General features: G+C 60.1%; 45 protein-coding genes and 1 pseudogene (1 of these 46 running past the window's edge). 26 read left to right on the top strand and 20 right to left on the bottom strand.

Annotated features, from left to right (window positions below; genetic code table 11):
• The 3 genes in view from araG to EV561_RS31380 are tightly spaced (at most 17 nt apart) and all read left to right on the top strand, a layout consistent with a single transcriptional unit that may run on beyond the window.
• A protein-coding gene (araG, locus tag EV561_RS31390) for an L-arabinose ABC transporter ATP-binding protein AraG (protein ID WP_132527832.1) crosses the window boundary here: on the top strand, positions 1–747 show its 3' portion. Its footprint begins 759 nt before the window's first position; the window shows 747 of its 1506 coding nt (coding positions 760–1506); its start codon lies beyond the left edge, outside the window; its stop codon occupies positions 745–747.
• Between the two features lie 17 nt (positions 748–764).
• A complete protein-coding gene (gene araH, locus EV561_RS31385; RefSeq protein WP_132527831.1) occupies positions 765–1715 on the top strand; it encodes an L-arabinose ABC transporter permease AraH in 951 nt (316 codons plus the stop codon).
• The gene (locus tag EV561_RS31380) at positions 1712–2596 is read left to right on the top strand and encodes an aldose 1-epimerase (protein WP_132527830.1); all 885 of its coding nucleotides are present in this window, start codon (positions 1712–1714) and stop codon (positions 2594–2596) included. Before araH ends, EV561_RS31380 begins: the two co-directional genes overlap by 4 nt.
• 32 nt (positions 2597–2628) lie before the next feature.
• Here EV561_RS31380 and EV561_RS31375 read toward each other — a convergent pair whose 3' ends face one another.
• From EV561_RS31375 to asnB, 5 genes are all read right to left on the bottom strand, one after another.
• Positions 2629–3618, bottom strand: a complete 990-nt coding sequence (locus EV561_RS31375; protein ID WP_245513115.1) for a thioesterase domain-containing protein — start codon at positions 3616–3618, stop codon at positions 2629–2631.
• 65 nt (positions 3619–3683) lie between these two features.
• Positions 3684–4682: an NAD(+) synthase gene (nadE, locus tag EV561_RS31370; protein ID WP_132527828.1), complete on the bottom strand. Its 999-nt coding sequence runs from the start codon at positions 4680–4682 to the stop codon at positions 3684–3686.
• Entirely contained in the window at positions 4679–6235 is a 1557-nt protein-coding gene (locus tag EV561_RS31365) for an AMP-binding protein (protein WP_132527827.1), read from the bottom strand. The genes nadE and EV561_RS31365 overlap by 4 nt, the downstream gene beginning before the upstream one ends.
• Before the next feature lie 21 nt (positions 6236–6256).
• The gene (locus tag EV561_RS31360; RefSeq protein WP_188080083.1) at positions 6257–6535 is read right to left on the bottom strand and encodes an acyl carrier protein; all 279 of its coding nucleotides are present in this window, start codon (positions 6533–6535) and stop codon (positions 6257–6259) included.
• A 12-nt stretch (positions 6536–6547) separates the two neighbouring features.
• Entirely contained in the window at positions 6548–8509 is a 1962-nt protein-coding gene (asnB, locus tag EV561_RS31355; protein ID WP_132527826.1) for an asparagine synthase (glutamine-hydrolyzing), read from the bottom strand.
• Positions 8510–8885: 376 nt separating this feature from the next.
• On the opposite strand from asnB, the gene EV561_RS31350 reads away from it, so the two are divergent.
• Positions 8886–9557, top strand: a complete 672-nt coding sequence (locus EV561_RS31350) for a HemK/PrmC family methyltransferase (RefSeq protein WP_245513117.1) — start codon at positions 8886–8888, stop codon at positions 9555–9557.
• A gap of 82 nt (positions 9558–9639) precedes the next feature.
• On the opposite strand, the gene EV561_RS31345 is transcribed toward EV561_RS31350, so the two are convergent.
• Positions 9640–10362, bottom strand: a complete 723-nt coding sequence (locus EV561_RS31345) for a response regulator transcription factor (protein ID WP_245513114.1) — start codon at positions 10360–10362, stop codon at positions 9640–9642.
• A gap of 479 nt (positions 10363–10841) precedes the next feature.
• Here EV561_RS31345 and EV561_RS31340 point away from each other — a divergent pair, with 479 nt between their 5' ends.
• From EV561_RS31340 to EV561_RS31295, 10 genes are all read left to right on the top strand, one after another.
• Positions 10842–11534, top strand: a complete 693-nt coding sequence (locus EV561_RS31340) for a sugar transferase (protein ID WP_132527823.1) — start codon at positions 10842–10844, stop codon at positions 11532–11534.
• Positions 11535–11540: 6 nt separating this feature from the next.
• The gene (locus tag EV561_RS31335) at positions 11541–12416 is read left to right on the top strand and encodes a glycosyltransferase (protein WP_132527822.1); all 876 of its coding nucleotides are present in this window, start codon (positions 11541–11543) and stop codon (positions 12414–12416) included.
• 28 nt (positions 12417–12444) lie between these two features.
• Positions 12445–13896: a polysaccharide biosynthesis protein gene (locus EV561_RS31330; protein ID WP_132527821.1), complete on the top strand. Its 1452-nt coding sequence runs from the start codon at positions 12445–12447 to the stop codon at positions 13894–13896.
• A gap of 2 nt (positions 13897–13898) precedes the next feature.
• Positions 13899–15323, top strand: a complete 1425-nt coding sequence (locus tag EV561_RS31325) for an O-antigen ligase family protein (protein ID WP_245513113.1) — start codon at positions 13899–13901, stop codon at positions 15321–15323.
• Positions 15320–16414, top strand: a complete 1095-nt coding sequence (locus EV561_RS31320) for a glycosyltransferase family 2 protein (protein WP_132527819.1) — start codon at positions 15320–15322, stop codon at positions 16412–16414. Before EV561_RS31325 ends, EV561_RS31320 begins: the two co-directional genes overlap by 4 nt.
• On the top strand, positions 16411–18633 hold the full coding sequence (locus tag EV561_RS31315) for a family 16 glycosylhydrolase (protein WP_132527818.1): 2223 nt from the start codon (positions 16411–16413) through the stop codon (positions 18631–18633). Before EV561_RS31320 ends, EV561_RS31315 begins: the two co-directional genes overlap by 4 nt.
• Positions 18630–19853 carry a polysaccharide biosynthesis/export family protein gene (locus EV561_RS31310; RefSeq protein WP_132527817.1) on the top strand — a complete coding sequence of 408 codons (1224 nt, stop codon included), beginning with the start codon at positions 18630–18632 and terminating at the stop codon, positions 19851–19853. Before EV561_RS31315 ends, EV561_RS31310 begins: the two co-directional genes overlap by 4 nt.
• Positions 19854–20172: 319 nt before the next feature.
• Positions 20173–21585 (top strand): phosphomannomutase, encoded by a 1413-nt coding sequence (locus tag EV561_RS31305; RefSeq protein WP_132527816.1) that lies wholly within the window; start codon positions 20173–20175, stop codon positions 21583–21585.
• Positions 21586–21631: 46 nt separating this feature from the next.
• Positions 21632–23059, top strand: a complete 1428-nt coding sequence (locus EV561_RS31300) for a mannose-1-phosphate guanylyltransferase/mannose-6-phosphate isomerase (RefSeq protein ID WP_132527815.1) — start codon at positions 21632–21634, stop codon at positions 23057–23059.
• Positions 23060–23261: 202 nt separating this feature from the next.
• Positions 23262–23477, top strand: a complete 216-nt coding sequence (locus EV561_RS31295; protein WP_132527814.1) for a hypothetical protein — start codon at positions 23262–23264, stop codon at positions 23475–23477.
• Positions 23478–23506: 29 nt separating this feature from the next.
• Here EV561_RS31295 and EV561_RS31290 read toward each other — a convergent pair whose 3' ends face one another.
• Both EV561_RS31290 and EV561_RS31285 read right to left on the bottom strand, forming a co-directional pair.
• Positions 23507–24604: a mannitol dehydrogenase family protein gene (locus EV561_RS31290; RefSeq protein WP_132527813.1), complete on the bottom strand. Its 1098-nt coding sequence runs from the start codon at positions 24602–24604 to the stop codon at positions 23507–23509.
• A complete protein-coding gene (locus EV561_RS31285; RefSeq protein ID WP_132527812.1) occupies positions 24601–25509 on the bottom strand; it encodes a GntR family transcriptional regulator in 909 nt (302 codons plus the stop codon). Before EV561_RS31285 ends, EV561_RS31290 begins: the two co-directional genes overlap by 4 nt.
• A 239-nt stretch (positions 25510–25748) precedes the next feature.
• On the opposite strand from EV561_RS31285, the gene EV561_RS31280 reads away from it, so the two are divergent.
• From EV561_RS31280 to EV561_RS31260, 5 genes are all read left to right on the top strand, one after another.
• The gene (locus tag EV561_RS31280) at positions 25749–27254 is read left to right on the top strand and encodes an altronate dehydratase family protein (RefSeq protein ID WP_132527811.1); all 1506 of its coding nucleotides are present in this window, start codon (positions 25749–25751) and stop codon (positions 27252–27254) included.
• Positions 27255–27316: 62 nt separating this feature from the next.
• On the top strand, positions 27317–28336 hold the full coding sequence (locus tag EV561_RS31275) for an aldo/keto reductase (protein WP_132527810.1): 1020 nt from the start codon (positions 27317–27319) through the stop codon (positions 28334–28336).
• Positions 28337–28518: 182 nt separating this feature from the next.
• Entirely contained in the window at positions 28519–29508 is a 990-nt protein-coding gene (locus EV561_RS31270) for an ABC transporter substrate-binding protein (RefSeq protein WP_132527809.1), read from the top strand.
• A 95-nt stretch (positions 29509–29603) separates the two neighbouring features.
• A complete protein-coding gene (locus tag EV561_RS31265; protein ID WP_132527808.1) occupies positions 29604–31157 on the top strand; it encodes a sugar ABC transporter ATP-binding protein in 1554 nt (517 codons plus the stop codon).
• A 27-nt stretch (positions 31158–31184) separates the two neighbouring features.
• Positions 31185–32156: an ABC transporter permease gene (locus tag EV561_RS31260; RefSeq protein ID WP_132527807.1), complete on the top strand. Its 972-nt coding sequence runs from the start codon at positions 31185–31187 to the stop codon at positions 32154–32156.
• Between the two features lie 81 nt (positions 32157–32237).
• On the opposite strand, the gene EV561_RS31255 is transcribed toward EV561_RS31260, so the two are convergent.
• From EV561_RS31255 to EV561_RS31230, 6 genes are all read right to left on the bottom strand, one after another.
• A complete protein-coding gene (locus EV561_RS31255; protein ID WP_132527806.1) occupies positions 32238–33239 on the bottom strand; it encodes an acyltransferase in 1002 nt (333 codons plus the stop codon).
• Positions 33240–33309: 70 nt separating this feature from the next.
• Positions 33310–34578 (bottom strand): O-antigen ligase, encoded by a 1269-nt coding sequence (locus tag EV561_RS31250; protein ID WP_132527805.1) that lies wholly within the window; start codon positions 34576–34578, stop codon positions 33310–33312.
• A gap of 12 nt (positions 34579–34590) precedes the next feature.
• Positions 34591–35865 carry a polysaccharide biosynthesis/export family protein gene (locus EV561_RS31245; protein ID WP_132527804.1) on the bottom strand — a complete coding sequence of 425 codons (1275 nt, stop codon included), beginning with the start codon at positions 35863–35865 and terminating at the stop codon, positions 34591–34593.
• Between the two features lie 80 nt (positions 35866–35945).
• Entirely contained in the window at positions 35946–36626 is a 681-nt protein-coding gene (locus EV561_RS31240; protein ID WP_132527803.1) for a sugar transferase, read from the bottom strand.
• Between the two features lie 577 nt (positions 36627–37203).
• Positions 37204–39432: a methyl-accepting chemotaxis protein gene (locus EV561_RS31235; protein ID WP_132527802.1), complete on the bottom strand. Its 2229-nt coding sequence runs from the start codon at positions 39430–39432 to the stop codon at positions 37204–37206.
• 285 nt (positions 39433–39717) lie between these two features.
• Positions 39718–40563, bottom strand: a complete 846-nt coding sequence (locus EV561_RS31230) for a hypothetical protein (protein WP_132527801.1) — start codon at positions 40561–40563, stop codon at positions 39718–39720.
• Positions 40564–40875: 312 nt separating this feature from the next.
• On the opposite strand from EV561_RS31230, the pseudogene EV561_RS31225 reads away from it, so the two are divergent.
• Positions 40876–41824: pseudogene (locus EV561_RS31225) on the top strand (IS5 family transposase); the annotation flags it as partial.
• A gap of 47 nt (positions 41825–41871) precedes the next feature.
• Here the strand turns inward: EV561_RS31225 and EV561_RS31220 are convergent.
• Both EV561_RS31220 and EV561_RS31215 read right to left on the bottom strand, forming a co-directional pair.
• Positions 41872–42381, bottom strand: coding sequence for a GNAT family N-acetyltransferase (locus EV561_RS31220; RefSeq protein ID WP_132527800.1), 510 nt, complete (start codon positions 42379–42381; stop codon positions 41872–41874).
• A 3-nt stretch (positions 42382–42384) separates the two neighbouring features.
• Positions 42385–42684 (bottom strand): DUF1778 domain-containing protein, encoded by a 300-nt coding sequence (locus EV561_RS31215; protein ID WP_132527799.1) that lies wholly within the window; start codon positions 42682–42684, stop codon positions 42385–42387.
• A gap of 125 nt (positions 42685–42809) precedes the next feature.
• On the opposite strand from EV561_RS31215, the gene EV561_RS31210 reads away from it, so the two are divergent.
• A complete protein-coding gene (locus tag EV561_RS31210) occupies positions 42810–43304 on the top strand; it encodes a hypothetical protein (protein WP_132527798.1) in 495 nt (164 codons plus the stop codon).
• 427 nt (positions 43305–43731) lie between these two features.
• Here EV561_RS31210 and EV561_RS31205 read toward each other — a convergent pair whose 3' ends face one another.
• The 3 genes from EV561_RS31205 to EV561_RS31195 form a co-directional block, all read right to left on the bottom strand.
• Complete coding sequence (locus EV561_RS31205) at positions 43732–44031, bottom strand: helix-turn-helix transcriptional regulator (protein ID WP_132527797.1); 300 nt, start codon at positions 44029–44031, stop codon at positions 43732–43734.
• The gene (locus tag EV561_RS31200; RefSeq protein ID WP_207910626.1) at positions 44028–44330 is read right to left on the bottom strand and encodes a type II toxin-antitoxin system RelE/ParE family toxin; all 303 of its coding nucleotides are present in this window, start codon (positions 44328–44330) and stop codon (positions 44028–44030) included. The genes EV561_RS31205 and EV561_RS31200 overlap by 4 nt, the downstream gene beginning before the upstream one ends.
• Positions 44331–44649: 319 nt before the next feature.
• The gene (locus EV561_RS31195; protein ID WP_132527796.1) at positions 44650–46020 is read right to left on the bottom strand and encodes an amidase; all 1371 of its coding nucleotides are present in this window, start codon (positions 46018–46020) and stop codon (positions 44650–44652) included.
• Between the two features lie 168 nt (positions 46021–46188).
• On the opposite strand from EV561_RS31195, the gene EV561_RS31190 reads away from it, so the two are divergent.
• Positions 46189–46929, top strand: coding sequence for a dienelactone hydrolase family protein (locus tag EV561_RS31190; protein ID WP_132527795.1), 741 nt, complete (start codon positions 46189–46191; stop codon positions 46927–46929).
• Positions 46930–46985: 56 nt separating this feature from the next.
• Here the strand turns inward: EV561_RS31190 and EV561_RS31185 are convergent, their stop codons facing one another.
• Positions 46986–47888, bottom strand: coding sequence for a DMT family transporter (locus EV561_RS31185; RefSeq protein ID WP_132527794.1), 903 nt, complete (start codon positions 47886–47888; stop codon positions 46986–46988).
• Positions 47889–48077: 189 nt separating this feature from the next.
• Here EV561_RS31185 and EV561_RS31180 point away from each other — a divergent pair, with 189 nt between their 5' ends.
• From EV561_RS31180 to EV561_RS31165, 4 genes are all read left to right on the top strand, one after another.
• Positions 48078–53630 carry an alpha-2-macroglobulin family protein gene (locus EV561_RS31180; RefSeq protein ID WP_132527793.1) on the top strand — a complete coding sequence of 1851 codons (5553 nt, stop codon included), beginning with the start codon at positions 48078–48080 and terminating at the stop codon, positions 53628–53630.
• Positions 53630–55714: a penicillin-binding protein 1C gene (gene pbpC, locus EV561_RS31175; RefSeq protein WP_132527792.1), complete on the top strand. Its 2085-nt coding sequence runs from the start codon at positions 53630–53632 to the stop codon at positions 55712–55714. Before EV561_RS31180 ends, pbpC begins: the two co-directional genes overlap by 1 nt.
• Before the next feature lie 381 nt (positions 55715–56095).
• Entirely contained in the window at positions 56096–56836 is a 741-nt protein-coding gene (locus EV561_RS31170; protein WP_132527791.1) for a CDP-diacylglycerol diphosphatase, read from the top strand.
• Positions 56837–57091: 255 nt separating this feature from the next.
• Positions 57092–57400, top strand: coding sequence for a KTSC domain-containing protein (locus EV561_RS31165; protein ID WP_132527790.1), 309 nt, complete (start codon positions 57092–57094; stop codon positions 57398–57400).
• The last annotated feature ends 271 nt before the right edge of the window (positions 57401–57671 follow it).

Below are 57671 nucleotides of genomic sequence, written 5' to 3'. Positions count from 1 at the left end.
GACACCAGGCTCGACGTCAAGAACCTCTCCGGTCCGAAGCTGAAGACGCCCATCAGCTTTTCCGTGCGCCGCGGCGAGATCCTCGGCTTCTTCGGCCTGATCGGCGCCGGCCGTAGCGAGATGGCGCGTCTTCTCTATGGTGCCGATCATCGCTACCAGGGGTCCGTCTCCATCGACGGTGTGGCAATCGGCCCGAACAGGCCGCGGGCGGCGATCCATGCCGGCATGGTGCTTTGCCCGGAGGACCGCAAGTTCGACGGCATCGTCCAGGGTCGATCGATCGAGGAAAACATCACCATCTCCTCCCGCCGCCACTTTTCCCCTTTCGGCTTCCTCAACATGCGCCGGGAAGCCGAACTTGCGGATCGCTTCATCGCTAAGCTGCGCGTGCGCACGCCTTCGCGCAGGCAGGACATCATCAACCTGTCGGGCGGCAACCAGCAGAAGGTCATTCTCGGGCGCTGGCTGTCGGAACAAGGCATCAAGGTCCTCGTCATCGACGAGCCGACGCGCGGCATCGATGTCGGCGCCAAGTCGGAAATCTACGAAATCCTCTATGAACTGGCCGCCGAGGGCATGGCGATCGTCGTCATTTCCAGCGAGCTGCCGGAGGTCATGGGCATTTCCGACCGCATCATGGTCATGTGCGGCGGCAAGGTGGCCGCCAATATCGCCCGCCCCGATTTCAACGAACACCAGATTCTCACCGCTGCCCTGCCGGATAAAAACGCCGCGGGCATTCTCTGAGCTAGGATATAGTCACGATGACTTCTCTCAAAAAAATCTTCCTGGGCGAACAAGGTCTTGTGATGATCTTTGCCATCGCCTTCGTCATCGTGGCGCTGACGGTCCCGAACTTCCTGACCGAGCGCAACATGCTGGGTTTGCTGCAATCGGTCGTCACGATCGGCATCGTCTCCTGCACGATGATGTTCTGCCTCGCCTCGCGTGACTTCGACCTTTCGGTCGGCTCGACGGTCGCCTTCTGCGGCATGATCGCGGTCATGGCATCCAACGCGACAGGCTCCATCCTGCTCGGCCTCCTGGCAGCGCTCGTCTGCGGTGGGTTCGTCGGCTTCGTCAACGGCGTCGTCATCGCCAAATTCCGCATCAACGCGCTGATCACCACGCTCGCGACCATGCAGATCGTCCGCGGCTTTGCGCTGATCGCCTCCGACGGCCGCGCCGTCGGCATCAACGATCCGAATTTCTACCAGCTGGCGCTCTCCAACTTCCTCGGCATCCCGACACCGATCTGGATCATGGCGATCCTCTTCGTCTTCTTCGGGTTCCTCCTGAACCGCACCGTCTTCGGCAAGAACACGCTGGCAATCGGCGGTAACCCAGAAGCGTCGCGCCTGGCGGGTGTCAACGTCGCCAATATGCGCATCTGGATCTTTGCCGCACAGGGCCTCGTCTGCGCCATCGCCGGCATCTTGCTTGCCTCCCGCATCACATCGGGCCAGCCGAATGCGGCGACGGGCCTTGAGCTTTCGGTCATTTCCGCCTGCGTGCTCGGCGGTGTGTCGCTCGCCGGTGGCCGTGCGGCGATGACCGGCGTCATCGTCGGCGTGCTGATCATGGGCATTGCCGAAAACGTCATGAACCTGCTCAACATCCAGGCCTTCTACCAATATGTCGTGCGCGGCCTGATCCTGCTCATCGCCGTTCTCCTCGACAATCTGCGCTCCACCGCGGTCGGCAGGAGAACGTGACTTCTCCACGATCGAACGGCGAGCGGACACTTCGCAGCAGCGATCTGACTGTTCGCGTCAGCCCGGTCGGCGGCGCCATCCTGTCTGCCGACTACCGTGGCACGCCTTTTCTGGTCGCAGCCGGCGGCCCTGATGCGAGCCTAGCGAGCTTTCCCTTGGTACCCTTCGGCAACCGCATCGAGCACAACAGGATGACGGTCGGCGGGCGGGACTACCGCTTCGCACCGAACAGCAGCGATCCGCTCTATCTGCATGGCGATGGCTGGCTGGCAGAATGGGACATCGAAGTGATGTCGGAAGACCATCTGCAGATGAGTTTTGAGAAGGCTGCCGACGAATGCTCTCCCTATGCCTATCGGGCACAACACACGATCCGTGTTGCCGAAAATGAACTCCACCTCGCACTTTCCGTCGAAAATCTGGGGCGCGATCCCTTTCCCTTCGGTCTCGGCCAGCATCCGTTCTTTCCGCGAACGCCCGACACCATCCTCAAGGCATCGGCGCAGGCCTACTGGAGCGAGCGCGAGGGCCATTTGCCCGACCGGAGACAGAGCATACCGAATGGCCTGGACTTTCGAGACGGAGCCTTGCTCCCGTCGCAATGGGTCAACAATGCCTTCGAAGGCTGGGATGGGAAGGCTGCGATAGCCTGGCCGGAACTCGGCATGCGGCTCCTGCTGGAAGCCGATCCGCTCTTTAACGTCGGCATGATCTACATGCCCATCGACCGGACCGACTTCTTCTGCTTCGAGCCGATGAGCCATCTGCCGAATGGATACAATCTACCTGACCTCGGCCTACCTGACCTCGGCGGATTGCGGCTCTTGGCGCGAGGTGAACGCATGACGGGCGAAATGCGCTTCCGCCTTTCGCCCGCTTAAGATTTTGTCTCTCTAACCTGCGTACGGAATGCTCAGCGAACACCCTGTCGTTCGCCGGTCGCCGTATGCGTGTTGCTCACGAGCGTCAGCTGTGGAGGAGCAGGAACCGGTCTTCCCGGAGGTGGCCCTCGCAGGATCGAGCCGAGATTGGACGCCAGTTCTCCGGCATGCAGCGACAGGCAGGTCGAATGGTGACCCGGCAATTGTATGTGGCGGAAGTTGCTGGCGAGACGCGACCAGACCGTTCCGTCGTAAAGGCCGCATTGCCGCCCGCCACCGTCGCGGCCGGTCGACAGCACAACGACAGGCGTCGTCACCGGCGGCGGCAGGTAGGATGCGATCGCTGCGGTATAGAAGGCCCTGAGATAGGCATTCTTCTCCTGGATCCGACGCTCTGCTGCTGCAGCCTCAGTCTCCTGCTGCACGAGGCGTTTGCGTCGCGTGGCGCGTCGATGGACGATATAGCGAGCCAATCGCGCAATTTCGCCAAATGACAGATGCGTAACGCGGCCAATATCCCAGGCCATGTACATCAAGTCCCCGAAGCGCCGTTGCACGGCCGGGGAGCGTTTCTCCTCGGGAACCAGAACAGATGTCATGAGGCTATATAGCCTACGATAGAACGGCTTCGCGTTCAGCGAGGACGGCTCGATCATGACGATGATCTCGACCTCGTGGCCCATTTCCTTAAGCAGCCGCGCGCACTCGTAAGCGACAAGCGCGCCGTTGCAATAGCCGCCGAGCCGGTAAGGCCCCGACGGCTTGACTGCAAGGACGTCCTTCAGACGCTCGCGCGCCATCCATTCCACGCTCGCGCGCAGATTATTGTCGTGCAGCCCCTGCGGAGCCAGAGCCACGATAGGATAATTGCATTCCGTGGCAAGGCGGCGGACATAAAGGCCGCCCATATCGAAATCACCATGGAAGAGGATCAGCGGATTGCCGCTCGCCTCCATGTTGTAGGACTTGAAAACGTCGCTCTCGTCGGCGCAGGCCCTGCGCCAAAATCTGAGTTTTTCCAAACGTCGGTTTCGTATTTCGTCCTTTGACTCACCCCGATCGGTCATAGGTATTTCCCCCACACTACTTAAAAAACAGCCTCCACTAGAAGCGGCGCCAGATGGAGCGGACGCGTCGTCTTCCGCTTCGAGTGAATGTCCTGCCAGACCCATTCGACCTGGGCAGGCGTCAGGCCTGTCGCTTTAGCCGTCTCATCGGCGTCGATCCCGTTGTTCAATGCGTAGAGGCAAAGATCCATGCGATCGTAGGGAAGCGCGAAGTAGAACTCCTCCTGGGTCTGGGCGAGCGACCAGGTATCCGTCGTCGGCGGGCGCCGGCGGATCTTCTCCGGCACGCCCAGATATTCGGCGAGCTGGTAGACCTGAGACTTGTAGAGATGCGCAATCGGCTTTACGTCGGCGGCGCCATCGCCGTTCTTTACGAAAAAGCCCTGGTCGTATTCCAGCCGGTTCGGCGTGCCGAGAACGGCATAGTTCAACCGGTCAGCGTGATAATATTCCATCTGCTTGCGCGTGCGCTGCTTCATGTTGGTCGCGGCGACGATGCCGAGATAGGCCGAAGCCGGCATGCGGTGGCGGGTCTGGGTGCCGTCGGGCGCCTGCAGAACCAGTGTCGAGATCGCATAGCCTTCGCCGTTGAGCGGGCTGGTGATCGCCACCTTGCAGGCCCAGCCTTCGCCATAAGCCGGCTCGATCTGCCGAATGATGTCGTCGCGGCGACGATAGCAGCCCATGGCCGCAAGCGTAGGCCCGATATCCTCGACCGTGCTGTCGATCGAGTAGGTCTCCGCCAGCTCGCGCCCCAACGCCAGACTATCAGGATCGGAATCATTCTCGGGCATATAGAGCGCGTAGACGTTGCGGGCGCCGAGCGCATGGACGGCAAGTGCCGCGCAGACGCTGGAGTCGATCCCGCCCGACAATCCAAGGACGAGACCACGCCGGCGCATCTTCGTGCGCACCTGGTCTCGCAGCGCTTCCGTTATCCGCGCGACCTCTGCTGCGCAGTCGATCCGCAGCGTTTCGGGCGAGAACTCTCGATGAAGGGCGAGTGGAATCGTGTTCATTCGGCTGGCTCCATTGTTTGTTCGAATTCCTCGGCGGCAAGCCTGCGGCTGACCTTGCCTGTGTCAGTCTTCGGCAGCTCGGTCCGGAAGGAGACCGAACGCGGCACCATGAAATCCTCGAGATTGCGTTGGCAGTGGCGAATAACGAGCTGCTCTGTCAGACCGGGATCGGACGCGACGATGACGGCATGCACGGCCTGGCCAAGGATCGGATCCTGCCGGCCGAACACGACCACTTCGGACACGCCGACACAGGCATGGATGACGGCCTCGACTTCCTTCGGCGCGACCTTTTCACCGCGCGTCTTGATGATGTCGTCCTTGCGGCCGACGAAATAGAGAAAACCGTCGCTGTCGGTGCGGAAGAGGTCGCCGGTGTAAAGCACCTTTTCCCAAGGGTTGAAGCCGGGACGAAGCCTCTGCTTCGTCGCCTCCTCGTTTTCCCAGTAGCCCTGCATCACATGCGGGCCGCGGATCACCAGTTCGCCGACGACTCCAGGAGCGACTTTCTGCCCCTCGTCGTCGACCACATAGGCCTGCGTATTGGGAATGGCGATGCCGACCGAGCCCGGACGGATGTCGAGTTGATCAGGTGGCAGATAGGTGCAGCGCTTGCATTCCGTGAGGCCATACATCGAAAAGACCGTGGCTCCGGGAAAGAGCGCGCGAAGCCGTTCGATATGTTCCGGCGGAAGTGCGGCCGCGGTGTTCGAAATATAACGCAGACCGGGCAGGAAGCCCGGCGCAAGATCGCGCATGCCGAGGATCATCGCGGCCATTGTCGGCACCAGCGGAAAGCCCGTCACCTTCTCGCGGCGCATGGTTTCAAACACGGCCTGCGGGAAAGCGAAGGATTTTTCCAGGACGACCGTGGCGCCCATCTTGATCGCCATCAGGACCTGATAGAGCCCATAGTCGAAGGCGATCGGCAGCACGTTGAGGATGATGTCGTCCGGCGTGTTTTCGAGATAGGTCGTGATCGACGTCGCGGCCGCCTCGATATTGCGATGGGTCATCATCACGCCCTTCGGGCGGCCGGTCGAGCCCGATGTATAGATGAGCATCGCCAGATCGACGTCGATGCCGCCATGCGGGCACGGCACGGCCGGCCCTGCGATACAGTCGGAGAAGCGCGCAGCACCCGCAGGCATCGTCAGCGGCTGGTCGCCGGAAACGATGGCGACTTCCACGGTCGGTGCCTCGGCCATGGCCTGGTCGAGAATGCTAGCGAGCTTGGTCTGGGTGATGACCGCTTTTGCCCGGCAGTTTTGCAGCACATAGGCGAGCTTATCCGCCTTGGTGGACGGATTGATCGGGCTGAAGACGCCCCCGGTCTTCAGGATTGCAAAGATGGAAACAACCGCTTCCCAACAATTGTCCATGAAAATGATGGTCCGATCACCCGGCCGCAAGCCCCTCTCCACTAGGCTGGCGGCCAGGTGATCAGAAAGCGTGTCGAGCGCGGCATAACTCAGCCGCATTTCCCCCGCCACGAGGGCTATCTTGTCACCCATCGACGTGGCGCTGTCCCGCAGGAAAGTCTCGACACGCATTGTCCCCTCCAATGTCCGATTTCAAGCGACGGCGGCGATAGGATCGGCAGCCGATCTCTTGCTCATGATGAAGGTGGCAACCTTCGTGATGGAGTCGAAGTTGGCGGGCAGAATCTCCGCATCCGCGACGGTGACGCCGAAATTGTCTTCGACGAACGACACGAGTTCAAGGATGCCGGTGGAGTCCACGACATCGCTTTCGATCAGCGATGCATCGTCCCCGAGGGCCCTACTCGTGTCTCCAAACAGGAAACTTTCAACAATAAAGGCCCTGATTTGCTCTTTCAGCGGAATCATCATGCGTTCTCCTTTTTAGATCGCTGCTGCCAATTGACGGTCATCCCCCTGGTTGACCGTCCGCTTCGTGAATGCCTCATGCCAGAGCTGCGTGGACAGGATGCCGACAAAGGCGGCGTTGTCCCGGAAGCCATCGGTCTCGCGGCGGCACTTCGCCAGGAGCTTTTCGGCCGCCACAGGATTGAACAGGCCCGTTTCCTCCAGCGCGCGGTGGGAAAACAGCTGCCCGACATAATCAGGCTCGCGGCCGGCAAAGAAGGACCGGCTGTCCGGAGCCCGATAGGGTTGCTTGGTCCGCTGCCCGATCGAAGGCGGCAGCAGATCGGCGACCGCCCGCCGCAGAATATGCTTCTCGACGAAACCCTTGAGCTTCATGCCGGGCGGTATCTTCGCCGCGAATTCCACCAGTCGATGGTCGAGGAACGGGAAGCGGCCTTCGATCCCGTGCGCCATCGACATGCGGTCGCCCTGGCTCGACAGGATGTAGTCGGAAAGCAGGAACTTGGTTTCGAGATACTGGGCCTGATGCAGCGGATGCCAGCGGCCGAAATCCGCAGGCAGGCGCGCAAGAACCTCTTCGGTCGCGTCATATCCGGCCAAAGTCTTTCGCAGGTCCGCTGAGAAGAAGATCTTTGCCGCCGCCGTGCTGCGATAGCGCGGCCGATGCGAGAACAGCGGATCGGAAACGTCCTCGTTGCCGGCGCCGAAGAAGGCGGCAAGGGATTCCGGTGTCTGCTGGCTCAGCCCCGGCAGATAGGGATAGAGGCGGCGGAAAAGCAGCGGCCGCCGCTTCGACCCCGTCTGCCGCGAGCAGAAGCGGCGCACACGGGTCTCCTTGAAAATATCATAGCCGGCGAAAACCTCGTCGGCACCCTCACCCGTCAGCACGACCTTCATGCCTTCTTCGCGAACATGGCGCGCCAGAAGGTGAAGCGGCGCCGGCGCAGTGCGGATGATCGGCTTTTCCGTGTGCTCGATGACGGACGGAAAGATGCCGGCGATTTCATCCGGGCCGCAGGCGACTGCGGAATGATGCGTACCCAGCGCCTTCACCATTTCCTGTTGGAATGGGCTCTCGTCATGCTCGGCGGTGTCGAAGGTGACGGAGAAGGTGCGCAGCCCCGCCGTCGCATAGGGCTTGGCAAGGGCGCAGGTGATGGAGGAATCCAGGCCACCGGACAGATAAGCCCCGACGGGCACGTCTGCGCGCATGCGGATCGCCGTCGCATCGTCGAGCAGCGCCAGCAGCTCTTCCGCGACATCGTCTTCACGGCGAGCCGGCTCAACGTCGGCTTTGTCGGGGAATGAGAGATCCCAATATTGGCGAACCGAAATGCCGTTGCCGTCGACGATCATCAGATGGCCGGCCGGCAGCTCCGATACGCCCTTGAAGATGGTGCGCGGCGGGACCGGCGCCCAGAATGTGAATACCTGGTCCAGCGCGAAAGGATCGATATCGGCCTTGACGCCGGGGACCTCCAGCAGCGCCTTGATCTCAGAGGCGAAGAACAGCATCCCGTCGCGCTGCGTATAGAAGAGCGGGCGCACGCCCATGCGGTCGCGAGCGATGAACATGCGGCGAAGATTGCGATCCCAGATAGCAAAGACGAAATCACCATTGAGAAGATCGACGCAGCCAGGTCCCATTTCCTCATAGAGATGAAGAATGACTTCCGTATCAGACGACGTCCTGAAGCGGCGGCCCTTGGCTTCCAGCGAACGGCGAAGCTCGACATAGTTGAAGATTTCGCCGTTGAAGCTGATGCAGAGGGAGCCGTCCGAATTCGGCATCGGCTGCTGGCCATCCGCCAGACCGACGATCGACAGGCGGCGATGCCCGAAACCTGCGCCATCATCCGTGAAGATGCCGCCTTCGTCGGGGCCGCGATGCAGCAGGGAACCTGCCATGCGGCGCAGAAGCGCAGCCGCTTGCCCGGCTGCCATGCCATCGCCGAAATATCCAAGTATGCCGCACATGATAGTTTCCCCTCGCATGCGGCGGGCCGAAAGGCTCCCGAACTCAACTTGCGCCGCAGCTTCAAAACACCGTTCAAGCTTGTCTAGGCGGGCTTCCGGAAGCAATGGAGCAAAGGGACTACCCCTAGTGGAAGGAGTATCCGGTAACGTTAGGAGCCGAGTGGGTAATCCGCATGCCCCCACAGCGCGACCTTTACGCACCTTGCCTCTAATGGGAACATTCGAGCTGCGCTAACCGCTGGGTATTGAACGGGGGTACGTTTTTACCGCCAGCCGGAGGAGAGGGATAAATATGCCAGACGATCTACAAATGAATGAATCCGGTAACGACATCGGGAACTCCTATTCGACACGACCGACCGAGGCTTTGCCTGCGATGCCCATGAACAGCGAGAAGTTCGTCACCTTCATGAATATGGATTTCGAACTGGGGCCGAGCGTTCTCGTCCCGCGGGCAGAGACCGAGCTGCTGGGCACCGTCTGCGTCGATCGGCTGACCCAGGGTCCCGTTGCACCTGTTGTCGTCGATATGTGCTGCGGCTGCGGCAATCTCGGCATTGCGGTTGCCAATCATATTGCCGATGCCCAGGTATGGGCCTGCGACCTTACGCCGGAGACGGTCGATGTTGCCTGGCGAAACGTCATGCGTTTCGGCCTGCAGGCACGGGTCAGCGTCGTGCAGGGTGATATGTTCGAGAACATCCGCAATATCGGGTTGGAAAACCGGGTGGATCTCGTGCTCTGCAATCCGCCTTACATCTCCAGCAGCCGACTTGAAGCAGATCGCGCCCACCTGCTTGAGAACGAGCCGCGTGAAGCCTTCGACGGTGGGCCTTATGGCATTTCCATCCATCAGAGGCTGATACGCGAGGCGCCGGATTTCCTGAAGCCGGGCGGATGGCTTGCCTTTGAGTTCGGCGAAGGCCAGGAGCGGCAGGCCGCGGCCATGATCTCGCGGGCACGCGTCTACGGCCCGGCGCAGTTCATCCTAGATCCGTCGGGAACGCCACGCGTGGCTCTGGCGATGAAGCTCGCCCCGACCCAATAAGACTGATTTTTGGGACGCAAACAAAAGCCCCTGTTCCTGGAAAGGAACAGGGGCTTTTTTCCAGCTATGGTGGCTGAGCTCTTTAGCCGTGCTGAGTGGACTCACTGAAGCCAGGCTCCGCCATCGCCCAGATCGCTGCCTGGGTGCGGTTCTTGACATCGATCTTTCGCAGGATCGTCTTGATATGAACCTTGACCGTACTCTCGGTAATTTCCAGCCTGCGTGCGATCTGCTTGTTCGACTCTCCGCCCATGACAAGCTTCAGGATCGACTTTTCCCGTGGCGACAGGTTGCGGGCGCTATTGTTGATAGCGCGCACCATCCGTACCGGCGTCACCGGCTGGATGTCCTGCTCCGGAAAGTCGCCGGCTTCCTGTTCGGACGGATCGTCGGCCACCGCGATGGCCGACAGCGATGATTGCGATTGCGGCTGGGACCTGAATTGCGAGTTGGCCTTCAAGGCCGGTACCGCGCGAGACAGGGCTGCAGCCTCCCGGCCCATGCTGTTGGACATGGGCCAGCCTGATATGACCGAGCACTCCTCGGATATGAGCTGCAGAGCCTTGACGAAACTGTCGGCAGAGAGGCTCTTGTGCAGATAGCCCTTTGCCCCGAGTGCAAGGACTGCCGTCGCTTCCTCATGGTCATAGGCATCCGCAAGCACGACGACACGCGCTTTCGGATTGGTCGAGACGATAAGGGCGATGAAATCCCGTAACGTGATGCCGGCAACCGAGCCGATCACGAATACTGGCGAAGATTCCATCTTCGGCAATTCGTAGAAGTCGGTCAGGCTCTCTCCCATCCCGACTACCTCGAATGACGCCGAACCCAGGATCAGTCGCGTTCCCTCACGAAATAAGCGACTGGAATCAAATATATAAGTCGGGGTAAGCATAACAATATTCCCCCTGTCCCCAAAGCCGAAGATAGCTCCTAATTCCGGTATCGGTACATTACTGTACGGAACAGTAAATGCGCGACGGCGCATCAAATCAAGACTTCTTCGCAGTTATCAACGATAATTTTACTATAAATGGTAAATTGGCGTCAATTTACACAGGGTTATTTCACGGCGTATAGCATGATATTCTTATTTTATACTTATATGTCTAAGCACATATAGCTATCGTCGTAATCAGTATTAGTTCATTTGACAGAGCTTCCTTAGGGGTACCCCCTCAGTTTCCTTGCAAAACGCGTCGCACAAATGGTGTCCTGATGCTCGAAAAGCCGGGATGGTCAGCGGTTTGTCCGGCGCCGGCAAGATGACGGGAGCCTGTCGTGAATCAACCACAGAAACTCAGCCACGCCGCCGCGCCGCCGCGAGCCATACCTGCAAGACACCTAACGCAGCGGCAGGGCAGGTTCGGTCAGGTCTTAAAACGCGCCTTCGACGTGTCCGTTTCGCTGGTGCTGCTGTTCCTGGCAGCTCCGCTCTTCGCTGTCGTCGCCGTTCTCGTTTCGCTCGACGGCGGCCCGATCATCTTCAAGCATACCCGCGTCGGAAAAGGGATCACGCCCTTCGGCTGCCTGAAGTTCCGCACCATGATCATCGGCGCGGACAACTGCCTTCAGGAATATCTGGCACATCACCCCGAGGCGAGCGCCGAATGGGCACGTGACCAGAAGCTGGTCTTTGATCCGCGCATCACGCCGATCGGAAAGTTCCTTCGCGCCAGCAGCCTCGACGAGCTGCCGCAGATCATCAACGTGCTGCGGGGCGAGATGAGCCTGGTCGGCCCGAGGCCCGTCACCAATTCGGAGCTCAGCCACTATCAGGAACACGTCAGCGAATATGCAAGCGTGCTGCCCGGCATTACCGGACTGTGGCAGGTCAGTGGCCGCAACGACGTCAGCTATCAGCGCCGCGTCGAACTCGATTGCGAATACGTGCTGAATCGCAACATGCTGCTGGACCTGAAGATCCTGGTTCGCACCGCCGGTGTCATCCTTTCCCGCAAAGGCGCGAGGTGAGCGGCGATGATCAAGGTTCCGTCAATCGAACTCGCCAAGGCTGCCGACAACACGCAGCAACCGGCATCGGGGGTTTCCATCCTGATGTCCACCTACGCCAGAGAAAAGGCGTCCAACCTTGCCGCAAGCCTTGAAAGCCTGCGCATCCAGTCAAGACCGGCCGATCAGATCGTTCTTGTTATCGATGGTCCTGTCGACGGCGAGCAGGAAAAGGTAATCGCAGATTTTGCGGCATTGCAGGCGCCGTGGGAATTCACCGTCCTGCGCCTCGAGCGGAATGGCGGCCTCGCCCGCGCTCTCAATGCAGGCCTTGCGGCCGCCACCATGCCCATCATCATGCGGATGGACAGCGACGACATCTGCCTGCCCGATAGAATCGCCATCGAATGCGATTATCTCGAAGCCAATCCGGAAATCGGACTGGTCACCTCCTGGGCCGAGGAATTCTACGACGAGAGGCCGGATACGCGGCTGCGCGTTGCGCCGACCACCCACGAGGCGATCGTTCAGGCGCTTCGCTGGCGCAACATCATCGTGCACCCGGCGGTTGCCGTGCGAGCAGACCTGCTGCGCGCCGTCGGCGGCTACAACTCGAAATTCGGCTTGCTCGAGGACTATGATCTCTGGATCCGCATGGCGATGTCAGGCGTGCAATTCCACGTCATTCCCAAAGCATTGATCCGGGCAAGGACCGGACTTGGACTGAACGAGCGCCGAGGCGGTTGGCGCTATGTCGTGAACGAAGTTCGCTTCCGGCTGCATTTCTTCAAGGCCGGCTTCCTGACCGTGAACCAGTTCCTGATGGTGACGACGCTCTACACCGGTTTTCGTCTGATTTCAGGACCGATGCGCGGTCGTTTGTATGCATTTGTTCGGAGTTGATACCGCTGAAGGAGGCAAGGGAAAAGCAATGGAGACGAAACGAAATCTAGCTGACTCGGCCCAGCCGATTCCTCTAAGAAGCGCAGCGAACGAAGATCAGCTTCAATCCTCCGAACCGCAAGACAGCGCGCCGGAGCAGCAGCCCAGATACTCGCTCGCCAGGTTTCTTGTCGGCGGCACGGCCGTGCTTGTCATAGCCACCATGGCCTGGCCTTCGCTGCCCCGCGTCTATGAGTCGACCGCCACGCTGGTTCTCAGACCGACCGACATGGAAGGTCAGATGGATGCGCAGGCCATGCGCACGCCTCTGGACGAAAGCTTCATCCTGTCCGATCTCGATGCCTTCAATTCCGTGGCTTTGGCTGAAACGGTCATTGAATCCCACAAGCTCGCCACGGACGATGAGTTCAAGGTGAAGCCCAGCATCACCAACAGGGTGATGCTCAGCCTCTTCGGCGGCATCCTCCCGCCGACCTGGGCTCGCGAGACGCCAGCACCGACGCCGGCGCAGATGATGGCGTCGCAGACGACGCCGGCCTCCTCGCCCAAGGCTGCCAAGTTGCGTGAGAACCTCTGGAACAAGCTCGTCCTCCACCGCAACCGGCAATCCTATACGGTCAATGTCGGTTTCCGTTCGGAGGACCCGCAGAAGGCGGCCGCACTGACGAAGACGCTGGTGTCGGCCTATCTTGACGCGCAGGTCAAGCGCAAGGCCGAGAACCTGGACGACATGAACAAGCTTCTGGAGGACCACGTCGCAGAAGCCAAGGTGCGGGCAGATGCATCCACCGCGGCCATGCAGTCCTTCCTGGAGCAATCCGGATTGATCGACCAGGGCGCACAGATTTCGCTTGAGGCGCAGCTCGGCACGCTCAGCACCGAACTTGCAACCGCAAGAGCCCGCTCGATCGATGCCCGGACCCGCGCCGACAGCCTGACAAAGATGAAGGCTGCCGGAACCCTCGACAGCGCTCCGGAGGTTCTGTCGTCGCCGACCATCCAGCGCCTGAACCAGAGCTTGACCGAAAGCATGTCGCGGGTGGCTGTCATGTCGACGGAATCTCGAAACATCATGCAGCAGGCGCAGGCCGAGCGTGACCGCATCGTCGCCAGCGTCCAGGTGGAAGCTGCCAACTGGGCAGAGCGTGAGAACCTTCTCAGCGGAGAGATCGACAAGATCCGCCAAGATCTCGTCGAACGCCGCAAGGCTGGCCTCCGGCTCGACGAACTGCGTCGGGACGCGGATAACGACACCCAGGTTCTGGCTGACGCGCAAACCCGCCTGAAGCAGCGAGCACCCGCCCTGGAAGCTTTGAAGCCTGATGCGGAAGTTCTGTCACCCCCGACCGTGCCTGACCGGCCTGTTTTCCCGATCCTGCCGCTCTATGCCATGGGCAGCTTGGGTATGGCCTGCATCGCTGGGGCCGGCATGAATTTTTCGGCCGTAAAGCGCGATGCAAAGCGGCTCCTGAAGATATGACTATGCCCTCGGACAGTGCCGCCGTCCGGTGGGCAGGGCCGGGCCTGGCTGTTGCCATCCCCCTTGCCACTGGCTTCGCCTGGCTCGGCCTTTCTTTCACGCTGGCGCAACAATCCGGCGGAGTAGCGGCCGGCCTACCCTTCGGCCTTCCATTGGGGGCCGGGGTTCTGCTCGTAATCCTGGCGGCCGCGCTCGGCCGCCAGTGGGCCGTCGCCTCGCTTCTCGTCTTCGTCGTGTTCGGCCTGAACCTCAGTCTGCGCACACGCGAATACGGCGATACAGGGCTCGACTGGCAGAATGGAATGAAGCTCACGACCTGGGTGCTGATCCCGGCGATATGCGTCTGCAATTGGCGTCAGATCGTCCATCATCTCCAGGAGCGAACAGTCGCATTGGCTGTTCTCTACGGTCTGATTGCGCTCGCCTCGTCACTCTGGTCGCTGACGCCAGCCTATACGGCCGGCAATGCCGTCGGGCTGCTTGCCTATCTGCTGCTTGCCTGCCTTGCCGTCTCGGTTCTCGGCGTCGCTGCGACCCTGCGTATCTTCACGATCACGCTGGTCTTGTTTGTGGCGCTTGCCCTCGTCTCGGCGTTCCTGCTGCCTGAAATGGCATGGCTGCCGCCTTCGGCGGAGGAGACGGCCTATCGTCTGCGCGGCCTTTCCGGGCATCCGAATGTTCTCGGGGAACAGGCGGCACTCTTGGTTACCTTCGCCGTTCTATCGCGCCGTCAAAAGATTATCGGACCCTGGCTCCTTGCTGCCTCGCTTGTGATTGGCTTTGCGGCACTTGTCGCCACCGATAGCCGCACGACGACGCTCGCCACCATCGCTGCCTGGGCAATTATCGCCTTTCGCGAAAAGCGCCTCTTTACGCCGTTTGCGATCGGCGGGGTCATCGGCGGCCTGATGGTACTCGCCCTGCTCGCAACCGGGCAATTCCCTGACATCAGAGCCTTGCTTGGCCCCCTGGCGAGAAGCGGATCGTCCGCCGAGATCATGACGCTGACCGGTCGAACGGACCTGTGGGCGGTCGGCGCCGATCTGATTGCGCAAAAGCCGCTTCTCGGATGGGGTTTCAACGGCACCGAAGCCCTGATCGTGGGCAGCGTCGGACGCGCCTTCGCCGGCGACCCGGTCAACATGCACAACATGTATATGCAAACGGTCCTCTGCATGGGGATCCTGGGTTCCCTGCCGGCATTCGCCTTTCTTGCAATCCTGGTCGGCCGGATGGTCTCGCGACCCGATGCGACACGCGACCAGATCGTGCTTCTCATCATGATCATCGGGCTAACCGAGGTCAGCATCTTTGCGACGCCGGGCCTGCTGACGCTCGCCTTCTTCTTCGCCCTTGCCCGTGAAACCGGATCCTCAGCCGCGGCCGAGCCGGTCGTTCCCAACTCGACGGAGGTCAGTCGAACATGAATGTCCATCTCAACCGCATTGACCGTCAGCCTTCCCGACGCGGAAGCGGAAGCGTTGACGCTTATCTCGTCGTGCGCAACGAGGCTGACCGCCTTCCCTACATTCTCGAATACCATCGCAAGCTTGGCGTGGACCGTTTCTATATCTGCGACAACAATTCCGAAGACCACACGATGGACTTCCTGCTCTCGCAGAGCGATTGCGTCGTCTATCACACAGCCGATTCCTTCGGAGAAGCCGGCTGTGGCATGAACTGGATCAACGCCATGGTCGAGCGACATGGCGACGGCAACTGGTGCCTGTTCATCGACGCCGACGAATTGTTCGTCTACCCGCATTCCGAGCAGGTTCCGATCCGGCAATTCTGCAATCTGCTGGAAAAGTCCGACCACGAGGGCGTCTTCGCGATCATGGTCGATATGTACGCACAGGGCGCCGTTGCCGACGCGGTCTACAAGCCGGGGACGTCCTTCGTCGACACCTGCCCATTTTTTGACACCGAGTACAGGGTTCGCAACAAGGCCGCACTGCCGTTTTCGAAGCGGTTTCTCAATGTCGAGGCGGTCGGCGGTCCGCGTCTGCGGGTGTTCTATCCCCGCTATCACCGGATGGGCACCTGGCCGATGGCGGTTGCCCGCGCGGTGCGGAACCTTCGTCTCCACCCTCTCGGCAAGGCAATCGGCCTGCAGCGGACCAATATCGGCTCCCTGCCGCCAGACATTACCAAGGTACCGCTGATGCGGGGACGGCCGGGACGCAAGTGGGTCACCAACCATCGGACGGACCCGCTCTCCGTTTCGCCGATCTCAGGCGCGCTGCTGCATTTCAAACTCTTCTCCAATTTCGACGAACGTGCCCGGCACGAGGTCAGCCGCGGCGAGCATTGGGACGCGGGGGTCGAATATCGCCGCTACGTCGAGCTGCTGAACAAGCATCCGGGGAAGGGCTTCATCTGCGAGAAGAGCGAGCGCTACCGTTCGACGGATGATCTCCTGCGTCACGGTATCATTCGGTCAGCGCCGCAGCTCGACGCGCTTGCCGCCGGCAAGGCAACCGTCGGGCCGCCGGTCGCCGTCGCGGTGGCGTCATGACCGCCGCCTTTGCACCCGATAGCGAGCCCGAACGGCCCGCCTTCGCAGCCTCGAGGGCACCGGCTCTCTTCGACAGGCTGAGCATGTCGAAGCGGTGGGCGTGGCTCGGGCAGCCGGCCACCTATGCGATCGGCGCCCTGGTGCTGACGCTCCTCGGCAGCGGTGCGACGTTGATGGCGCCGCGCCTCCTCGACCCGACTGCCTTCGGCACATTCGCATTGCTGACCAGTCTCTTCACCTATGCCGGCCGGGCCGACCTCGGTCTCTCGCAGCTTGCCGACAAGCAGATACCCGGTCGTCAAACGACAGTCGCCGCCCGCGCAGCGCTCGAAATCCTGAACACCTTGTGGGTCGTCGGCATGGTCGTGCTGGCGGCAACGCTGCCGCTGGTGTTTCTGTTGACCGGTGGAGGCGCGACGCTGCCGCTGCTCGGTACCGTGCTTGCGATCGGCGGCGGCATCATGGCGATGATCGCCAATGGTCCCGTCACTCTCTATCGCGCGAGCTCCCGCGTATGGGAATTCACAGTGCTCGCCCTCATCCTGCAGCTCGGCATGACTGTACCACGGCTCGCCGGTCTGATGTTCGGCGGCGTGACCGGTTCGTTTGCCGCACTTGCGGCCTACTATACGCTCTGTGCCTTGCTCTTTGCGCGACCGCTGCCGATGCTGACACAGCGCCCCTCATTCATGTCAATGGCGCGCCTGGCATTGCCGCTCTTTGCCTTCAATGCATCCTGGGTCTTCTATCTCAGCGCCAATCGCTGGGTATCTTCGACATTGTCGTCGCCGCACGATCTCGGGCTCTTTTCCTTCGGTGCCAGTCTCGCCATGATCGGCCTCGGGCTGATGTCGACGATCGCGCAGGTTCGCTATCCCAAGCTGCTCGCACGGATGATCGATCGCTCGCCGCAACGCGATGCCGTCATCATCGAAAGGGAATTGTTGAGGGTGGCCCTCGGGCTCGCCGTCATAGCCCTGGTCTCCATCGTCGCGGCCGGCAGGGTGATCGCATTTGCCTTCCCCGCCTATGAGGAAGCAACGCCGGCAACGATTGCGCTTGCCGTCTCCTGCATACCGCTCGGAACGATGGTGTGGATCGTCCCGATGATCATCGTGCGCTCCACAAGACCGGGCCGCGATGCCCTGATGCTGACCGTCGTCGGGCTTGTGACGCTCGTCGTCGGCATGGCCGCCGGTAACTATTTAGCCGGCATCGAGGGCCAGGCCTGGGGCAATGTCGCCGCCGCGCTGCTGATGCTGGCCGCCATGGCGATCCTCATGTATCGGCTCGGCATGGTGACGCTGATGGCGTGCGGGCGGATCATCGGCGTCCAGGCGCTCATTCTCGCCATCCTTGCTTTCCTGAGCTTTCTTCATCCGGCACAGGCTGCGGGGTCTGATACTGAAGCCGCGGCTCCAGCCGCCGTCTGGAAAACCGTGTTCACCGACGATTTTTCGACGCTCGACCTGCGCTCGAACGGCAAGGGCATGTGGCAGCCGTACTATCCGACAGGCGAGAGGACGAACGCCGGCAACAAGGAACTGGAATATTACGTCGATCCGCGGCCGAACCAGGACAGCACAGCCATCCAGGCTCTCAAGCCCTATTCCGTCGAAAACGGCGTGCTGACCATTCGCGCCAGCGAGATCCCGCAGGATTTGCGCAGCCAGAGCAAGGGTCTACGCTACGCCTCCGGTCTCCTCAACACGGCCGGGCGCTTCTCGTTCACCTACGGTTCTGTGGAAATCCGCGCAAAGGTGCCGGCCGGTCGCGGGCTTTGGCCGGCATTCTGGCTGCTGCCGGAAGATCGGACCTGGCCGCCGGAAATAGATGTCTTCGAGATCCTCGGCCACGAGCCGGGCACTCTGCATGTCACCGCCCATAGCGGTCTCCACATTCCGGCCGGTGCTGGATCCGCCCAAACCGGGCGGGCCATCAGGGTCGGTGATCTTTCCCGCGATTTTCATGTCTACGGGATGACCTGGACGAAAGATAAGATCGTCTGGTCCCTGGACGGAAAACAGGTCTTCAAGGCGGCAACACCCAAGGACCTGAATAAGCCGATGTTCCTTGTCCTCAACCTCGCTGTCGGCGGGTCTTGGCCAGGGTCACCGGATTCGACGACGAAGCTCCCGGCAAGCCTCCTCGTCGATTGGATACGCGTGCGGCAGCCGGATGACGGCAAATCAGACCAAGACAAGGGGATTATACAATGAAAATCATCGGCCTTTCGACCTTGAGCCTTCTCGTGGCTCTGTTCCTACTGCCCCGGCCCGCCCTGTCCGAGGACGGCGCCCTCTATCATCTGGGGCCTGGCGACGTACTGCAGCTCGGCGTCTTCGGTGTTCCCGATTTCGGTCGTCGCGTCACCGTCAACATCGATGGCAGCATTTCCGTGCCGTTCCTTGGCGAGGTCAAGGCGGAAGGGCTTTCGATCCATGACCTGCGCGTAGCGCTGTCGGACGGATTGGTGAAGGACGGCCGCATACAATCCGCTGACGTGACGGTTGAGATGGTCGAATACCGTCCCTTCTATATTTCCGGCGACGTTTCCCGTCCCGGCGCGGTTCCTTATCGCCCCGGCCTGACGGTGCGCCATGCCATCGCGCTTGCCGGCGGCTATGACGCCCTGCGGTTTCGCACCGAAAACCCGCTGATGACGGCGCCTGATCTCAAAAGCGAAAACGAATCCCTGTGGATCGATCTTGCAAGGGCAAGGGCAAGGGCCATCAGCCTGAAGGCGGAACTCAACGCCAGCAACGATATCGATCTCAGCCCCATCTATTCCGCGCCCCTGCAACGCTCGACGCTGGACGAGATCGCGTCCTTCGAACAGAGCGATCTGAAGATGCGGATTGAGAACTATGCAAAGCAGCGTGCCTTCCTGCAAAGCTCGCTGCAATCAGCCGAAGCGACCATCACCGCGCTTGAGGCAACCAGGCAGCGAAATGAAGAGGCCATACAGCTGCAGCAGGACGCCGTCGACCGCATGACCGCGTCCGCAGCAAAGGGTCTCGTCATGGCAACCCGTATCGACGACGAGCGGCATTCTCTCGCTGAAATCCGCAGCCAGCAGGGCGATTCGGAATCCCGGCTGGTCCAGGCCCGTCATGACAGGGATGAAATTGCCCGCAATATCGAAATACAGGACGAGCAGCATCGCGCCCAACTGAACGACAATCTTCGCGACACGACGATCCAGACCGAAAAGCTCGCCGCGCAGATCAAGGCATCCAGCGAAAAGCTGCTTTATACCGGCGCCGTCAAGGCTCAGCTGCGTGGCGGCAGCAATGGCGGTCCGGAATTGGTGATCTATCGCAAGACCAATGGTGAAACGACCCAGATAGCAGCAAAGGAGGACACAGAAATACTGCCCGACGACATGCTGGAAGTGTCCATCCGTCCCGAACAGATGATGGCACCCAACACCCAGTAAAGCATTTCCAGCACAAGGAAACGTTCGGCCGGTCTCGACCGGTCGAACGTGCGTTCAGATGACCGGGGTGATCGCCCTGAGCCCGCATGAATGTCAGGCTGCCAGTTTTGGGCGCTTACGCTTCGACTGCCCTGACTATATTGAGGTCCCTGCCCGACGCGCGTTAACATTAAAAAGATATTTCCGCTGTTGGCGGGCCTTAAAGAAACTTACAAATGGAATGTGTATTGCGATTTACACACAACGGCTTTTATAGATTTGCGGGTTCTGCATAAAGAACTCAAAGCTAATTAGAGTGTTTATATTTGCGGGAACGGACATGAAATTCGGAACCAGCGGTCTGCGCGGTCTGTCGGTCGACCTGAAGGGTCGGGCGTCTGCGGTCTATGCTACGGCTTTTGCAAGACACCTTCTCAAGAGCGGCCTTGCCGCAGCGGGGGATCCAATCCTGGTCGGCCGGGATTTCCGCGATTCCAGCCCCGACATCGCAGCCACCTGCATCGGCGCCCTGGCGCGGGCGGGATTGAAGCCGATCGATTTCGGAACGATCGCAACGCCGGCGCTTGCCCTCTACGGCCTGGAGCTCAAGGCCGCCTCGCTGATGGTCACCGGCTCCCATATCCCCGCTGACCGCAACGGCATCAAATTCTACCGGCCCGACGGTGAGATCGACAAGAACGACGAGCTGGCCATAACGGCCGAGGCGAATGCCATCGGGAACGGTCCGCTGGACGACGCGCCGGCGCAGGCCGAGGACAGGCGCGCTGCGGCCGAAGCATTGTTCTTCGAGCGCAATACCGCCCTGCTGCCGGCTGACAGTCTCGTCGGCCTGACGGTCGGCGTCTACCAGCACAGCACCGTCGCCAGGGACATGATTGGCCTGGTCCTTTCCCATTACGGAGCGCAAGTGGTCGCGCTCGGCCGCTCCGAAAGCTTTATCCCAGTCGACACCGAGGCCGTCTCGCAGGAGACGATCGATCACCTCAAGCGCTGGACCCTTGAGCACAAGCTCGATGCCATCGTTTCGGCCGACGGCGATGGCGACCGCCCGCTCGTTTCGGATGAGACCGGCGAACCGCTGCGCGGCGACCTGCTCGGCCTGATCGCTGCCAATTTTCTCGGCGCCGAAGTCGTGGTCACGCCCGTCACCTCCAATTCCGGCATCGAGGCGGCCGGATCCTATTCAGTGCTTCGCACCAGGGTCGGGTCTCCCTATGTCATCGCCGGCATGGACGAAGCGCTGGCCGCCGGTCGGCAGAACGTCATGGGCTTTGAGGCCAATGGCGGCACGCTGACGGCGAGCCGGTTCATTGTCGAGGGACAGCCGATGCGGGCGCTGCCAACGCGCGACAGCTTCCTTCCGATCCTTGCAACGCTTTATGCAGCGGCCAGCGAACGCCGATCGCTCTCGGCCGTCTCCGCCTCCTATAAGCTGCCGTTCGCTGCGGCCGACCGCCTGGAGAATTTCGCCGTCGAGACCAGCGCCGCGCTGATGGCGCATCTGCGCCAGTCGGACGACAATCTCGCGGGCTTCCTTGCGCCCGTTGGCAAGGTCGCATCCAAGAGCGATATTGACGGCTTGAGGGTGACGCTTGCGGACGGACGCATCATTCACTTCCGCCCATCCGGCAACGCGCCTGAAATGCGCTGCTACGTGGAGGCAAGGGACGAGAACGACGCCAAGGCCTTGCTGAGCCAGGGGCTTGATCTCATCCGCGCCTGGGCGCGTTGAATATCTGATCACTTTAGAAAACGAGAGTTTCAAGGAGTAGGGACATATGGTAGGCAAAATCGTGCCGGTGATCATGGCTGGGGGTAAGGGAACACGGCTGTGGCCGCTCTCTCGCGCCAGCGCGCCGAAGCAGTTCATCCAGTTCATCGGCGACACGACGCTGTTCCAGAACACGCTGACGCGTGTCTCGGATCCCGAGCTGTATGAGGCGCCGATCGTCCTCACCAACGAGGAATTCCGCTTCCTCGTCGCCGAGCAGGCGCGCGAACTCAACATCAAGCTTGCCGGTGTTCTGCTGGAGCCTGTCGCCCGCAACACGGCGGCTGCCGTTGCCGCGGCCGCCACGCTGGTGACGGAACTGTTCGGCAAGGATGCCGTCATGCACGTCCTCGGCTCGGACTACGAGATCGACGCCAGCACGACCTATTTCGACTGCGTTCGCACGGCACGCGATACGGCTGTCGCCGGCAAGCTCGTCACCTTCGGCATCGCGCCGACGGAACCTGCAACCGGCTATGGCTATATCGAGAGCGGCAAGGGCCTTGCGACCGGCGCGCATGTGGTCAAGCGCTTCGTCGAAAAGCCGCCGCTGGAAAAGGCCGAAGCGATGATCGCGGCCGGCGGGTTCTACTGGAATTCCGGCATGTTCATGTTCTCGGCGGACCAGCTTCTGTCCGAGATGAAGGAATATGCACCCGAGGTTGAAAAGGCTGCATCCAAGTCCGTCTCAAAGGCAACGCGCGACCTCGACTTCACCCGTCTCGATGCCGAAGCCTTCGCCAAGAGCCCAGACATATCGATCGACTATGCGCTGATGGAAAAGACGGAAAATGCTGCCGTCGTTCCCTCACCCTTCACATGGTCGGATCTCGGCAGCTGGGATTCCGTCTGGAAGGTCGGCAAGCGCGATGCCGACGGCAACGTGGCCGCCGGCGACACGACGCTGGTCAACACCAAGAACTCGCTGGTCATGACGCATGGCGTGCATCTGGCAGTGCAGGGCCTGGAAGACGTTGCTGTCATCGCCAGCGAAGATGCCGTCTATGTCGGCCATCTGAGGGATAGCCAGGAAGTCGGCAAGCTCGTCAAGCTGCTCGCCGGCCACAAGAAGACGTCCAAGCTCACCGAGACCCATCCGACCTCCTATCGTCCCTGGGGCGGCTATACGTCGGTTCTTAACGGTGATCGTTTCCAGGTGAAGCGCATCTTCGTTCTGCCGGGCAAGAAGCTGTCGCTGCAGAAGCATCACCATCGCTCCGAACACTGGATCGTGGTCAAGGGCACCGCCGAGGTGACCATCGGCGAAAACGTCCAGATGCTGCGCGAAAACGAGTCGGTCTACATCCCGCTCGGTGAAGTGCATCGTCTCGCCAACCCCGGCAAGATCTTGCTCGAACTCATCGAGGTCCAGACCGGTTCCTACCTCGGCGAAGACGACATCATCCGCCTCGTCGACGAGTTCGGCAGAAGCTAAGCTCACCGCCAAAGTCACGCCTTCGGCTTTCACTGAATAAGTCAGATTATTCGAACCAAACCATGGAGATCGATCTGGATTTTCATGGTTTGGTGAAGCCCCATTTTGAACAAATCTTCGGCTTATAAGTCTAAAAAGCTATTCACCTTGTAAAGAATTATGATTACATAATCCGTAAGAATTGGCTGAAGGCGGGCCCCGCATGGGAAATATCATTGCAGCACTGCTGGTTGGCGGATTTGCTACTATCGCCCTCGTCTTACCCTACGGGGTATATGTGGCGATTCTCGTCGCGCCATTCGGAGCAAGCCTGCTTGCGGTCATCGTGGCGGTCGGAAGCATGCTCCTGAAGCATCCGAGCCTTTCGCCCAGGCGCTCCAAGAAAGAACTCCCCGAATTCGATCGCCAGCGAAACTGACTGCTTCTCGTCTTTGGCTTTAACAGAGCCTACGCTGCTGTTTCCATTATGCTTTTCAATGTCGGCGCATCCGCGCCCGACCAAGCGATAAACCCTCCGAGACGCCGGCGCATCTTTTCCTCGTGATTTTGCGCAATATCGGAGAGGCGATGATCCAGAAACGGGTTCGCAAAGCGCTCGAGCGTGGTCGCCACGTATTCCCTCGCCTCATCGGCCATGCCCATCGCAGCAAAGCCGGGTATCACCTCTCTCTCGTAGATCGATCGCAGGTAATCCAGCGTCGACACATCGGAGAGGATTTCCCGTACCATGAGATCTCTGGGCTTGCCTTGTTTGATCCAGCGATTGGCGAGAACCGTATGGCCGAGATTGAGGATGAAGAGCTTCAGCCGTTCGAACGGCCCGATATCCTCGGCAACCACGGTTGCGGGATGGCTGCAGGGCAAGACCTGCCCCTCAACCCGCTGAATGGCCCAAAGCGCATAGGGCTCTGCGACGGCTCCTGCCGGCGACAGCGATTCCGAGACGATCCGGTCGACAAGCGTGTTGCAGAAGATCACCTCTTTTTCGAGCCAACCGTCAAAGAGCGCATCCTGGTACCATCGAGACCCCAGCTCCCTGACGATGCCGCGCAGAACCTCGCCGTTCTTGCTGATCAGTTCGCAGGGCAATATCGTCATCCCGCTTCCCGATAGCCGAAAGCGCGCATGCAGCAGCTTCGTCAGCTTGCCCGGGAAGGACGCAGGAACATCTTCCGGCAGCAGGTCCATCTCGTCAGCGATGTCGTAACCGCGATCGGCGGTGTTGCAGAGAACGAGATCCGCCTCTTCGACGAAGACGCGCTCGACCTCGGCCCAATCGGCAGAAGCGGACAGGGTTCGGCGCACGCTCGTCACCCGCTGGATGCGATCGACCGGTTGACCGTTTTCAATGCCGCGGATGCGGACGGGAAATCCTCCCTCGACTGCTAAGCCTTTCAGGCGTTCGGCACGCTCGGCAGAACCCGTGGTCTGAACGACCGTCACGGGTCCGAGGGCCTCTCCCCTTTCCATGGCTTCGCTGATGAAGAGGTCGGCATGCGCCTGGAGGAAGCGGCTGGTGCCGAACTGCAAGATTGGGGTCTTCACGAGTCGCTTGCCTCTTCGTTTGTATTTTGGGGGATGGACTGCAACAGGGTTTGCCGCGCGGAACTCAGATGCAGGCGGCAGGCCTTGTCGATCCGCTCGTTGTCGCGTGACTGCAGAGCCTCGATATAATCGAGATGTTCGGCGATGGCGCGAGAGTTGCGCTCTCGCGCCATCGCCTTGTTCCATTGATAGTGATAGTGGAAGACGATCGAGATGACATCGTAGAAATCGGCGATGAAGCGGTTTCGAGACGCTCCGTGGATGAGAAGATGGAACTTCTCGTCGAGCTGGGAGAAGTCGCGGTAGCGCTCGTCGAAACCGTCGAGCAGCTCCTGATGTTCGCGCTTGATCGCCGTAAGTGCTGTCCAGGCGGAGTGGTTTGCCGGCAGCTTTCCAAATTCGGATGCAGAGTGCAGCTCGAACATCTCGCGCACATCGGCCAGTTCAAGCGCGAATTCGCGGGTGAACCCTTTCAGGATCCAATGGCTGTTCGGGCGCTTCTCGATCAATCCGAACCTGCTGAACCGGATGAGGAATTCCCGCACGCTCGTCGTCCCGGCACCGATCTCGCGGGCAAGCTCCAACTCGTTGATCTGCATGCCGGGCTGCGCGTCGTCGGAAAGGATGCGCAGCATGAACTGCCGCTCGATGATATCGTGCAGAGAGTTCGTTTCCTCCTCCGGGAAGAGGTCGGCATCGGTCGGTTGCCGCAGCACGATTTTCTGCCGCTTGTTCCAGCGAATGATGCCTGCGTCGCTCAGTCGCATCAGGATAGCGCGCGCCGTGCTGCGGCTGATGCCGAGTTGCGCGGCGATTTCCGGCTCCGACGGAAGGGCGGCATCGGGCGTCAGGAATGCCGCATAGCGGTTGAACGCTTCCTTGAAGAGCGTGTTTTGCCTCGCCATTTTACCCCTCGCTCATGTGATGCGCTCGATTTGGCCGGATGTCCTGATGGCATCGAAAAAGCGGTCAAATCTTGAAAGGACGACACCACGCGCATTGTTATCCAAGCGCTTATTGCCTTCGGCTGTTCTCCCTGTCACGCGCTATATTGCCCGTTGACACCAAAATGTTTATTGTAGATAAAAAACAAAATCAATCCGCGATCGCCAATGAAGTGACCGCGTTCTTAGGGAAGAGGACCGTGAACAGGCAGCCCTGGATCATCCTGTCCGACGGCGACAATGTCGCAGTCGCAATCTCAGCCATCGCGTCGGAGCAGCCGATCGCAAACGGCGTTTTAACCCGCGCCAAGATCGACCCCGGCCACAAGGTTGCCATTCGTGACATCCCGCTCAACACGCCTGTTATCAAATATGGCCAGGCGATCGGGCGCACGACGGCAGAGGTAAAGGCGGGCGATCACGTCCACAGCCACAATCTGCATTTCGAAAACGATCGCCTTTCGGCAACCGAGGCGGCAGCCCCCGAAGCCGCAACGGCGGCGGACAAGACGCGCACCTTCCTGGGCTATCGCCGCGCCGACGGCCGCGCAGCCACCCGCAATTATATCGGCATCATCGCCAGCGTGAACTGTTCCACCACGGTTTGCCGCGCCATCGCGGAAGAGGCAAACCGCACGCTGCTTCCGCACTATGACGGCATCGACGGCTTCGTGCCGATCGTCCATGACCAAGGTTGCGGCATGAGTTCGACCGGCGACGGCATGCACACGCTGCACCGCACGATCGCCGGCTACACCCGCCATGTGAATTTCGGCGGCGTGCTGATGATCGGCCTCGGCTGCGAGGTCAACCAGCTGACGCTTTACGGACAGGCCGGTGCCGGTGCCAGCAAGCGTCATTTCAATATTCAGGACGCGGGCGGGTCACGCCGCGCCGTTGCGCTTGCCATGGGCGTGCTCAAGGAAATCTGCGAAGAGGTAGGTCAGGCTCGCCGCGAACCGATCTCGATCAGCGAGATCATCGTCGGCCTGCAGTGCGGCGGCTCGGACGGCTTTTCAGGTATCACTGCCAATCCGGCGCTGGGCGTAGCCTCCGACCTTCTTGCCGCCGCCGGCGGCACGACCATCCTGTCCGAAACCTCGGAAATCTATGGCGCCGAGCATCTGCTGCGCAATCGTGCCGTCAGTGACGACGTTGCCAAAAAACTCGACGAGAAGATTACCTGGTGGGAGAACTATGTAGCGCTGCATGGCGCTTCGCTGGATAACAACCCTTCTCCGGGCAACAAGCGTGGCGGATTGACGACCATTCTCGAAAAGTCGCTGGGCGCCGTTGCCAAGGGTGGACGCTCGCCGCTGACCGCCGTTTACGGCTATGCCGAGCGCGTCACCGAACACGGCCTCGTCTTCATGGACACGCCAGGCTACGATCCGGTCTCCGCCACAGGCCAGGTGGCTGGCGGCGCCAATATGATCGCCTTTACTACCGGCCGAGGAAGCTGCTTCGGTTCCCGCCCTGCCCCGTCCTTCAAGCTTTCCAGCAACTCCGCGCTTTATAGTGCGATGGAAGAGGACATGGATATCGATTGCGGGACGATCGCCACGGGAGAGGTGACGATCGCGGAAAAGGGCCGCGAGATCTTCGAACTGATCATCGAGATCGCTTCGGGCAAGAAGACCAAGAGCGAGGCCTTTGGCTACGGCGATAACGAATTCGTGCCGTGGCATCTGGGAGCAACGCTCTAGTTTATAAGCGCGGGAGGAAATTTCCGCGTTCAACGATGGATCAGCTCGCTCAGGGAGGAGTGATGCAAAGGCGAAAGATCGGCAGGACGGACCTTGAGGTCACGGAGATCAGCCTGGGCGCTGCGGCGCTGGGCGGTCTCTATCAAGCCTGCCCTCGCGACCAGGCTATGGAGACGCTGCAGGCGGGTTGGGATGGCGGCATCCGCTATTTCGACGTTGCCCCCTGGTATGGTCTCGGCCTCGCGGAGCGCTATGTCGGCGACTTCCTGCGCGCAAAGCCCGAGGACGAATATGTGCTGTCGACCAAGGTCGGCCGGCTTCTGCGGCCAGTTCCGACCGGCACGGTTCCGGACTATAGCTATGTCGATCCGCTCTCTTTCGATGCGGATTATGACTATTCCTATGATGGCATCATGCGCTCGGTGGAATTCAGCTATGCCCGTCTCGGCCTGAACCGCATCGACATTCTCTATGTCCACGATATCGGCGGCTACACGCACGGCAAGGCGCGCAACGCCGCCCATTTGAGGGATTTCCTGGGATCCGGGATTAGGGCACTCGAGGAGCTGAAATCGTCCGGCGCGATCAAGGCCTTCGGCCTCGGCGTCAACGAGGTTCCGGTGTGCCTGGACGTCATGCGCGACGCCGATCTCGACTGCATCCTTATGGCCGGACGCTACACGTTGCTCGACCGGACGGCGGTCGCCGAGCTTCTGCCGCTGTGCGAGAAGAAGGGAACGTCGCTGGTCGTCGGCGGTGTTTTCAACTCAGGTATCCTTGCGACGGGTCCTGTACCCGGATCGCACTTCGATTATCTGCCGGCATCGGAAGCGGTGCTTGCCAAGGTTGCGGCGATGGAGGAAATCGCCCGCCGCCATGGCTTCCCGCTGGCAGCACCCGCCCTGCAATTTCCCCTGCTGCAGAAGATCGTTTCGTCCGTGCTGATCGGAACAGCAAAGGCATCTACCCTTCGCCGCAACATGCAGCTTTTCGAGCCGCGTATTGCCGAGGGCGTTTATGCGGAGTTTGAGGATTTGACCTTGGTCGCGCCGCCGCTTGGCGAGGATGCAGTGCGCGTCTGAGGAATTGAGAGCTATCGGGCCGCCAGGGTCGGCGGCTTGACGGAGGAGGAAACCTGTTCTTGTGCGTGCGGTTTTGGCCGCCCGCATGATGCATGGACAAGCCCTGGGGGCTCCATGGCGCCGGCCGAACGCGTTCAACGGTCCGGTGCGCAGGAGAAGAGCGCATCGAGAGGAGAAAATAAATGAACATCGCGAAATCCATTCTGTCGCGCCGTACCTTTGCAGGTCTCGCAGGCGCCGCAATGCTTGCCACCATGATGCCTGTCTCGTCCTACGCCGCAGACGTGACGATCCCGATCATCGTCAAGGACACGACGTCCTTCTACTGGCAGATCGTGCTCGCTGGCGCCCGCCAGGCCGGCAAGGATCTCGGCGTAAAGGTGCCGGAGCTTGGCGCACAGTCGGAATCCGACATTAACGGCCAGATCAGCATTCTGGAAAATGCCGTCGCCGGCAAGCCGGCCGCCGTCGTCATCTCGCCGACCGAATTCAAGGCACTCGGCAAGCCGGTTGACGAAGCCGCCAAGTCCGTACCTGTCATCGGTATCGACTCGGCTGCCGACTCCAAGTCGTTCAAGTCGTTCCTGACGACCGACAACGTTCAGGGTGGCCGCATCGCCGCCGACGGCCTTGCCGCTGCCGTCAAGGCCGCAACGGGCAAGGAAGAAGGCGAAATCGCCGTCATTACCAGCCTGCCTGGCGTCGGCTCCCTCGACCAGCGTCACCAGGGCTTCATGGAAGAAATCAAGGCCAAGTATCCGGGCTTCAAGGTGGTCGCCGATAAATATGCCGACGGCCAGGCGACGACCGGTCTCAACATGATGACCGACCTGATCACCGCAAACCCGAACCTCGTGGGCGTCTTCGCTTCCAACCTGATCATGGCGCAGGGCGTGGGCCAGGCGATCGCTGAAAACAAGCTCGGCGACAAGATCAAGGTTATCGGCTTCGACAGCGACGACAAGACGATTGGCTTCCTGAAGAACGGCGCCCTCGCCGGCCTCGTGGTGCAGGACCCCTATCGCATGGGCTATGACGGCGTGAAGACCGCCCTTGCCGTCTCGAAGGGTGAGAGCGTACAGGCCAACGTCGACACGGGCGCAAATCTCGTGACCAAGGCCAACATGTCCGATCCCAAGATCGACGCCCTGATCAACCCGAAGGTCAAGTAACGAACGATGCCGTGCTCTTCCAAAGGGCACGGCATTCCCTTTACCTCCGATGTTCTTGGGAGCCGGGCGCATGTTCGGCGAGATAGGAGTATTCCATGGCCAACCTCGAAGAGATCAGTCACCGCCATGATGACAGCGCGGAGCGGACAGAGGCGTCGCGCATTCCGGCAGGTTCGCCCATTCTAGAGCTCAGAGGCCTCCAGAAGAACTACGGCTACGTCCAGGCACTAAAGCCAGCGACCATCACCTTCCTGGCGGGAGAGATTCACGCGATCGTCGGCGAGAACGGCGCTGGGAAGTCTACGCTGATCAAGCTTCTGACCGGTGTCATCCGGCGCACCGCCGGCGAGATTTACTGGTGCGGCCATCCGGTTCAATTGGCAACGCCGAACGAGGCGATCGCAAGGGGCATAAACGCTGTGCATCAGGAAGTGGTGCTCTGCCCCCACCTGACCGTCGCTGCAAACCTCTTTCTCGGCGACGAGATGAACCGCTTCGGTCTGATGCGCAAACGCGACATGGAAAAGGCGGCGCAAACCGTCCTGAACGACCTCGGCTTCGGTCTGCCCGCTGCCGTTCCGCTCAGCTCCCTGACGATCGGCCAGCAGCAGCTGGTCGCAACCGCGCGGGCGGCGATGCGCGGCACGCAATTTCTGATCTTCGATGAGCCGACTGCCTATCTGACGCGGCAGGAATCCGCCCAGTTGTTCAAGCTCATCCGCCGCCTTCAGAGCGAAGGTGTGACTATCGTCTACATCAGCCATCGCATGGAAGAAGTCTTCGAGCTTGCCGATCGCGTCTCCGTACTGCGCGACGGCACCCATGTCGGCACGCGCAACATTTCAGAGACCAATGACGACGAGTTGATCGCGCTGATGATCAATCGCTCGATCGAGCAGATCTATCACAAGGAAGAGATTCCGATTGGCGAAACCCTCCTTGAGGCACGCGGACTGTCCGGTCCTGGCTTCGCGGATGTGTCGCTGAGCGTCCGCGCCGGAGAGATCGTCGGGCTCTACGGGCTGATCGGCGCCGGCCGCAGCGAATTCGCTCTGGGCCTTTATGGACGTCAACCGCTGTCTGCGGGCGAGATCTACTGGCAAGGCAAGAAGGTCGATATCCGTCACGAAAGCGACGCCATGAAGCTCGGCATCGCACTTGCTCCGGAGAGCCGGCGCGACCAGGGGCTCTGCCTCAACCTGCCGATCGGGCTCAACATCAATCTGCCGATCTTCAAGCGGCTCAGCCGCGGCCCCATCATCAACCACGGCGAAGAGGCGGCCAATGCCGACCGGCAGATCAAGGACCTGAGCATCAAGACGCCGAGCCGGCGCGTTCCTGTATCGAGCATGTCGGGCGGCAATCAGCAGAAGGTCGTGATCGGCAAATGGCTGAGCCATGGTGCAAAGCTCTTCATCTTCGACGAGCCGACCGTCGGCGTCGACGTCGGCACCAAGGCGGAAATCTATCGCCTGTTCGCCAAGCTTTTGAAGGATGGAGCAGGCATCATCCTGATCTCGTCCTACCTGCCTGAAGTCTACGAGCTGGCGGATCGGCTGCACGTCTTCCGCGGCGGCCAGCTCGTCGCGAGCCACGACTACCACAAGTCATCGCACGAGGAAGTCCTCGGCGAAGCCATCGGCGTTTGAGACAAATATAATAAGAGGAGGAATTCCATGACAATCAGCTCCGCCGAAAACGCCGCCCCGGCCCCACGCAAAAGGATGAACATTCTCTTCAGCCTGACGCTCGTCGGGCTGCTGCTTTTCCTCTGGCTCCTTCTGGGTGTGTGGACGACTAGCTTCTGGACGCCGCTGAATATCTCGAACCTGCTTCGCCAGGGTTCGATGACGGCAATCCTTGCGGTCGGCCAGACCTTCGTCATCATCACCGCCGGCATCGACCTCTCCGTCGGCGCAATCGTCGGCTTTACCGGCGTCATCATCGCCTGGCTGATCCAGGCCGGCGTGCCGGTCTGGCTATCAATCATCCTCACCTTGCTTCTGGGCGCAGCAATTGGCGCGTTTCACGGCTTTGGCATCGTGAAGATGGGCTTGCCGCCCTTCATCATCACCTTGGCGACGCTGACGGCACTGCGCGGCATCGGCCTTGTGATCACCAATGGGTCGACGATCAGCATCACCAACGACGACTTTACCAATTTCGCAACGGCCAATTTCCTCGGCATTCCGAGCCTGTTCTGGATGGTGATCCTTGTCGCGATCCCCGGCTACATCTTCCTGCATTTGAGCCGCTGGGGCCGCTATCTCTTCTCGGTCGGTTCCAATCGCGAAGCCGCGCGCCTTTCCGGCGTAAAGGTCGATCTCATCATCTACCTCGCCTACATCCTGTCAGCGACCTGTGCCGCCTTCGTCGGCGTATTGCTCGCCTCGCGCATCGGCATCGGCAATGCCACCCAGGCGGACGGCTGGGAACTGCAGGCAATCGCATCGTCGGTTATCGGCGGCACCAGCCTTTTCGGCGCGATCGGTTCGATCCACGGGCCGTTGATTGGCGCCTTCATCCTGGCGACCATAAACAACGGTGCGAACCTTCTGAACGTCAATTCCTTCTGGCAGCGCATCATAACAGGCGCGCTGATCATCCTGATCGTCTATTTCGACCAGCTGCGCCGCCGGCGCATGTGACACCGCGGAACAAACGACAAAGGGACCGGCGGGTAGCCGCCGGTCTCCTAAGCCAGATACCGATCCCGCATTGCTGTCCAATCAGGCAGGCGACGGACGAGAGCGCCGCCAGGATAGCGATTTGAAGACGGTCCGCAGCGGCTTTTCGACCGCCTCATATGCAATGACACCGAAGATCGTGCCGAGAATGGCGGATAGAAGCGTCGCCACGTCAGGCGGCACATTGTGCGAAACCGCAAATTTCGCGATCACCGAGATCGCAAGCGTATGCCAGAGATAGATCGAATAGGACGCGTTGCCGAGATAGGTGAGCGGCCGGATGCTCGGCAATTTGCCTCCGCCTTCGAGAGAAACGATGCCAAGCACGAGCGCGAAGGCAAGCGGGCCGCAGCTGAATTCATTGAAATCCAATTGCAGAAAATAGATCGCCGCAAACCCGCATAGGCCAATGGCGATGAAAGGCAGTCCGAAGCTTCCGTTCGGTATTTTTCCCGTCAGCCACAATTGTGCGAGCACGATGCCGGCGACGAACTCGAATATGATCGGCCGCGTATAGGTGAACCAGACCGGCGATTGAGGGTGGAGCCACAGGCCCAGCCCCACGAGAACGGCAAAGATGCTGCCGATGAACGGCAATTGGAACCGTCGCGGCAAAAAGAGCGCGATCGCAAAGATCGCATAGAAGAACATCTCGAAATTCAACGTCCATCCCTGCACCAGGACAGGCCATATCTCGCCATTGCTCGGCGAACGGACCGGGATGAACAGGAATGACCCGAGAATATGGTCTGCAGTCAGCCTCATGTTCGGAAACAGGCTGACGACTGCGCCGGCGAGCATGATCGCAGTCACGATCCAATAGGAGGGTGCAATACGTTGAATGCGGTCGACAGCGAAGCGCAGGGGCGTTACCGGGCGGCGCGCGCTCATGACCCACATGATGAATCCGCTGATGACGAAGAAGACGTCAACGCCGGCTGCGCCTATCCGGAATTGCCCGCCGGTACGCTCAGCGGCATGAAAAACGACCACCGCAAGAGCTGCGAAAGCGCGCAAATATTGGATCCCGAAAAGGGTTTTCATGCATGATACCACGGCATAATAGGTCGGTTCCCCTGCGCTGCTTTCCGGAACGACGATGTCGGGCGCGATCTTACGATCGAGCCATCTCGATCTGATCGTAATAGGTGATTGACGGGATGTTGGTCTTGGCTCTCGCTACGGTGAGCTTTCCCGCCGTGAAATACAGGAGAAACGAGCCGACGTGATAGGGATTGAGAATATCGATCTCGACGAAGGAGCGCACGAGCAGCAGCGCCGATATTCCGAAGAGAATATAGGATTCGTTGTTTCGCATATCACTCAGCAGCCGCTTCAGATGGCCGAAAAGGGCGACGATCAGCACCAACGCGAGCAAAGTCACACCAATGAGGCCGGTCTCGACGGTGGTCTCGATATAGGTGTTGTGGAAATGAAAGCCCGCGCGTGAGGTGATGAAGAATTCTTCCCACAGGCGCTCCGGCTCACTGAAGCCCTGCACCCAGAAGGCCTGGTAGCCGATGCCGATGAACGGGCTTCGGCTCGCTGCCTCGATGCCCTGCTGCCACAGGTAGGTGCGGCCGGTCAGCGTCGAATCCTTGCCGAAGACGCCGAGAATCGCGTCGACCGCCCCCAGATAGACGCCTGCAACCGCAAGAATGACCAAGGCTGTCGCGCCCGCCGTAAAGAGCAGCTTTCTCTGTTGCGGCGACAGGAAAAGGATGACGCGCATTCCGGTCAGCAATGCCAGCACGGCGGCGGTCGTGATGACAGAGGTCGCAGATTGGCATGCCATAAGGCAATAGGCGGACATCAGGCCGACAATGCCGCAACCGCCCAGCCACAACATACGCCGCTCGCCGAGGATAAAGATGGCGGCAAAGCAGAAGAAGATGCCGAGCGAAGCGTAGAGGCCGAGCTGGTTCTTGGAATCGAACGCACCGACGAAGCTGAAGGTGCCGTCGAGCGCATCGTAGGAATAATATCCGAACAGCAGCGAGTAGATCAGCACCAGTCCGACCCCGGCAACGCCGCCGAGCGTCATGGAGCGGATATCCAGCACGCGCATCGCAATCAGCGCGCAGATGATATGCGTCATATACTGGATGGCGGCACGGGCCGTGACTGGCGGTGCCGCCGACCAGAAGATCGTCAGGCAGGTGAATATGCCAAAGGCAAATATCCAGCCGTATTTTCGATAGTTTCCTAGAACATTGCGATAATCGATGAGGATCAGCGGAAACCAAAGCGCGTAGTAAAGCAGGATCGAGGGTTGCCCGAACCAGCTGGAATAGGCGAAGACGAAAAAGGACAGCGCAAGCGCCACCACCCCATAGGCGAGGTTCTGGCTAGGCTCGACGATGATCGACTTCGCAATCCGCATCTGGGGCCCCCGTCAGCGCATGTAAAGGCCGGAGCTAGCCTTGATCAGGTCGCCCGGGAGAACCTCGGTGTTCTCCTGCGCCGGGATCTCCTTGGTCTGGCCGTCCTGCTCGCGCACGATGCTGTACTCGATGTTCACACCCTTGCCATCCGCGCCCAGATTAGACGCATCGGCAGACTGGGCGACGGCTTCCTGCATCAGTGCCTGGCTGGTGGAGAGCTTCAGCTGCAGGGATTCGAGCTGGGTATCGGTATCCTGCATTTCCTGGGCAAGCTGATTGTCCCAGTCGTTGCGCAGGGTGATCTCGTCCTGATTGGCCTTGCTGATATCCTGCTTGGCCTTCAGCGAGTTCGTGTCGATATCGAGCAGTGCGGCTTCGAGGTCGGCAGCCCGCTGTTCTGCGGTGAGCTTGCGAGCGCTGAGCGCAAGGCCCCGCTCGGCCAGATCTTCCACCTTATCTCGATCTTCCTTGGCAAGGTCGAGTTGGTGGTTCTGCGTATCCGACTTCTTTGCGAGGGTCTCCACCTCGCTCTGAAGCAGGTTCTTGAGATCTTCCAGCGCCTGCGTTTGCAGCTTTAGCCGCTTTTCGCGCGATTGCATCAGGGCCGCCTCGCTCGCCAGCATGTCCGCTGCCTGCGGAAGCGACTGCAATTGCTGCGGCATCTCGATCTGGTCCTTGCCGGACATCTCGGCCTGCAACCTGGCGCGGCGCATCAGCAGCCGGCCCCGCTCGGCCATGTAGACGGCGGCATCGCCCTTGGCGGAGATGAAATCGCGGGCAAAGCGCTGGCCGGCATCGGCCCGACGCAGACCGCCGCCCAGGCTCAATGCCTTGATGACCGTCAGGTTGGGGATATAGGGATATTCGCCGGGGTTTTGGACATCGCCCGACAGGTAGATCGGGCGATATTGCGAAAGCTCGACAGAGGCCGATGGACGGTCCCTGAGGCCGAATTGCTTCTGCAAGCTGAGACCGATCGCATCGGCTACCTCGCCTGGGGTTTTGCCGCCGGCTGACATCTCGCCGATGAACGGCAGCGATATCGAACCGGTCGGACCAACCGTATAGTCGCCGCTGATCGACGACCAGTCGCGGATCGTTCCGTCCGCCGTCTGCCATTCCGCAACGCGGATACGAAGCTTGTCCATGACGCCGAGATGGTACGCGGTGGGAGTTTCCGCGCGAGCAGTCGCCGTCATGGTGCAAAGGCCCAAAAGCAGAAGCGAGGCGCAGCGGACAGATGCACGCGCGCGAGCGGGCTTACCGCGGGGCAGAATTTCGATCATAGAGTTGTCCTGTTTCCAGATGGCGGTTCCACCGGTATCGGGGAAGCCGCAGCTCTCGTTTGTTGCCGACAGCTGGTCGGTCAGTAGCTGCCGCGCGAGAAGCAGACGGCAGGGATCGTCCTTGCAATGATCAGCATGTCACTGCGCAACGACCATGTCGTGACGTAGTGCGTGTCGAAGGCGACGCGCGAAGCGTAGGATACGTCATTGCGGCCGCTAACCTGCCACAGACCGGTCAGACCGGGACGTGACTGCAGGTAGTAGACGGCGGCACCTTCATAGAGCTCAAGCTCTTCCTCGACCACGGGGCGAGGACCGACGATGCTCATTTCGCCGCGAATGATGTTGAAGAGCTGCGGCAGTTCATCAAGGCTGAGCTTGCGCAGGACGGCTCCAACCGCTGTCACGCGCGGATCATCCTGCAGTTTGCGGGTTGCCCGCCACTCTTCCTGGGCCTTGGGATTGGCCTGAAGATAGGCCTGGAGAACACGATCGCCATCGACGACCATCGTCCTGAATTTCAGGCAGCGGAAGGTTTGGCCATTATGGCCGATACGACGGTGGCCATAGAACACAGGCCCCTTGTTAGAGAACTTCACCAGCAGCACGAGCAGGAGGAAGATCGGGCTGATGAATACTAAGGCCAGAGAGGCCACGGTGATATCGAAACTTCGTTTCAGGATTCCCCCTGTTGGGGGGAAGACGCCTGATTCAATCGCGTCGAAGAAAGCCGAATTGGCCGATCGTGTCGCAGACTTCATAGAGGGGACTCCACTTATGTTTGGCGATAGGTCGGGAATGCAGTCGGTCGCTTACGTAGCGCTATGCAACGACGAGTGTATGGTCAGAATTTGTTTTTTTAAGCCAAATTTTGTGGCGGCCACATTTCAGAGGGGGTTTTACAGCCGCGAGATGGGGCAAATGAAGTTAAGCCTTCTCTCATATGCGATTTTTTATTATCCCGAAAAGCGTATTAGAACGACAGGCCGCGACATATCTGTGTCATTTATTGCGACTTCACTGAATGTGAAAGAATAGCCTGTCGTCAAAAGCTTACGGTTCTTCATGGGAAGAACTTGAAATCCGTCCCGAGGCGCAGCTAGGCTACCTCGCTTTTATTAGAAATATTGCAATGCAAAATGATATTGCGGCGCACATTCTGCGCGCCGGTTTGTTCGATCTTTGTAATAAAAGTTGATTAGCACGAATGGATATATCAGGACCCGGAGGCATTTCTCCGGCCCGTGGACATCTTCGTTCCCACGTTTCGCCACAGGAATGAAGGATGTCTCAACGTTTGGGACGGTTCGGTGGCACTCGTGCCACCGAACCTCCGACTCAAAACTCTTCCCAGTCGTCCGTCTTTGACGCAAGTGCCGCGCCACCGGAGCCGACATTGCGAAGCTGCGTCACCGTGCGAGCAGCAGGCTTGGCGCGAACCGGAGCTGGCGTTGCCACAGAAGGCCGCTGAGCCGATATACGGGGCGCAGAGGCACTCGTGCGGAAGCGCTCCATCATTTCAGACAATGCGCCGGTTTCCGATGTCAAGTTCTGGGCGGCCGCGGTGGTTTCCTCGACCATGGCGGCGTTCTGCTGCGTCACCTTGTCCATGTGATCGGCAGAAGAGGCGATTTCCCTCAGGCTGACGGCCTGCTCCTTGGTGCTTGCCGTGATCTGGTTGACGAAGGTGCTCATCTGCGCCACCTCGGCGACGATCTCGTCGAGGGATTTGCCGGATGCCGTCACGAGCTCGACGCCACGCTTCACCTGCGTTGCGGACGTGGAAATCAGCGTCTTGATCTCCTTGGCCGCATCGGCTGAGCGTTGTGCAAGCCCGCGCACTTCCTGGGCCACGACCGCGAAGCCACGACCGGCTTCCCCGGCGCGTGCTGCCTCGACGCCGGCATTCAGCGCCAGAAGGTTGGTCTGGAAGGCGATCTCGTCGATCACGCCGATGATCCGGTTGATCTGCTCGGCGGACCCTTCGATGGCAGCCATCGCGTCGACTGCGCTGGCGACGATCTCGCCGCCACGCTCGGCCTTCTGCTGGGCGGCAGCAGCCACCTGTTGGGCCTGGTCGGCGCCCTTGGCGCTCTCGTTGACCGCCGCCGTCACCTGGCCCAAGGCGGCAACCGTCTCCTCGAGGCTTGCTGCCTGCTGCTCGGTGCGCTTGGCAAGATCGTTGGATCCGCTGGAAATCTCCTGCAGTCCGCCGCGGATCGTTCCGACGGCGCCGACTACAGACCCGATCGCCTGCTCGAGATCGGCGACGCTGCCGTTGAACTTGGCCCGGATCGGCTCGAACTCGGGTGCAACGGTGCCATCCATGCGAACGGTCAAATCACCGGCCGACAGCGCGTTGAACCCATTTTCGATGGCGTAGACGAAGGACCGGAGATCCTCTGCCTTGGAATTATCGATCATGGATTGGCGATCGCGCTGGAGTTCCTGTTCCCGCCGTGCTTCGACCGCTTCATGTTCGAGACGCTTGTTCTCGTTCGCGGCTTCCTTGAAGACCTGCAGCGCGCTCGCCATGGCGCCGATCTCGTCGGAACGACCATAGCCCTTTATTTCAGCGGCAAGGTCCCCGACAGCAAGACGGCCCATCGTATCGGTAAGACCGCGAATGAGCCCCCCCAGGGACCGTGCAAACACGAGGAAGCCGATCAGCGACAGGATCGATACGACGATGGTCGCAGCAATCGTCGTCCAGAACGCCTGGCTCTGTGCCTCCATCAGAGGGGTCACGTTCGAGGCGATCTCAAGCACGCCGACCTTGGTACCGGAAAAATCCGAGAGCGGCACGGCCTCGACGGCAAACGTCTTGTCGCCAACCGTATCGTATTCACGGACGGACTTTCCGTCGAAGGCTGCCTGCAGGTCGTCCGGCGACAAGATGGAATCGCCGGCAAATGTCGAGGCCTGCTTGTCGAACTTGTCACCATTCTTGATGTGCACTGCCACATCGGCATCGATCTTCTTGGCGAGTGGTCCGAAATAGAGATTGGTAAGCTCGGTGCCGACGTCAACGACGCCAACCACTTTGCCGTCCTTCATAACCGGCGCGGTGCCAAACATGCTGAGTGCAACGCGGCCGGGTTCGGTGCCGGCTACGAGCTTGCCCTGGCTGACGGCGGTGGCGATCGTCTTGCGACGGCCGGTGATTGAATCACCGAAGATCTCGGGGGTGTGAATGCGGGCAACGACCACGCCCTTGGCGTCGGTGATGGTGAGCTGCTTCAGACCGCTGGCCGCTGTGATCGCCGGCAGGCTGGCCGAATACCTGGCAATCAGCTTTTCGCGTGCGTTCGACTGGATGAGGTCCGCGACATCGGGCTCGCCTGCCAACGCTAGAGCAAGGGCAGATGCGGCATGCTTTTGCTGGGTCATGTCCGCTTGCAAGACGTCGAGGTCGCTGTCGAGCTCAGCCTGCAGCGCATGCTCGCTCATCTCAGACTGCCGATAGTAGCCGAGACCGCCAATCGCAATGCTGGCGAAAAGCACGGCTGCAAAGCCGTAAGCGGTAATGCGAATCCATAACGGCCGCTTTATCTTCGTCTCATCCATCAAAACCTCTCCTGTCCCAGGCCTCTGCCCGCGCGACAAACCAATTAGTTTTGATAGTATGAAACGAAATCGTTGAATTTTATCTAAATTACCTTCTCCGGCAGTACCCTAGAAATGGGGTATCCGCACGACCCATCTCGCTCAATCGGCGCCGCGGATCGTCTCTTCCAGGGCAAGGCTCGCCTTCGGGAGGTGATCGTCATTGTGACGCACTCCCGAGAGCAAGAAGCCCACCGGCAGTGCGCCGGCGGGAGAAGTGCAAGCCGGCGCGTCCGCATATTCCGGTTAGCAGTAGTCCTTGCTGTCCGCGTAGTCGAACGCACGGGGAGGCGTCCACTGGCGAGGCTTTTCGGCTTCGTCGAACTGGCTCGGCAATCCTATGTCCGGCCCCTCTCCGAAGAGGAACGACAGGCCCCAGGAGATGGCGAAGCGAATAAACTCGTCGGCGCTGCCTTTCGGCACGATGAAGTCCTTGGGCCGGGGAACCTCCACCAGCTTGTAAGGCGGAGCCCTCGCATTGTGGTGCTGGAAGGCCTTGTAGGTGGACTCGATCGAATTCTTGTACCACCCGGATTTCGAGCCACCTCCACCCATGAAAGCTATCAGCGGGCGCATATGGGAAGTCGACAGCTTGCTGATGAACTTTCTCTCATAGTCGGCACTCTGTAAGGCGTCTTCCTGCCAGTTTCGGCCGTCCTTCTGCCGTGCGGTCATGATGACGTACCCAACGAGCCTGCGAATTCTCTGAACGAACTCGGCCAGAGCCGATGGCGCACAGCTTTTCAGCAGATTCTCCAGTGTCACAGCATCGATTTCGGCGGAGGTTCCCTTCGAGAGGGCCGTTCCAATCGCGAAGACACCAAGGGGCTCGACCTTGCCGGAATAGAAGTTGATGCGGCGCTCCCCCCGGGAGTTCAAATAGTTGAACGCGACGCCATCGACCGTGCCGCCGCCAACGTCGAAATAAACATAGATGCCCGGCACGGCTTCGCGGGACATGACGAACGACTGCACCGCCGCAGCAATTTCCGGCACTGCGTGGAAGTCTGTGACCTCGGTCGCGAGGCGTGACTGGGTGAGCCGGTACGAAGGCAGCGCCCGCTGGAGCATTTTCGGCCTTGGCCAACTCATCAAGGACTACCGCTGTGGCATCTCGTTTTGATCTTTTACTTCCCGTGGCAAGATCGCGCTCGGTTAAAAAACGATTGATCAGCAGTTCGGGAACGCCTGCTTTTCGGAGCAACTGGTCTGCTGCCGCCTTTTTAGTCGTCCGTGAAGTATCCGGAAGCGATTGATATTTCGGTTATATTGTACTCTGACCAGTAATCGATATCGCCAGGTATGGTATGTTTTCGATCTGTTTTCTTCCGATTTCAGATTTCGGTTTTGTCAGCCATCGAAGCGTGATTCACTTCCCATATCGCGACGAATCGGAGCTGGTCGATGTCCAAGCCTGTTGAACGACGCGAGACGGGTGAAGGTGATCTGTTCAGATCCCGCCTCGACCAGATCATCGACTTGAAGCACGAACTGGTGCAGTTGGCGCAGACGATCGACTGGTCGTTTCTGGAAGAACGGTTTGGGGAAGTTTATTCGGATGGGCCTGGCATGCCGCCGTTGCCGACCCGGCTGATGGCAGGGCTGGCAATCCTCAAACATTCGTTCAACCTGTCGGATAAGGCAGTCTGCGCTCGCTATCTCGACAGCCCGTACTTTCAATACTTTTGTGGCGAGACGTTCTTCCAGCACACATTGCCCTTCGACCGCTCGTCGCTGACACGCTGGCGCCAGCGCATGGGCGAGGATCCGATAAAGGCGCTTCTCCAGGACAGCCTTGCGGTGGCGGTCAAGAGCGGTGCAATGAAGCCGTCGGACACGCGACAGGTGATCGTCGACACGACCGTTCGGCCCAAGAACGTAATGTTTCCGACCGATGCCAAGCTCATTCACCGAGAACGGGAGCGGCTCGTGCGCGCGGCCAGAAAGGTGGGGCTCGATCTGCGCCAGACCTATGTTCGGCTGGGCAAATTCGTCTTGATCCAGCATCAGCGGTATGCCCATGCCAAACAATTCAAGCGGGCCGGCAAGGCGTTGCGCAAGCTGAAGACGTATCTGGGACGCGTCGTCCGCGATATCGAGCGTCAGATCGCCGGCGACGAGCAACTCAAGGCTATCTTGATCTGGCCTTTCTATCAGGCAAAGACACTCCTGGAGCAGAAGCAGCGTCCGCGCGGCCGCAAGATCTACAGCCTGCATGCCGACGAAGTTGAATGCATCGGAAAGGGAAAGGCCCATCGCCCATATGAATTTGGCGTCAAGGTGTCAGTCGCCACGACATTGAACCGCTCCAAGGGCGGCCCTCCATGCTATGGCGCTACCAGGCAGCCCTTATGCCGAATTGCCTGAGCATGCGAAACCTTCAGGTTATCTGCCTTGCTTTCACTGCCGTGCTTCCGCCAGCGATGCGGCAATTGCAGCGATCGAGCGAAACAGCACGAGCGGATCGTCCTTCGAGGGCGTGAAACCCCGGCGCTGCCAGAACTGAGCCGCTTCGTGATCGACGGCATTGACCATCAATGCGCGCCCGCCGATCAGAGCCGCCGCCTGGACGCAACGCTCAAGGGCATGTTTCAACAGACCTGTGCCGATACCGTGCCCGGCCCATTCCGTGTCGGTGGCAAGCTGGCCGAGAAGAAGACAGGCAACCGGATCGGGCGGTTGCCCGGTCCGGATGGAGCGCCGCATGATCGAAGGGATGACGGCCGTCGGCGCCAGCCCGTAGTACCCGACGACGCGCCTGGATTCGTGAACGACGAGAACCGCTGTGAAGCCCTTTTCCTGATTGGAAAGCGCGCGCGTCTTCAGCCAATGGTCGAGCGTAGACTTGCCGCAGGAAAATTCGGAAACATCATGCGCAGCGGTAAGCGGTTCTGGAGCCGATAAAGCCACAGCTCACCGCTTCGGCTCGTAACCGGACTCCCATGGGGCGGGCCGCTTAAGCACTTCCACGATTTCTGGAATGATCGTCGGCGGATGGGACAGGATCTCCATGAAATCGGCGAACCCTTCGGGGGTCATGCGGATGAGCCCCTGTTCCATGACGATCTCCTCGGCGGCGCGCACAGCCGCGTCCCGCACGAAATCGGTGCGCGACCGGCCGCGCAGGCTTGCCGCACGATCGATCATTGCGACATCCGCTTCAGGCAGACGCATCGAGATCGGATATTCCTTACGTTCGGCGGTGGCGGCCATGACTTATCTCCTTGCAGGCAAGATAATATCTTGTATCGCCAAATGCACTACGGCACCATGAGTTACGTGCAAAGTTTGTCTGTCTCGACAAAGGGCGAACACAGAACGGCCGCCGAGGCGTTCAAATGCGCCAGGAGCCGATTTCGAGGAAATTCCGTAGGTTATTCTACGACGCCAGCGTACGCTTTACTTCGCTGGCACGCTCCATAACGCGTGCATCAGCACAGGCGGACGCCGATCATTTCCTTTCGATTTCAGTTGCTTACGACCGCTTCCGCGCTGATCCTTCAGCTCATGTCCCACGAAGGATGCAAATCGAAGCTGTTCTTCCGACAATCGCGACGCCTCGATCGCCGACCAGCTCCGCATGTGCCGTCTTCAAAATGGTCGGTATGATATCCGATCCTCCAAATGCACAGGAACTCAAGCTCGACGATGTCGCCGCAATATTGAATGCTGGAATAGCTGACAATGCAGATACAATAAAAAGCTTCCAACGCGTTTTGGATATTGAGATTCAAGGTGCTGCGGATGTCCATGCAGACATGCTTGCCAATATCATCCACAAAATGAATCCCGCAGCCGGGGAACGGGCTTTGGCGAAGGAATCGGCGGAGTAGATCGAGATGCGCCGGATGGCGTATAATCTCCCGTTTCATACACTCAAATCAAATAAGGATGCGAGACGCCGCTTGCCGTCGATTTATGTCCAAGCGGGGCTCCACGCGGCCATTAGATGGGACAAGCGCCGACGGCTGACGGGCAATGATTTGTACGATTTCAATCATGCGACCGCTGCACTTGCCCATTGCCGCGCGTTTTTCACGGAACGCCCACTTCATTCCCTCATTTCCGCAAAAAGTATCGCCCTGGACAAACTGTTCGAGTGTCAGATCATTTCGAATAGTGCGGACGCAATCACCTATCTTGAAAGCCTTCAAGAGACGGCTGGCTTGTCCGAAGCAGATGATAGACCGGAATTGCCTCTCCAACGGTTCCCATGCCACCTGATTAAAGTTAAGCTGCCCGAGGATATCGTCGTTCGTTTCAACGTGCGGAGGGAGCGACACTCATTGGCTCGAACGTGATACGCAAATGCGTTCCCGTCGCCTTGGCGAAACGCTCAAGCGTCCTAGCGGAGGGCTTCATCCTCCCACTTTCAAGACGGGCAATGGCGCTCTGCGAAGTGTCCATGCGCCGCGCCAGCTCTTCTTGCGTCAGGCCCGCATTCACCCGTGCCTTGATCACAGCCTCCGCCAGCGCGAACTCCTCTTCGAGCGCGTCATATTCCTTCCGGTAGTCTGCATCCTTCATCCATTCGGCATGAAGATCTTTCATCTTGGTCATTTGACCTCCTTTGCCCGTTCACGGGCCAATTCAAGTTCGCGTTGCGGTGTCTTCTGTGTCTTTTTCACAAACGCCCTGACAATGACGACACGCTTTCCTGTAGCGGTGACATAGATCGCACGAGAAATCCCGCTTGCCGCTTTCACGCGGATTTCCCAGAGCTTGCCTTCGAGGTGTTTCACCGTGTCGTGCGGCAGCCTTTCAGGACCAACGCTCTCTATCAGTGTCGTCACCCAGACCAGCCGTGCGCGTAAGTCTTTCGGAAGTGAGGTAATTTCCTCATCGACGGCGGCATTCAAGGTTTTTCAACGATCCACATGCGGAGAATATATCAAAAATGAGATAATTAGTCCATAGAGATCGGACGGAGCGGCCGGCTGCATGCTGATCAGACTGAGAGCGAGGTTCCGGCAAATCGACAAAGCGCGAGCTGGAACGAGGCCGCAACAGCAGCGGTAGACATTGGCTCGAAGATCACGGGAACGCCACCGCACTTCATCGGGCTCTTGCCTACTTCTTTCTCGACATGCAACATCGACCTTCAGTGCCAAAGAAAGTACCCAGATGACATCCTACGGCAGTACCCTAGAAATGGGGTATCCGCACGCCTCATCTCGCTCAATCGGCGCCGCGGATCGTCTCTTCCAGAGCAAGGCTCGTCTTCATGAGGTGATCGTCGTTGTGACGCACTCCCGAGAGCAAGAAGCCCACCGGCAGTCCGGCCGATCCCTTGCCGCACGGAATGGAAACCCCGCAGAAGTCCAGGAAATTGCCGATCATTGTGTTGCGAAGCGTCTTGAAGTTGGTTTTGACGAAGAGATCATCGTCCTCAAGCAGCGGAGCAGTGAGCGGAGCGACATGGGAAACCGTCGGATGAGCGATGATCTCGTTCGGGCCAATCATGGATTCCACCTCGGCGGTCAGACGCTCGCGCTCGGCAAGCGTCTCGAGGTAATCGACAAGCGTGATCTTCTCGCCCAAGCGCAAGCGCGCAACGACCCGCCGGTCGATCGTGCCCGCGCCAGGTCCCGCAAGGCGTTCGCGATGAAGGGCAAAGGCCTCCGCAGTCACAAGTGGACCACGCTTGCCCATCACCTCGAAGATTTCCGCAAAGGCCGGAATGGGCTGGCGCCTTACCCGCACCCCAGCCTTCTCCAGGCGGGCGATGGTTGCCTCGAATGCGACAACCACTTCCTCTTCGCAATCCTCGAAAACAACCGTCTGCGGGACGACCAGCGATATGTCGGACAGCGCTATGCTGCGAGCGGGCGATGGTGTTGCGCCGCGCATGGCCGCGTCGATCCAGATCGCGTCCTGTACGCTCCGGCACAGCGGCCCGAGTGAATCGAGGCTCGTCGCCAGGGGAAATACGCCCTTCATCGAGTAACGTCCGCGGCTCGCCTTATATCCGACGATCCCGGTGAACGCGGCGGGAATGCGAACGGAACCGCCGGTATCGGTGCCGATCGAGACCGGCACGAGACCGCTGGCGACTGCGGCAGCCGACCCCGACGAAGAGCCGCCCGGCAGGCGTGCCGCGTCCGTCGAAGCCGGATTCCGCGGCGTGCCGTAATGGGGATTGATGCCGAGACCGGAGAAGGCGAACTCGCTCATATTCACCCGGCCGACGGCAACCATGCCCGCCTGCCGCAAAGCCGCAACGACGGCTGCGTCACTCGCAGCGGGCCGGGCATCCGCCAGGATGACGGAACCGGCTGTCGTCGGCATGCCCTCAAGGTCGAACAGGTCCTTCCAGGCGATCGGGATTCCATCGAGCAAACCGAGCGAGCGTCCGGAGCGAATGCGTGCCGAGGCGGCTTCGGCTTCCGCCATCGCCCGTTCGGCTGTCAGGGCGACAAAGATCGATGGATCGTCGTGACGCCTGATTGCATCCAGCGTTTCCTCAGCCAGGGTCCTTGGATCAAGCGCTCCGGCCTGAAGGAGCACCGACAATCCCGCCAGCGAGCGAGGTGGATATCTGTCCGTCATCGATCCATTCCTTTTCTCAACCGCGTTTGGCGATCATGCATTCGTGAAGTCCATTCCGATCGATTTGCCGGAGTAGCGATCGCCGCAACCTTGAGCGAGCCGCTGTCATTTGACAATGATGTCGCGAGCGCAATGTCCTTCCAAACTGCATTCATAAGGATTTTCATCATGAAGCAAGATATTGAAATCAGCGCAGCCGACGGCACGGCGAAGGCCAGCATCTTTCGTTCGGATATCTCGGCAGAGGTTGCCGGGGCAGCGCCGGGCGTCATTCTCTACATGGACGCGATGGGACCGCGGGACTCGCTCTACGGCATGGCCCAGCAGCTTGCGGATGCCGGCTATATCGTCCTCCTGCCTGATCTCTTCTACCGCTTCGGCGCTTACGGCCCGTTCTCAGGAAATTCTTTCTCGAACGAAGCCCACCGCGCGGAAATCCTGAAGATGCTGCATGGTACCAGCCAGGAGATGACGAAAAACGATACGGCCGCGTTTCTCGACGCGCTCGCTTCGGCGGGTGCTCAGGGTCCGGTCGGCACGGTCGGCTATTGCATGGGCGGCGCCCGCGCTCTGACGGCTCTTGCAAGCTACCCTGACCGCGTGGCATCTGCCGCAAGCTTCCATGGCGGCAATCTCGCCAGCGATGCGGAAGACAGCCCGCACCGCCTTGCCGACAAGATGAAGGGCCGGGTCTATATCGGCGTTGCCGGTGTGGACAACAGTTTCCCGCCGGAACAATCCACCCGTCTGGAAGAGGCGCTGCGGACGTCAGGCGTCGACCACGTGATTGAAAACTATGTCGGCATGGCCCATGGCTGGACCGTTCCCGACCATGGCGTCTACAACGAGGCCGGCGCCGACCGCCACTGGAAGCGGCTGCTGACTTTCTTCGACGAAACGCTGAACTGACGGCTTGCTATCGGCCAATCGACCCGCCGCGCCACCGCATCTGGCGCGGCTTTACATTATCCGGCGACACGCCGCGACGCGATGACAAGGCGCCGTTCCCACAGGATCAAGCCAAGGCTTGATCCCACGATCAGCAACGCCCCGGCAAAGACGTTGATGGCCGGAATTTCGGCCCAGATGAGATAGCCATAGAGGAAGGCCCAGACGAGGCCGCTATATTCTATAGGCGCCAGCGTCGAGGCGGGCGCGTAGCGAAAGCCCTCATAGAGGAAATACTGCCCGGCCGCGCTGACGAAGCCCAGCCCGATCATCAGGCACCATCCGAAAAGGTCCGGTGTCTTCCATGTCCACGGCAGCATGATCCCGCACGCAACGACGAAGAAGAAGCTTGTCGCCATCATCTGGTTCAGCGTGCTCTCCGTGCGGCTGACGAGACGAACAAGAATGACGCTCCACGCCCAGCAGAAGCCCGCAAACAGAACCATGCCGGCCGGTATAAGGCTCGGCGCATGCGTCGGGTTTGCGGCAAGGACCACGCCGACAAAGCCGCCGATGCAGGCGAGCCAGCGAACAGGCCCAACCTTCTCGTTGAGGATGAAGATGGACAGCACGACCACCATGACGGGCGCGCAGAAATACATGGTGGTGATTTCGGCCAGCCCCAGATGCCGCGCCGACGAGTAGAAGGCGAGCCAGGCCATGAACATCAATAGCGCACGCAGCAGAAGCGAATTGCGGTGCGGGCTTTTCAGGATAGAAGGATGGCGCTGCCGCCACACCATGAACGCCGCAAAGCCTGTGATGATGATGCTGCGCATGAACAGGATCTGCGGAACTTCATAGTCCGCCACCAGCCATTTGACCACGGCGTCCTGCATCGCAAAAAGGGAGTAGCCGATGCACGCCAAGGCAATGCCGGCGAGCGGGCTCGGAACCTGATCGGTCGGTCGCGAAAACATGGGATGCCTGTGGGGAATAATCGTCTGCAGAAAGCCTCGAATAACAAGAAGCGTGTGGGATGGCAACGATAAAGCCTGACGGCGAACAACACGCTAAGATGAAGTTGGAGTCCCCTCTAATTAAGTTGACAATCTTCTCGTATTTTGACGAGTATCCGCCATCCAAAACGGCCTGCGTTGGGGGGACTTATGTCTAAGCGCGCGTTCATCGGACTTTCGGCTCTTTTCCTTGCAGCTCTTTCCCTAACGGCGCCGTCAGGCGCGATGGCAGCGGAGCCGGCACGCAAGATCGTTACGACCCAGGATGGAGACTATTTCGGTTTCGATCTGAGGACCGAGCAGAATGTCACGCTGGATCAATGCGAGACGAGTTGCAGCGGCGACCATTCCTGTCGGGCCTTCACCTATAATCCGAAGGTGAAGTGGTGCTTCCTGAAATCGGACTTCAACAAGCTCAACAGCTTTACCGGAGCGATTGCCGGCAAGGTGGTCGAGGCCAGCGGCGATCCGGATATCGGCGCGGCTCCCGCCCTACCTTTCATCACGGACAAGATGGTTCAGGACGCCCGCGACGCCAAGGCGAACCTGGCGATGACCGACCAGCAGAAGACGCAAGGCTTGGAGAGCCTGATTGCGCTTGCGCGGATTGAGCTGACCGCCGGCAATATCCAAAATTCGCTGACCGCCTTCAAGGGCGCGCTTGCGATCACGCCCGACGACGGCGATCTCTGGGTCGAGATGGCCCGCGCGATCAACACCGTCTCCAACGACTCCGAGGCGGCCGTCCAGGCCTCGCTGGCGGCGCTCAACGGCTACCAGCTGAGCCGGACCACGCAGAACCGCGCCGACGCACTGGCGGTCATGGCGACCGCCCTGCAGAACTCCCAGAGCTACCGCACAGCACTCAGCGCTTACAAGGCGAGCCTCGCATTGGTGAATTCGAAGACCGTTGCCGCCACCTATAACGATCTGCGCACCCGTCAGGGCTTCCGTGTGATCGGGAACTCGATCGACAATGACAGCGCCACACCCCGCGCCTGCGTCCAGTTCTCCGAGAACCTGGTCAAGAATATCGATTACGCGCCCTTCGTGCTGTTGAACGGTGCAGTACCGAAGGCTGTCGAATCCAAGGACAAGCAGATTTGTGTCGAAGGCCTGACCCATGGCGAGCGCTACAAGCTGTCGCTGCGCGCGGGCCTGCCCTCTTCCGTCGATGAGAGCCTCGAAGGCCAGGTCGACCTTGATCTCTACGTCAAGGATCGTTCGGCTTTGGTGCATTTCACCGGCGACAATTTCGTCCTGCCGTCAGCCGTGCGCCGCGGTATTCCGCTGATCTCGGTCAATGCAACGACGGCCAATCTGAAACTCTATCGCATCGGCGATCGCGGCATCGCGCCGCTTCTGACGAGCTCCCAGTTCCTGACGCAGCTCGACGGCTATAGCGCGCAGCGCATTCAGGACGAGTCCGGCGAGCTGGTCTGGCAGGGCTCGATCGATATCAAGAGCGAACTCAACAAGGATGTCGTGACCAGCTTCCCGGTCGACGAGGCTCTGCCGCAGCGCAAGCCGGGCATCTATGTGCTGACCGCCACGCTGCCGAATGCACCCGGTCAGGAATGGGATTCTCAGGCGACCCAATGGTTTGTCGTGTCCGATATCGGCCTTTCGACCTATGCCGGCACGGATGGGCTCAATGTCTTTGCCCGTTCGCTTGCGACCGCCAAGCCGCTTGCCAATGTCGACCTGCAGCTGCTTGCCAAGAACAACGAAGTGCTCGGCACGGCCAAGACTGATGCAAACGGTCACGCCACCTTCACCGCCGGCCTGATGCGTGGGACCGCATCGCTGACACCGGCCGTCATGACGGCAAAGACCGGTGACGAGGACTACGTCTTCCTGGACATGACCCGCGCCGGTTTCGATCTCTCCGACCGCGGTGTCACCGGGCGCACGGCGCCGGGCGCAATCGACGTCCTCTCCTGGACCGAACGCGGCATCTACCGCGCCGGCGAAACGGTGCATGCGTCAGCGCTTGCCCGCGACACGGCCCAGAATGCGGTCGAGAACCTGCCGCTGACCTTCGTCTTCAACCGTCCTGATGGCGTCGAGGACCGGCGTATCGTCAATAACGGCACGCTCGGCGGCTATACGCTTGATCTGCCCCTGCAGCCCAATGCCATGCGCGGCACCTGGACGATGCAGATCTATACCGACCCCAAGGGAACGGCGATCGGCTCGGCGCAGTTCCTGGTCGATGATTTCGTGCCGGATCGCACCGAATTCGACCTGAAAAGCGACGCCAAAGCGCTCGACGTCGGCACGCCTGTGCCTGTTACGGTCGATGGCCGCTATCTCTATGGCGCACCGGCTGCCGGCCTCAATCTCGAAGGCGAAGTCGTTCTAAAGACGACCCGCCAGAATGCTGATTTCCCCGGCTATCAGTTCGGCCTAGTCGATGAACAGGCCAGCGACGACACCCGCATCCCGCTCGACAATCTCGAGCCGCTCGATGACAACGGTCACGCCACTTTCGATGTCGGGCTGACGGATGTTCCCTCGACAACACAGCTGCTGAACGCCGATGTGACGGTTCGCATGCAGGAGGCCGGCGGCCGGGCCGTCGAGCGATCCCTGACGCTGCCGGTGAAATCGCAAGGCTCTGTCATCGGCATCAAGCCTGAATTCTCCGGTGACCTTGCCGAGAATTCGGTCGGCCACTTCCATGTCATCTCCGTCAACGCCGCGGGCCAGAAGCAGGCCATGTCCGGCCTGAAATGGAAACTCGTCAAGCTGGAACAGAATTACCAGTGGTATCGCGACGGCACCGCCTGGAAATATGAATCCGTCACGACGACCAAGCAGGTCGCAAACGGTTCGGTCGACGTGACCGCCGACGGCGCCGATATTTCTACGCCGGTCGGCTGGGGCCGCTATCAGCTTTCGGTCGAGACCGGAGCAACCGACGGGCCGACGACAAGCGTGCAGTTCGATGCCGGCTGGTACGTCGCCACATCCTCGACGGAAACTCCCGACGCGCTGGAAATCGGCCTCGACAAGGACACCTATGCGGTCGGCGAGACCGCCAAGCTGAAGGTTTCGCCCCATTTTGCCGGCGAACTGCTGATCAATGTCGGCACCGACAATGTGATTGCGACCGAGACGGCCAGCATTCCCGCCGAGGGTGGTGAAGTCGATATCCCCGTAACGGACAAGTGGGGTGCAGGCGCCTATATCACCGCGACGCTCTTCAGGCCCGGCGAAGCCCAGGAGAGCCGCATGCCGATGCGCGCAATCGGCATCAAGTGGCTGAAGGTCGACCCGGCCGGGCGCAAGCTTGCGATCAAGCTCACGCCGCCGGACAAGACCTTGCCGCGACAGGCGCTGAACATCCCCGTCCAGGTCAGCGGCGCCGGCGTCGGCGAAGAAGCCTATGTCACGGTTGCCGCCGTCGATGTCGGTATTCTCAATCTCACCCGCTACGACGTTCCAAACCCTGATGGCTGGTATTTCGGCCAGCGCCAGCTGGGCCTCGAAATCCGCGATCTCTACGGCCGGTTGATCGACGGCTCGCTCGGCGCGACCGGTCGTCTCAGGACGGGCGGCGACGGCGCAGCACCGGCGCTGAACGGCTCGCCGCCGAAGGAGAAACTCGTTGCCTTCTTCTCCGGCCCCGTGAAGCTTGACGCCGACGGGAAGGCAAATGTCAGCTTTGACATTCCACAGTTCAACGGCACCGTGCGCGTCATGGCCGTCGCCTGGTCAAAGACAGGCGTTGGGCACGCTAGTACTGACGTCATCATCCGCGATCCGGTGGTGGTCACGGCCAGCCTGCCGAAATTCCTGGCACCGGGAGACAAGTCGCAGCTTCTGTTCGAAGTGACCGACACCGATGCACCACCCGGCACCTATCAGCTGCAGGTGTCGAGCAATTCCGACATCAATATCGATCAGGCTGCGGCCTCGCAGACGCTCAATCTCGAAGCCGGCAAGAAGACCTCACTGACCTTGCCGCTGACGGGCGTCCAGCCCGGCGACGGCGCAATCACGGTGCGGCTATCCAATACATCAGGGATGTCGCTTGATCGGTCGCTCGACATCCCGGTGCGTCCGTCCTCTCTACCGGTTGCCGAGCGTCGTCCGCTGACGATCAAGCCCGGCAACAGCCTGACGATCGACGGCAATCTTCTGGCAGACAGCATCCTTCCCGATGCCTCGGTCAGCGTGAATGTGACCCGCGCCGACAGTTTCGATATCCCCTCGCTGCTCATGAGCCTCGACCGTTACCCCTACGGCTGCGCCGAGCAGACGACGAGCCGGGCGATGCCGCTGCTCTACCTCAGCGAACTGTCGAAGAAATCGGGCCTGCCCGATGATCCCGACACGCAGAAGCGGGTGCAGGATGCCATCTACCGCGTCCTCTCTTACCAGTCCTCCACTGGCAGCTTCGGCCTCTGGGCGCCGGGCTCCGGAGACCTCTGGCTCGACGCCTATGTCACCGATTTCCTGACGCGGGCCCGCGAGCAGAAATACACCGTGCCTGACCAGGCCATGGTGCAGGCGCTCGAAAACCTGCAGAACTCGATCGGATACGACAACAGCATCAAGGACAATGGCGAGCAGATCGCCTACGCGATCTACGTCCTTGCCCGCAACAAGAAGGCTGCGATCAGCGATCTGCGCTACTATGCCGACACGATGCTCGCCAGCTTCCCGACGCCGCTTTCCAAGGCGCACCTGGCGGCGGCCCTCGCGCTTTATGGCGATGCCCAACGCTCGCGGACGATCTTCCTCGATGCGCTGCAGATGTCGGAACAGGCGCAGGTGACCAAGGTCAGCTTCGCGCGCTCGGACTATGGCTCGTCGCTGCGCGACGGCGCTGCCGTTCTGGCGCTTGCCGCCGAAAGCCGTCCGGTACCGCCGATCGTGCCGGAACTGACGAAAATCGTCTCCAAGGAATGGCAGCATACGGACTATACCAGCACCCAGGAACAGACCTGGATGCTGCTTGCCGCCCGAGCCCTGCAGGATGGCGACACTGACCTCAAGCTCGACGTCAACGGCGCAGCCCACAGCGGTGCCTACATGGCACGGCTGACCGGTGACGAGTTGCTGCAGCATCCGGTAACCGTGAAGAACGACACCAAGGACCCGGTCTCCGCCATCGTCACCACGCTTGCGGCACCGAAGCAGCCGCTGCCTGCCAGCAGCAACGGCTTCACCATCGAGAAGACCTACTACACGATGGATGGCGAGCAGGCGAACATCAGCCAGGTTCAGCAAAATGAGCGCTATGTTGTCGTCCTCAAGGTCACGATCGCCAACGACTGGCCGACCCGGATGATGATCACCGACCTGCTGCCCGCGGGCTTCGAGATCGACAATCCGAGCATCGTCGACAGTGCCCAGCTCTCGAACTTCGACTGGATCGGCAACACCCATCCGGCCCATGTCGAATTCCGCAACGACCGCTTCGTGGCGGCGATCAACCACGGAACTGCTGACGACAGCGCCGGCAACGACGTGAATTCCAGCGATGACGGCTCGGCAAACAGCGACGATAGCGCCAACAGCAACGACAGCTCCGACGATGCGGATACCGACAGCGTTACGCTCGCCTATGTCGTGCGCGCAGTTACGCCCGGCACCTATGATCAGCCGGGCGCCAACGTCGAGGATATGTACCGGCCTGAATTCTTCGCCCGCACGGCGACGGGCCGCATGGAGGTCACGGCGGCACACTGATGTCGATCTGGCGGAAATTGGCGATTGGAGGCCTGGGCGCGCTGCTTCTTGCAGCGGCCCTCGTCTTCGGTCTTGAGGCGGCCGACAGAGCCTATCCGCCGCCGTTGGACAGGGCGAATGTCGTGTCAGCGGAAGTTCTCGATGCCGACGGACAGTTGCTGCGCGCCTTTGCGACCAGGGATGGACGCTGGCGTCTGAAAACCGATGTCGCGGATGTCGATCCGCAATTCGTCCGGATGCTGGTTGCCTATGAGGACCGGCGTTTTTACGACCACCACGGCATCGACATTTTCGCCTTCGGACGGGCTGCCATTCAGCTGATCAGAAGCGGCCATATCGTCTCGGGCGGATCGACGCTTTCCATGCAGGTCGCCCGACTGATCGAGCCGCGCAGCGGCCGCTCCTTTGCAGCGAAAATCATCCAGATCGCCCGCGCGATCCAGATCGAGCGGCGTCTGAGCAAGGAGCAGATCCTCGATCTCTACCTAACCCATGCACCCTATGGCGGCAATCTCGAAGGCATCCGGGCGGCGAGCCTTGCCTATTTCGGCAAGGAGCCACACCGACTGACGGTCGCCCAATCCGCGCTGCTGGTTGCGCTGCCACAGTTGCCGGAAAAGCGGCGGCCGGACCGCAATCTGGCTGCAGCCGAGGCCGCACGCCGCCGCGTGCTGCAACGCGTCGCCGTCGAAAAAGTGGTGGGCTCCGAAGAAAGCACGCGTGCCGAACTGACGGCGATCCCGACGCGGCGAATGCAGCTGCCTGCCTATGCGGCGCATCTGGCGGAAGCGGCACTGCGCAAGGAGCCAAAGGTCGAGCAACACCGCACGACGCTGCGGCGCTCGATCCAGCAAGGCCTGGAATCCGTTGCCCGCGATGCCGCCGCCAAGCTCAATCCGAAGGTTTCGGTCGCCATGGTGATGGCCGACGCCACGACCGGCGAGATCGTCGGCGAGGTCGGCTCGTCCAATTATTTCGACAATGTCCGCTCCGGCTGGATCGACATGACGCGCGTCAACCGCTCTCCCGGCTCGACGCTGAAGCCGTTCATCTACGGCCTTGCCTTCGAGCAGGGGATGATCTCGCAAGAAACCATCATCGAGGACAAGCCCGCCGACTTCTTCGGCTATCGCCCGAAGAATTTCGACATGACCTATCAGGGCGACGTGACGGTTCGACAGGCGCTTCAGCTCTCGCTCAACGTCCCGGCCGTCCGCCTGCTTGATGCGGTCGGACCGACGCGTCTTCTCGTACGCTTCCGCCGCGCCGAAGTCCGCCCGGCACTGCCGGTCAACGAAATGCCGGGCCTTGCCATCGGCCTTGGCGGTGTCGGTATCACGCTCAAGGATCTGGTGCAGCTCTACGCCGGGCTTGCGAACCGCAGCCAGCCGGTCCGATTGGGCGACGGTATCCAGGAGAAGCCGGGGCTCATCGATGCCGAGCCACTGCTGGAGCCAGTCGCTGCCTGGAATGTCGCCGATATCCTGTCAGGCGTCATTGCGCCCGTTGGCAGCATTCAGCGCGGCATCGCCTACAAGACCGGCACGAGCTACGGCTATCGCGATGCCTGGTCGGTCGGCTATGACGGCCGCTACGTGCTCGGCGTCTGGGTCGGCCGTCCCGACAACGGTGCGGTGCCCGGCCTTGCCGGCTATATGTCCGCAGCGCCCATCCTGTTCCAGGGTTTTGAAAAATCCGGCGTCCCCTTCACGCCGATGCCGCCGGCGCCGAGAGGCGCGGTGCGCATCGCGCAAGCGCAACTGCCGATGAGCCAGAGACGGTTTTCGCTCGATGCCAACGGGCTGTTGTCCGCCTCCGCCCGCGAGCAGGCGCCGCAAATCGTCTATCCGCCCGAAGGCGCGCATGTGGAACTGAGCGATGAGGGCAACGGCTCGATGATGCCGCTGATCCTGAAGCTGCAGGGCGGAAGAGCGCCGTTCCGCTGGCTCGCCAACGGCAAGCCGCTCGCCGATCTCTCCCGAAATCGCATCAGCCAGTGGGTGCCTGACGGTGTCGGCTATTCTACCCTAACGGTGATTGACGCTGCGGGGCGGGCCGCCACCGTCAACGTATTCCTGCAGTAACGATATTGAGGGCCAATCATCAAACCGCTTCAATTTCGATCACTGCAATCGAGCGCCACAGAGTTGGTATATAATGTTTCTTAACTCGTCGCTCGATCAGCCCAGACTGACATACCGGGTAGAGTGTGAAGAGAATCGAGATCCTTTTGACCCCAGTTGCCAACCCCAACAAATGCGGCCGGCCGGTCCAGGGTACCCGAATTCGGCTTTCGGGGGCCATGGGTAATCCTGCGAACACGCAGTCAATTCGTTCTCGAGAAACTCTCGGCAAGTCACTTCCGCGCGCCTTCACGAAGCATGAGCTCGTGATTTGATTAAAGTGCAATGAGAAGACCAATGTGATACAAACTGTCAGATATAGTCCGAGACCTGAAACCGCCCATGAAGCAACGACTTGCCTCGCTTTCGATTTCCCTTGCCAGTGTCGTCATCATCGCCAGTTCATTCCAAAGCCGCTCTGCTTTGGGCCTGGTTGTTGAAGCCTGCAAGATTAACGTTGCCATAACAGGGTCGCCGTACCCGTGTATGAAAGTCGTTCAGGACAAGGATCCCATGTCGTCATACGCCGTGCTTCGCGAGCCAGCTAACAAAGAACGGACGATTCTAGCGCCGCTCGCTGACGTCTCAGGCATCGAAGACCCACGTCTTTTGACGGTTGGCGCGCCAAATTACTTTGAGGATGCCTGGAACGAACGATCAGCGGCGATAAGCTTTCGCGCAATGGGAGTTCCGCCACAGGATTTCGCGCTGGCTATAAACGCCGCCAGTTGGCGCACACAGGATCGGCTTCATGTCCACATTGGCTGCTCGACGCCTCGCTTTCGTACCCTGCTGAAGAGCCATAAGACGGAGATTGGCGGATCCAAATTTACTAAATTGAAAGACAGCGGCTGGTGGGCAAAATTCTATGCCGCGGACAACCTCTCAAAATTGAACCCGTTGAAAGCTGTCGCAGATGGCGTTGATGGAGCCCTGTCAAACATGAAAAACGTTGTCATTGGCGTATTTGCCTCAACCCTTCCGGATGATCAGCAAGGATTTTACATTCTGGCCCGCCTAATCGGAGCAAGCAAATCAAGAGGATCCGCGGAAGATATGATCGATCCCAGTTGCCAATTCTAAACGAACATGTGGCGCGTGGGGGATTGGCGTCGTTAACGCTACAAACCCGTGATCCTCCATCCTTGGTTAGCACGGCAGGTTCGCTGAAGTCTTCAGAAGGCAACGTTTATGGGCGAGTCAGAGCACAAATGTCGGGCATACAGCGATTGGAATTCAGGTTCCCAATCCTTGAGACTGTAATGATCGGCATAGCCCAAAAGGAGTAGTTGACTATATGGGAGGTCATCGGCAAATTGCCGCAACCTGGAGGGATAAATGCAAACGCAATCATTTCATTCCGAAGTTGTTCGTTCAGTCACTTATGATGAGCATACAGAAACCTTGACAATCTACTTTACGAACAGCCGGAACGCCGCTTATTTCGACGTCCCACCAATGGTGGCCGAGCAATTGTTCAATATGCCCGATCCCGCCGAATTCGTTGCGCGGTTTATTGCGTCCTCATACTCACCACTCCAGGTCGGCTGGAAATCTATCTTCCGCCGCCGAAAAGCCGAGATAGCGCCAGAGCGGACCGACGATTGGCTTAAAGAGATTGGGACTTTGCGGTACCGACGGCGTTGAGCGTTTGCTCGCGCACGAAATTAAGATTGCCAGCCTCCCATCTCCCCGACATTCAATGCAAATCTCCAGAACGGCTCAACATTGCGGGCGTCAGACGACGCCGACACAGCGGCAATAGGCGCCATGGCGGACTGCCGGCCCCAACCAAGGGAGCGCCCGTTTATTGCCCTGGTCTAAGAGTCTGACTCGAAAAGGGTTCAACGATAGCAATATCTTGCGAGCCGCCGCGTAAGGATGCGGATATGGGCGATGGTTATCCAGGCTTCGGCTG

Source organism: Rhizobium sp. BK376 (assembly GCF_004341625.1).
GTDB lineage: Bacteria > Pseudomonadota > Alphaproteobacteria > Rhizobiales > Rhizobiaceae > Rhizobium.
The sequence above is the reverse complement of the archived record's forward strand: the minus strand, read 5'-3'. Positions and strand labels throughout refer to the sequence as shown.

What these genes read in the sequence shown, in the direction of transcription:
- araH (WP_132527831.1), top strand. Translation starts at nt 765, where the DNA reads ATGACTTCTCTCAAAAAAATCTTCCTGGGCGAACAAGGTCTTGTGATG.
- nadE (WP_132527828.1), bottom strand. Translation starts at nt 4,682, where the DNA reads ATGAACACGATTCCACTCGCCCTTCATCGAGAGTTCTCGCCCGAAACG.
- EV561_RS31365 (WP_132527827.1), bottom strand. Translation starts at nt 6,235, where the DNA reads ATGCGTGTCGAGACTTTCCTGCGGGACAGCGCCACGTCGATGGGTGAC.
- EV561_RS31360 (WP_188080083.1), bottom strand. Translation starts at nt 6,535, where the DNA reads ATGATGATTCCGCTGAAAGAGCAAATCAGGGCCTTTATTGTTGAAAGT.
- asnB (WP_132527826.1), bottom strand. Translation starts at nt 8,509, where the DNA reads ATGTGCGGCATACTTGGATATTTCGGCGATGGCATGGCAGCCGGGCAA.
- EV561_RS31350 (WP_245513117.1), top strand. Translation starts at nt 8,886, where the DNA reads ATGCCCATGAACAGCGAGAAGTTCGTCACCTTCATGAATATGGATTTC.
- EV561_RS31345 (WP_245513114.1), bottom strand. Translation starts at nt 10,362, where the DNA reads ATGGGAGAGAGCCTGACCGACTTCTACGAATTGCCGAAGATGGAATCT.
- EV561_RS31335 (WP_132527822.1), top strand. Translation starts at nt 11,541, where the DNA reads ATGATCAAGGTTCCGTCAATCGAACTCGCCAAGGCTGCCGACAACACG.
- EV561_RS31330 (WP_132527821.1), top strand. Translation starts at nt 12,445, where the DNA reads ATGGAGACGAAACGAAATCTAGCTGACTCGGCCCAGCCGATTCCTCTA.
- EV561_RS31325 (WP_245513113.1), top strand. Translation starts at nt 13,899, where the DNA reads ATGCCCTCGGACAGTGCCGCCGTCCGGTGGGCAGGGCCGGGCCTGGCT.
- EV561_RS31320 (WP_132527819.1), top strand. Translation starts at nt 15,320, where the DNA reads ATGAATGTCCATCTCAACCGCATTGACCGTCAGCCTTCCCGACGCGGA.
- EV561_RS31315 (WP_132527818.1), top strand. Translation starts at nt 16,411, where the DNA reads ATGACCGCCGCCTTTGCACCCGATAGCGAGCCCGAACGGCCCGCCTTC.
- EV561_RS31310 (WP_132527817.1), top strand. Translation starts at nt 18,630, where the DNA reads ATGAAAATCATCGGCCTTTCGACCTTGAGCCTTCTCGTGGCTCTGTTC.
- EV561_RS31305 (WP_132527816.1), top strand. Translation starts at nt 20,173, where the DNA reads ATGAAATTCGGAACCAGCGGTCTGCGCGGTCTGTCGGTCGACCTGAAG.
- EV561_RS31300 (WP_132527815.1), top strand. Translation starts at nt 21,632, where the DNA reads ATGGTAGGCAAAATCGTGCCGGTGATCATGGCTGGGGGTAAGGGAACA.
- EV561_RS31295 (WP_132527814.1), top strand. Translation starts at nt 23,262, where the DNA reads ATGGGAAATATCATTGCAGCACTGCTGGTTGGCGGATTTGCTACTATC.
- EV561_RS31285 (WP_132527812.1), bottom strand. Translation starts at nt 25,509, where the DNA reads ATGGCGAGGCAAAACACGCTCTTCAAGGAAGCGTTCAACCGCTATGCG.
- EV561_RS31275 (WP_132527810.1), top strand. Translation starts at nt 27,317, where the DNA reads ATGCAAAGGCGAAAGATCGGCAGGACGGACCTTGAGGTCACGGAGATC.
- EV561_RS31270 (WP_132527809.1), top strand. Translation starts at nt 28,519, where the DNA reads ATGAACATCGCGAAATCCATTCTGTCGCGCCGTACCTTTGCAGGTCTC.
- EV561_RS31265 (WP_132527808.1), top strand. Translation starts at nt 29,604, where the DNA reads ATGGCCAACCTCGAAGAGATCAGTCACCGCCATGATGACAGCGCGGAG.
- EV561_RS31260 (WP_132527807.1), top strand. Translation starts at nt 31,185, where the DNA reads ATGACAATCAGCTCCGCCGAAAACGCCGCCCCGGCCCCACGCAAAAGG.
- EV561_RS31255 (WP_132527806.1), bottom strand. Translation starts at nt 33,239, where the DNA reads ATGAAAACCCTTTTCGGGATCCAATATTTGCGCGCTTTCGCAGCTCTT.
- EV561_RS31250 (WP_132527805.1), bottom strand. Translation starts at nt 34,578, where the DNA reads ATGCGGATTGCGAAGTCGATCATCGTCGAGCCTAGCCAGAACCTCGCC.
- EV561_RS31245 (WP_132527804.1), bottom strand. Translation starts at nt 35,865, where the DNA reads ATGATCGAAATTCTGCCCCGCGGTAAGCCCGCTCGCGCGCGTGCATCT.
- EV561_RS31240 (WP_132527803.1), bottom strand. Translation starts at nt 36,626, where the DNA reads ATGAAGTCTGCGACACGATCGGCCAATTCGGCTTTCTTCGACGCGATT.
- EV561_RS31235 (WP_132527802.1), bottom strand. Translation starts at nt 39,432, where the DNA reads ATGGATGAGACGAAGATAAAGCGGCCGTTATGGATTCGCATTACCGCT.
- EV561_RS31230 (WP_132527801.1), bottom strand. Translation starts at nt 40,563, where the DNA reads ATGAGTTGGCCAAGGCCGAAAATGCTCCAGCGGGCGCTGCCTTCGTAC.
- EV561_RS31215 (WP_132527799.1), bottom strand. Translation starts at nt 42,684, where the DNA reads ATGGCCGCCACCGCCGAACGTAAGGAATATCCGATCTCGATGCGTCTG.
- EV561_RS31210 (WP_132527798.1), top strand. Translation starts at nt 42,810, where the DNA reads ATGCGCCAGGAGCCGATTTCGAGGAAATTCCGTAGGTTATTCTACGAC.
- EV561_RS31205 (WP_132527797.1), bottom strand. Translation starts at nt 44,031, where the DNA reads ATGACCAAGATGAAAGATCTTCATGCCGAATGGATGAAGGATGCAGAC.
- EV561_RS31195 (WP_132527796.1), bottom strand. Translation starts at nt 46,020, where the DNA reads ATGACGGACAGATATCCACCTCGCTCGCTGGCGGGATTGTCGGTGCTC.
- EV561_RS31190 (WP_132527795.1), top strand. Translation starts at nt 46,189, where the DNA reads ATGAAGCAAGATATTGAAATCAGCGCAGCCGACGGCACGGCGAAGGCC.
- EV561_RS31185 (WP_132527794.1), bottom strand. Translation starts at nt 47,888, where the DNA reads ATGTTTTCGCGACCGACCGATCAGGTTCCGAGCCCGCTCGCCGGCATT.
- EV561_RS31180 (WP_132527793.1), top strand. Translation starts at nt 48,078, where the DNA reads ATGTCTAAGCGCGCGTTCATCGGACTTTCGGCTCTTTTCCTTGCAGCT.
- pbpC (WP_132527792.1), top strand. Translation starts at nt 53,630, where the DNA reads ATGTCGATCTGGCGGAAATTGGCGATTGGAGGCCTGGGCGCGCTGCTT.
- EV561_RS31170 (WP_132527791.1), top strand. Translation starts at nt 56,096, where the DNA reads ATGAAGCAACGACTTGCCTCGCTTTCGATTTCCCTTGCCAGTGTCGTC.
- EV561_RS31165 (WP_132527790.1), top strand. Translation starts at nt 57,092, where the DNA reads ATGCAAACGCAATCATTTCATTCCGAAGTTGTTCGTTCAGTCACTTAT.